Raw genomic sequence first — 57,671 nt, forward strand, 5'->3', positions numbered from 1 at the left:
ATGGGCAGGTTACCCACGTGTTACTCACCCGTCCGCCACTATCTTCTCAGTGGAAGCAAGCTTCCATAGAAAAGACCGTTCGACTTGCATGTATTAGGCACGCCGCCAGCGTTCGTCCTGAGCCAGGATCAAACTCTCATGTAAATGTGGACTCTTGTACAGAAATCCTACACGTTAAGCTGATTGCTCTTAATTTTTTGCTGACTTTATGTTTGCGATACAAAGTATCGTCTTCGTTTGCTTCGACCGAAGTCTAAGCTCCTTGCACATTTGGTTCGTTCATTCTTTATTCAGTTTTCAAAGGTCAATCGCGTATCACGTGTTACGTGATTGCTTATTCATAATATCACGGCTCCGGCTCTCCGTCAAGCCTTTTCTGAAAGTTTTTCAGAAGTATTATCGGCTTGCAGATGCTTGGATCAGCAACTTTTATATAATATCACGCTCTAAATCGCATGTCAACAATTTTTTCAAATCATTTCAAAGCCGATTCTGGCGGACAACTTCTATATACTATCATCGCAGCCGAATGCTGTCAACGATTTTTTAACTTTTTCTTTGAACGATTATCAATTCTTCAAAAACCCTGGCGCTGAACGATCTCTTCTACTGGCAATAATTTCCATTCCATTATATAGTAGACTTGAATTTCGGACAGCCCGTTTAAGGGCAGAGAGCGAGGATATAGATTGGATAAAAAAATCATTTTTTTGGATATTGATGGTACCTTGGTGGCGGATGACGGTTGGGTTCCCGCATCCGCTGCTGACGCATGCAGACAGGCCCGACTGAACGGGCATGAGATTTACTTGTGCACTGGCCGGTCAAAACCGGAGATATATGATTTCATCATGGAAATCGGCTTCGACGGCATCATCGGCGCTGGCGGCGGCTTCATTGAGCTTCATGACGGAATGCTTTACCATAAGACGGTCCCGGCCATCGAAGTCAGACGGATGGTGGATTTCTTTGATCAGCATGGCGTTGATTTTTACTTGGAGTCAAACGGTGGCCTGTTCGCCAGCAAAAATTTCCTGCCGCATGTGGAACGCTGCATTTATGGTGATATCGACAATGATCCGGATGCCCGCAGACGCAAAGAAGAACAGCCGCACCCCTTCATAGAGGGACTGATCTACGGCGAAGAGGATCTTTATAAGTCTGACGTCAACAAGGCTTGCTTCCTTCAGAGCGACAAACTTTCTTTCGCACTAATCAAGTCGGAATTCGAAAACTCCTTTGATACGATCCAATGCACCGTGCCTCAGTTTGGTGATGAAAGTGGCGAGCTAATGGTACCGGGTGTACACAAAGCGACTGCAATAGAAGCTTTGCTGACACACCTGGGACTCTCCAAAGAGCGGACGATCGCGATCGGTGACGGCTTGAATGACCTGGAGATGTTCGACTATTGCGAAATCGGCATCGCTATGGGGAATTCCAAGGAAGAATTGAAGTCTGTCGCGGATCATGTCACTGGTTCAGTGGACGAGGATGGCCTTCATCAGGCATTCCGCACTTTCGGGCTCATCTGATAACTGTAGCTAAGAATCTTATCCATTTCATAAAACTATCTTCATAATTTCTTCATACTTGAGTTTTATCATGACTGTAGGCCAATCACAAACAATCTTTTTTTCAATTTCTTTACTCCTCCAAAGTAAAGAGCAACTCCTTTAGGGCTGCCTGATAACTTCAGGCAGCTTTTTTTTTGCTATATCTTAATTTTTTCGCCATTCCATGATACTATATGAAGTAATACCTCGCTCGATGCGAGCTCTGCAATACATAAAAAAACGACTCTCTTAATAGATGAAAAAAATCAAATCGTAAACGGGGATGTGCACATGGAACCTATTCGCAATAAAATATTGGACTGCAAAAGAATCGTCATCAAAATCGGCACAAGTTCTTTGATGCTGGCGGACGGATCCGTCAACTATCAGACGTTCGACCGGCTTGCTTATGTCTTGACCGTTCTGCGCAAGCAAGGCAAAGAAATCGTCTTAGTGTCTTCCGGCGCAATTGGAGTCGGGCTCAACCGCCTGAACCTCCCGCATCGTCCGAAAACCATCCCGGAGCAACAAGCCGTCGCTTCTGTCGGGCAATCCGAATTGATGAACCTCTACACCCGCTTCTTCTCGCACTATAACCAGATTGTTGGGCAAATACTCATGACCCTGGATATCGTGCAGTTCCCGGAAAGCCGCAGGAATGCCGTAAACGCATTCGAGCAGTTGTTAAAAATGGGCATCATCCCGATCGTGAATGAAAATGACGCTGTATCTGTTGAAGAATTGGATCACCTAACAAAATTCGGGGACAACGATCGCCTTTCCGCAACCGTAGCAGAGATCATCTCCGCCGACCTGCTGATCATGCTGTCCGATGTCCCAGGTTTTTATGATAAAAATCCGATGGCCCATCCGGATGCCGTCCTCTTCCATACCATCCATGCCATCACGGCAAAGGAAATGGCTTTGGCTGGCGGGAACGGTTCGAAATTCGGGACCGGCGGAATGGCAACAAAATTGAAAGCTGCTAAACAAATCCTGAAGAACAAGCAACAAATGGTATTGACGCAAGCCACCGATCCGACCGTATTGTTCGATATATTGGCCGGCAAAGAAATTGGAACCTATTTTGTGAGGGAAGACAAATAGAGGAGGATATTCGATGAACAGTTTATTGCAAGAAATGGGCATTGCCGCGAAAGCCGCAGCCAACAGCCTGAGGAAATCATCAACCAAACAAAAGAATGAGGGGCTTTTGGCCATGGAAGCTGCCCTTTACACGCACCAGGATGCCATCCTGGCAGCCAATGCGAATGACATCGCAGCAGCCGAGGCTAATGGATTGGCAACGCCGATGATCGAACGTTTGACTTTGAATCCGCAACGGATCAAAGGGATGGCGGACAGTTTCAAGGAAATCGCTCAACTGCCTGATCCGATTGGCTACGTTGAGGAAATGACGAAATCAGCCGATGGTTTGATGATCGGAAAGCAGCGTGTTCCGCTTGGCGTCATCGGAATCATTTATGAATCACGTCCAAACGTCACAGCGGACGCGAGCGCCCTTTGCTTCAAATCCGGGAATGCCGTCATCCTGCGCGGCGGAAAAGAGGCTTTGGAATCCAACAAAGCCATTATGACCGCATTGCAGGCAGGTCTCGCGGAAGCCGGTTTCGCCAAGGAAACGCTGCAACTGATCCCTGATCCATCCCGCGAACTGGCCAATGAATTCATGAAACTGAATGACTATCTGGATTGCCTGATCCCTCGCGGAGGAGCCGGACTGATCCAGAACGTTTTGAAAAACGCGACTGTACCGGTCATCGAAACAGGCGTCGGAAATTGCCACCTGTACATCGATAAAGCTGCCGAATTGGAAATGGCCACACGCATTCTGGTCAACGCGAAATGTTCCCGCCCTTCCGTCTGCAATTCCATCGAGACGCTTGTTGTCCACGAAGCAGTTGCGGATGCTTTCCTGCCTGTTTTCGCGAAAGCTTTGGCGCCTTATAAAGTGGAATTGCGCGGCGATGCGAAGACCCGCAGCATCCTGCCCGAGGCTGTCCCAGCAACAGAGGAAGATTTCGCTGCTGAATTCTCGGATTTCATTTTGGCGGTAAAAGTGGTTTCCTCCTATGACGAAGCCATCGCGCATATCCAAAAATACAGCACCGGCCATTCCGAAGTGATCGTCACCGATCATTACCAAACGGCACAGAACTTCCTGAACGATATCGATGCAGCGGCAGTCTACATCAACGCCTCTTCCCGTTTCACGGATGGTGGTTGTTTCGGCTTTGGCGGAGAAATCGGCATCAGCACGCAAAAACTCCATGCCCGCGGACCGATGGGATTGAAGGAATTGACTTCCTACAAATACATCATCTACGGCGAAGGTCAAATCAGATCCTAAGAGGGATCCTCATTGAAAATGTTTAGAGCCGGGACACCGTTCCCGGCTTTTTCTGTCCACAATGCAACAACCGGCTACCGGAGAAAGAAGGGTTCCAACCATGCAAAAGAAGATTGCAGTCATCGGTGGCGGCATCGTCGGCGCCACCGCGAGTTATTATTTGGCAAGATCCGGCCACAGCGTCAGCGTATTCGACAGCGGCAACGGCCAAGCAACAGCAGCGGCGGCAGGGATCATTTGTCCTTGGCTGTCCAGACGCCGCAACAAAAAATGGTACCGTCTCGTCTCCGAAGGCGCGGCTTTTTATGACAAGCTGCTGGCCGACTTGGCTTCCGACGGTTTGAAGACGGATGCCTACGCACGCTCCGGAGCTATTATCCTGGGACAATCTGCCGACTATATCCAGGAGGTCCATGACCGTGCGTTGGAACGCCGCGAGCAGGCGCCTTTGATCGGTAGCGTCGCTATCCTGAAAGGAAGTGAACTTGAAAAAGCCTTCCCGCCTCTCGCCAACGTCGAACAAGCCCTTTACGTAGGCGGGGGCGCCCGCGTGGACGGCCGGGAATTGACGAAAACATTGTTGGAGGCGGCAATTCATTTAGGAGGTACCCTCCACAAAGGGAACGTCTCCCTCACCATGGATAACGACGGCACTTTATCCGTCTTGACGCCGGACGGACCGCAAAAATTCGATGCAGTCATCCTGGCAGCCGGCGCTTGGCTGCCCCAACTCCTCCGGCCGCTCGGGTACACGGTCGATGTCCGCGGGCAAAAAGGTCAACTTATCGTCCTCCAAACAGAGGCTCGGGATCCGCAAAACTACCCGGTCATCATGCCCCAAGGTGAAATCGACCTGCTTCCGTTCGGCAATGGGAAAACAGTCATCGGCGCAAGCCACGAGAACGACAAAGGTTATGACCTGCAGCCTGATGCTTCCGTTACGGATCCAATGTTGGAACAAGCCTGTACTTGGCTCCCTCATCTGAAAGATGAGGCGACCACGGATATCCGTGTCGGCACAAGGGCCTACACTTCCGACTTCAGTCCCTTCTTCGGAAGTGTACCGGGTCTGCAAAACTGTTTCGCGGCAAGCGGGCTTGGATCGTCCGGATTGACTTCCGGGCCGCTGATCGGCTATTTGTTGGCCGAATTGGCGCAAGGGAAAGAAAGCAGCTTACCGACAGAGGATTATCCCATCACCGCTTACGTCAAATCGACCAACCGTTAGAAAACCATAAAAATATTATCCATTGAATAACGATTTTTTTGCTATCTCAATACAATTGAAATATAATTATCTTAAACGGAGGTGAAAAATATGTGGAAAGAATTTAAAACATTCATCATGCGTGGGAACGTGCTTGATCTTGCCGTCGGGGTTGTCATCGGGGGTGCATTTACAGCAATCGTCAATTCATTAGTAAAAGATATCATCACACCGATCATCGTAGCCGTAACCGGCAACGCAGACTTGACGGGCCTTTCATTCAAAATCGGACAAGCAGACTTCACGTACGGTAATTTCCTGCAAGCCTTACTGAACTTCTTGTTGATCGCACTTGTCCTCTTCCTGATGATCAAGGTAATCAACAAACTCAAACGCAAAATGCCCGAGGAAGAACCAGTGGAAGTTGAAGCCGAAGTACCGGTTGTTGAGCTTTACCTGAAAGAAATCCGTGATTTGATGGTGAACCAAAGCAAAAAAGTCGAATAATGCTCAATATAAGTACACAAAAATGAACCCTATAGAAGACACTTTTTTGTGTCCATTCTATAGGGTTCATTTTATTTTTCTTAAAAAGCGTCGTCGTCCTCATCATCATCGTCTGCAATCATGGATACATGCCAGTCACTGATACTGTTCTTGCCTTGAGCGATCACAGCTTCAGCAGCTTCTTCCACAGGCGTCCCTATCAATTGATGGTTGATCCCTTCCAACAGCATCGGAAGGTTTACCCCGCCAATGATGTAAACAGAATCTTGAAGTGGTTTCTCCAGACTATTCGTCACAAGTACCGATTGGTTGTAAGGGCTGGCGCTCACCAGATCCACCAATACGATGACCCCGTCACCTTGATTGACTTCAAGAATGCATTCTTTAATTGTTTCGCCCAACGCCTGTACGTCGTCTCCCAGATTCAAGTTTGCTGTTGTGATATTATTGGTCGGGCCAAAGATCACTTCCGCTGAATCCTTAAGTCCATTGCTTAATGAACCATGTGTTGCAATAACGATCCCTAACATTTATAATCCTCCTTGGTTACGGAAAGGCTCAATGCCTATCTGCACAATTCCACAACTTTTGTAATATTGTCCATACTTAAATTCTTTCGGCTCAAATCCGACTTATCCAGATAAAATTGCGTTTTTTGCTCTTTTTCCGAAGTTTTTGCACTGAAGATATAATTGATCTTTTCATCTGACGACTGATGATCAATACCTAATTCCGACAATTTCGTCTTGGAAACATCATTGCCGATAACACGCAACGGCGCATCTGCGCCTACGCAATCCAGATAGAATATCTTCGCTTTCTTATTTCCCGGTGTACGCATTGCTTCCAGACCACTTTCTCCAAAACTGCCTTCATCCACAAAAGCGAACGCTGTTTTCTCTCCTTTTGCCTCACTTATCATTGCCAACATAGCAAGGACGGACGAAGTATTTCGAATCAACGTCTTTCGGTTTGCCGACCCCTTCGCAATCTTGCCGAACAAGTAGAAATAGACACCGTAAGCAAGAGCGATAAACAAGGTGCGAACAGAAATCAGGTCAACCGCACCGGATGCGTTCTGCATATAAAAGAGCGTTCCGGCAATACCCACCAAGAGCAACAGGACAGAACTGACTATAATGAAACTGGTTGTCCGTTTTTCCTGTACTTCTCGATCAAACAAAACATAAGAACCAAAATGCTGAATTGGCGTGTCATAATACGTGCAAATGATCTGATCCGCTTTTCCGATATCGCCAACGTAAACGTTCCTTGATGCATATTTTTTATGGCGATTGTACTCGATCACCTGCACATCTTCTCGCATGTCAGAAATATCCGCCACCAATGCCGAGATAAACCGCCGTTTGCTTTTATCAGTACGACGTACACGATAAAAAGACTGATATCGAAATAGCCAATCTTTAAATTTTTCATTTTGCTGCATAGTATTTGCCACCTGTCATTTTGGTCCTATTTTCCCGATTGAGAAAAGCAGCTATTTCGCAATAACTGCTTTCCCACCAGGAATTATTTTATAAACCGAATTGTTTTAACACATCTGCTAAGCTAGAGCTTGACGAAGATGGTGTTGCTTGGAAATAGATGTTTTCAACACCATAGTCTTCATTTAATTCTTTCAATTTCAATGCATCTGCTTTGTTCAGATAAACTGATTTAGTGACCAAAATATCATCATCGCCTTTTTTAGCGATTCCGCCGATATTCAGATCTTTGATCGGAACACCATGCTTAACCAGATTATAAATTCCGGTCACTGTTTTCGTGATCAGGATAGCGCTGTACTCTTTAAATTTGAACTCATCCCAATAGAATTTGCACTTTTCTTCAGTCATGACAATTGTTTTTTGTCCGGTACGGCTACCCGCGCTTTTGTACAGATCCTTCATGAATTTATCTTTGGCAACAACATCATCCACTACAAAGATTGAATTGACGCCATCTCTTTGGGACAATGTCAACATGACTTGACCATGGATCAGTCTCTCGTCTACACGCGCTAAATTTACAACTCCCATTTTTTACACTTTCCTTTCTTATACCCTTTTTATAGAATACCTATGCCAGCCAGAACAATCAAAATCAACGTCAAGCCCACTAATGCACGCGTTACCTTCAGACCTTTTTTGATGTAGAAGAAGTATACACCCAGAACAACAGCCAGCGGCAACATACCAGGCATTATCTTATCCAGAATTTCCTGAATAATAAACGGACGTCCTGAGATCTCAAATTCTAAGCTTGATGAAACTTTAACATAATTTCCGGCTAAAATCCCCATCATAAACATCCCTAAAATAGACAACATTTCGATAACAGTCTGAATTCCAGCACTATGCATAACACCCGTTGCATTTTTACCTGTCTTGAATGCGCTTCGTGCAAAGAATACACCTAACAATGCTTGGTAAAGAGCAAAAGCGATGAATGGGAACAAGGCGCCAATCGGGCTACCCATTTGTGCCCAAGGAACAGCGATAGCGATAAAAATGTATTGTACAGTTCCTGAGTCGATTGAATCACCAATCCCAGCCAAAGCTCCCATTAAACCTGCTTTAGTATTGTACATCAGATCATCAGTCATGGTAACTTCTTCGCCGTTCACAACTTCTTTGGCGCGTTCTTGTTCCATCGAAGACATCAGCCCTGTGATGACGCCGCCACCCCATGACAGTTGCGTATTGAAGAATAGCAATTGGCGTTTATAGGCGGCTCTTAATTGATCCTCATCTTTGTACAGTTTGCGCAGAATCGGCATCATCGCATAAAGGAGCGATGGAGCCAAATAACGTTCGAATGAGTGAGGGATCTCGTTTGCAAAGTGCCAGCGTAAATAGGTTTTCGTAACATCTTTAGCGGTTATTTCTTCTGGTGCTAACATGTTTTGTTCTTTAGCATCTAGATTAGCGTTTATCATTTTTTCATCTTCCTTTCAATTTGCATACTTTTTAGAAATCGTCATCATCGTCATCTTCAAGCGCTGTACCACCAGCGGAAGCAGAAGATGTTTTTGCAGCTTGTCCCTTGCTTAACACGAAAATGGCTGCTATTAAAGCTCCGACAATGGCATAGGTCACCATCGTGATTGATAAGGAAGCCAGCACAACGCTCATCAAGTATGCTAACAGGAAGAAAACCATGTAGTCTTTACGGCCGATAACATAAATCGTTGTTGCAATACCGATAGCCGCTAGACCGCCACCAACAACAGTTAGAATATGGAACACAACTGTACCTTCAAGTGCGGTGATGACATCAGCAATAACGGGTGCTCCGAAGTACAAAGCAACGAATACTAATGGCACAAACAAAATGAAAGAAGCGATTGTTGGATAAAGGATAATTGATCTTACGATTGCACCGTCATTCAAGTCTTCGACGGCTTTATCGGTGTATTTACCCAAAAACGTATTGATGAAAAATCTGAATTGGTACAGATAAGCACCCAATAAACCTACCGGTACAGCTACAGCTATTGCTGCTTCAGGCTGCAGGTTACCCATTAAAGCAACCGGCACCGCGATCGCTGCTGCGATTGATGGTTCAGAAGGCATCGTTCCCCCTGGAGAGAAAACCCCCATATAAATCAGTTGAATTGCTGCTGTGATAATCATTGCTTGTGGAACGTCACCCATTACAATACCTGCGATCAAACCCGTCATCAAAGGGGAAAAACGTAACGTTAATGTCGCTCCACCTAAAAATGCACGTGACATGACTGCCCCTACCCAAAGTGCAATTAACAAACTTTGCATTGCGGTAATATTTTCCATTGCCTATACCTCCGTATTTATGTATTTTTCTAAATCTATTATTGCTTTTTTCAAGACTTCTTCATTGATCGTCATCGGCAACAAATGCACTTTTTGCTTTTTGTTGACCAGTTCGACTATGTTGTTGAGTTCCTCTTCCGCTAAAGGATACTCGCCCATCTCGGTTAATGATTTCGGTAAACTTAAAGCTTCATACATCGGAATCAATTCGTCAATCACTTGCCATTTGCCTTCCAGAGCCAATTGATAGAAAATACCATATGCCACTTTTTCACCATGCAAGTAGTTGTGGACTCCCGGCAGATAAGCTGAAATCGCATCATGAATGGCATGAGCGGCAGTATTACGGGCATATTTGTCGCCAAATCCCCCAACCAGTCCCGCAACTCCGAATATTACTTCAGACACCTTGATAAACTCTGCAGATACCGTTCCATTGCGCATATCCTCGATAGCCTTCAAACCATCTTCAGCGATGACATCTTTGCAGATCCGCGCCGAATGCCGTGCGAGCATCAAGAAATTATTCGCTTCAAACTGCGGCTGCTCCAATATCATATCGGATTCATACCACTTAGCTATAGTATCCGCGATTCCTGCGATAAAGAATTTTATTGGCGCATCGATTACAAGGGTTGGTTCAGTGATCAAAAAGGCTGCCTGTCTTTTGTAATGTTCGGTTTTGCCTTCAGCGAGTCCGTTATCTTTGTACATGACTGATAACGGTGCCCATGGTGCACAATTACTGGCCAGCGTCGGAACGACACCGAAAGGTTTTTTCGTTAATGAGCCGACATAGTACACCAGGTCACACAATTTCCCTCCTCCGACACCGACGATAAAGTCAAAGTTGCCATCTTCTACTAGTTTGGCCAATCGATTTGCTTCATTATAGCTACACTCACCGTTATATTTCTCATACTGAATTGCGAAGTCCTTATCCAGAAATTCCAAATACGGCCTTGCTTTCTCCCATGAAATCGTGCCATGAACAAGCAGCACGCGTTTCGCACCGTATTCGTTCAGTATGTCAGGGATCATTTCCATAGCGCCTTGCCCATACTTATAAAATTGCGGGCCAACTTTTACATTTACAACTGTATCCAACTTTATACACCTCCCTCATGCTGTAATATAAGGACTTACTGGTTGCACCACCCGTCGCGGCATCCTCCCTTCCACTATCGATTCACAGTCAGAAACACATTTGTCTCCCATCCCTTCCAGGCACTCCATTGTGTACGCAGACGTGTGCGGGGTCAAAATGATATTCGGATACTCCAGGAAAGGATGGTCACTGCGTCCCGGTTCAACTTCCAACACATCTGTTGCATATCCACGCAGTTTCCCGGTTTGGATCGCTTCGATGATTGCCGCTTCGTCCACAAGTGCTCCACGAGCTGAGTTGGATATGTAAACACCGTCCTTCATTTTCGCAATGGTTTCTTTGGAAATCAGATGGTAATTCGTTTCATTCAGGCTTGCGCAGAGACAAATGACCTCGGCCCGCTCCAGAAGTTCGTCCAATTCGACTTTCTTGCCGCCGAAAATGTCGATTTCCAACGCGGTCTTGTTCGGATCGACCCCCAACACTTCACACCTGAACCCATAATGCAGGATTTCGACAGCTCGGCTGCCGATATTGCCAACACCAATGACACCTACCGTTTTTCCGCATAAACCGTTTCCAATAAACCGCGCTCGATTTTCCCAGCCATCATTTTTGACTTCCTGGGCAGATTCGGTTGTGCGCCGCATCAGTGCAAGTAAATTGGTGATATTATTTTCTGCAACTGCGTCGCGCTCGATCAGAGGTGGAACAATCGCGACAATTGTACCATGTGCCTTGGCAGCTTCCAGGTCTATATTGTTGTACCCGATTCCATGACGCGTGATCAACTTCAGTTCATCCTTATGCTCAAAAAACTCGCTAGTGAAAAATGGTGTTACACTCGCGATAATAATATTATACCCTATTAATGATTCAGCTAGTTGCTTTCCTTCAATTGAACTATCAAAATCGAAACGATCGACCTGCCCGATTTTTTCCAGTCTTTCCACATGCGTGTCAAACATCTTCCCAAAACTGCTTGAATTGACGATGGCTATCTTATTTTCTTGAGTCATTTTTCTTTGCCCCTCCACTTATACAAATTTCTCTCCGCCAAGCCCATTTTTGTAATCGTTTTCGTAATTTATATTCTGATTATAATAAATATTTTTTACTTTGTAAAGCTAAAATAAAAAATATTTATTACTAATTGCGAATATGCTATACTATCCCTAAGGAGGTGCTCATATATGTCAAAAAATTATATCCAAATGATCCTGAAACCACACTACGAGACTTTTTCAGCCACTGAATTAAAGATTGCCGACTATTTTGTGAGCTTGGGCATGGACTTAGTGAACAAAACATTATCCAATCTTGCAGAAGAAACAGATTTTTCAGAATCGACGATTTTTAAATTCGTGAAGAGAATAGGCTTCAAAGGCTTCCAGGATTTCAAAATCAGCGTTGCATCAAACTATCGTATGTCTGAAGAACGCACGCACCAGTTAGCCGTATTTACCGATATCACCGCTTCGGACACGCCGAGCGATATTTCTAAAAAAGTCATTCAATCCTCACAAATTATGTTGCAAAGCTTGATGAGCAAACTATCAGGGGAGGCCCTGCAAGAAGCTCTTGATATTATCATAAATTCGAAAGCGCTTCACTTTTTTGGGCTTGGCTCCTCCGCAGTCATTGCGCTCGACGCCTACCACAAGTTCTTGAGAACCGCCATCCCCGTAAATTATGTTTCAGATTATCATATGCAGCTGATGCACACTTCCAAATTAACGGAAAATGATTGCGTCTTCCTTTTCTCGCACTCAGGAAAGACGGCAGAAACTATCAAGATAGCGGAAGTAGCTGCCCATAATAAAGCCAAGATCATCTGTCTGACAGGGAATCCGCCAGGTGCTTTGAACCGATTGAGTGATGTCAGTATTGTAGTCGAAACAGAAGAATCCATTTTCCAGTCCGAGGCCCTTTCAGCCAGATTACTTTATATCACAGTAGTGGATATCATCTACTTGTCGTATCTCTATCATGATGAGCATACAAATATAGAATCGATCGACACAATACGCGAAATCCTTTCGACAACAAAAATAGAGGTGGATAGATAATGCCCATCAAAGCGATCGTTTGCGACATGGACGGCACACTATTGACTGCTGACCATGACATCAGCCCCAAAACCCAGGAACTCCTCCTATCGCTCCAGCAAAAAGGCATCACCTTGGTATTGGCAAGCGGGAGAAGTTACTTGCGCTTGATGCCGGATGCCCTAAAACTGAAGATGGATTCCCATCAAGGTTATTTGATCGATGTAAACGGCAGTTCCATTTATGATTGCAACTCTCAAACCAGGGAAAGATTGGGGATAATGGATTCAGAAGACATCCAAAAAGTCACATCCGTATTCCGTACGTTCAACGTTGAGATCCAGTTTTCGCAGGATGCCGGCCTGTACACCTATTTACCGGACTCGCTGTATGCCTTAAAGAAGAAAATCAGAGGCGAAATGAGACTGCCCGACGATTATCCTTGGGCCAGCGGCATGTACAGTTGGTTATGCGATATGCGCGACGGCTATCCTGAACAAAAACTGATTCTTGATCTGAACGAAGCACCAGCTTCTTGCAACAAAATTTCGATCAGCCAAGACCCACATTTTATGGAGGCTGTGACGCAGTCATTGCCTCATCTAGGTCTGTATGATGATTACGAACTAGTCTTTTCTGATGAAAGGAAACTGGAAATCACCAAAAAAGGCATCAACAAAGGCAAAGCCTTGGATACTTTATTGGAAAAACTGGGCATTTCCAATGAGGAAGTGGCAGTTTTTGGCGACAGCGAAAATGATATCTCTATGCTTGCCGGAAGACCCTATTCCTTCGCAATGGCTAATGCACTGCCGAAAGCCAAGGGCGTGGCAAACTATGCAACACCTTCCAATGATGACGAAGGTGTCTATCATGGCTTGAATCAATTGATGACAGAAGGCTTGCTTTAAACGAAAGAGCATAAAAAAAGCCGTATACTTGCGAAATATCGCATAGTATACGGCTTTTTTGCACCGAAATTGGCGCTTATGATTTCAAAAATAGATTCTCCACAAACCAAACACCAGCACAAGCGCCAGTAACAGCGTATGCCCTTTGATCTGCAAAAAGATGAGGGCGATGAATTCGCGCAGAAAAGCATAAGGCAAAAAATAAAGCGGCGTCCAGGCACCCAAGCCGTCCGTTTCCAATCCCACTCGATGCGCATAAAGACTGCTGCGGATAACATGGAAGTTATTCGTGATGAAGAGGCACTTATAGCTTTCTTTGTACGCGTCCATCATGCCCTTGGAATAAAGAAAATTCTGGTACGTATTGACGGACTCGCTTTCCTCAAGAATCAATTCTTCTGGGATGCCTTTCCCGATCAGATAACGTTTCATGGCGAAGGCTTCAGAAAATGGTTCGTCCACGCCTGTACCTCCACTCATAATCAGACGGCAGGGCCGTTTTTGCGTACGCTCTGTCTGATGCCGGAAAAATCGGTTTGCTCTGTCCAACCGCCTCCGCAGAAGCGGGCTGATGCTACCATCCGGCAACAATCCCGCTCCCAGGACAATGACGAAATCTTTATCGAGGGAAACCGGAATAAGGCCGTAAAAGGCTGTTGCGAGGAAAAATAAGATTAGCACCGTACCAAAATATATGATGAAGTAGCCCATCAAGCGCATAAAGCGCCAAATAAGGTAATGATGGAAAATAAAATAATTCAGCAGGAACAGCAGATCCATCAACAAAATGAAGGCTCCCACCGCAAACAGCAGGCCGTACCGTTTGGCCCAGCCCTCTTTTTTGATCAACAGCACCCCATTGAACACAAGCGCCAGGCCGAAAAATAGGAATGCGAATGGTGAAATTAAGCCGAAAAGAACGCGGAAGAGCATCACCGCATAACGGAGCCACGCCACTTGGGGGGAGTTGTTGCCCTGCAGCATTCCCACGAAAAGGAATAGCAGCGACGCTACCAGCAAGTAGCTCTGGTATTGCCTGTTTCTCCCCATCGATCTGAGCGTCAGTACCCCGCCTAACGAGAATGCACTCAATAAATAGAACAGCAACGGTCATCCCTCCTGTCTAAAAGCCGTGGAAAGCTTGATAAACTTCCTGTTTCTTCAGATCCCTTATTTTTGCGGTCTCTTTGATTGCATCTTTGGAAGAAAGCCCCTGTTCCGTCATCAGTTTTTCCACCAATTCAGCGACGCTGAGGTCATCAAATGTCTGTTCAATAGGCATTTCCGGGTTTTCATTACCGGCTATCATCAGGCAGATTTCCCCTCTGATTTCCGTTTCTTCGGCCCAAGCAGCCAATTCTTCTGCCGAACCCCGGATGAATTCTTCAAAACGTTTCGTCAATTCGCGGCAGATGACGACTTGGCGCCCTTCACCCATCACGGTTACGATATTTTTGAGCAACTCCTTCAGCCGGTAAGGCGACTCATAGAAAATCATCGTCTCTTCCCTGTTCTTCAGCGACTCCAACTGGGCCACTTGGTCTTTCTTCTTGCGCTCCAGAAAGCCGAAAAAGTAAAACGGTTGCGGCGCCAATCCGGAAGCTATCAATGCAGTCACACCGGCATTGGCTCCAGGCAACGGCACAACCGGCACGTTTGCGTTGATGCAGGCGCGCACCAAATCATGGCCTGGATCGCTGATCGAAGGCATTCCCGCATCGCTCACTTGGGCAATGGATTGGCCCCCGAGTAGTCTTTCCACCAATTGCGGAATGCGCTCTTGGGTATTGTGCTCGTGGAAGCTGATTTGGGGAGTATCTACTTCGAAATGCGTCAACAGCTTGCGCGTATTGCGCGTGTCTTCAGCCGCAATCAGATCCACTTCGCGCAGTATCTTTATGGCACGGAAGGTCATATCTTCCAGATTTCCGATGGGAGTCGGCACTAAATAAAGCGTGCCGCTCTCGTGCTGTTCATAACTTTTTTGCAGTTGCATCTTTGTTCTCCTCTGATTTCGATTCATTTTGGCAACTCTGGCGACCTGCTAAATCCCGCCTAGTTCAGAACCTGGCAGATGGGTGCCGTGCACCTTCAAAAAATTCTCTTTCTGCTTTCGGCTCAGCTTCTTGAATGCCGCCTCCGCTTTGGTCGCTTCTGTTCTGGAACCGAAGACTTCATTATATATCATTTGTACAGGGCGGCGCGCCTTGGTATATTTGCTGCCGATGCCTTTATTGTGCTCCTGTTCGCGCCGAAGCGTGTCTGTCGTGTAGCCGGCATAAAAAGAGTCATCTGCGCAATGCAGCACATAAAAGTAGTGCTCACTGCTCGCCATAGAGGACATCCTTTACCTTCTGGCTGTATTCCCCTTCTTCATTGTACACAACGAGCGGCGGCAACACACGGAAACCATCCTCTTTGCCGTCCTTGATGCCTTCAATCAGAATCATGTTCGCTTCCTTGTTCTGTTTTGGGTAGATGAACTGCAGTTTTTTGGGCGCAATCCGGTTGTTCCGCATCGTTTCCAGGATTTCCATCAAACGATCCGGCCGGTGGACGAAGTAGGCTTTGCCTTTCATCTTCAGCAGATGGCTCGTCTGTTTCATCAATTGGTCCAGCGTCAAATGAATTTCGTGCCGCGCGATCGCAAAAGCATCCAATTCATTCGTGAAACTGGATTCGGTCAGCTTGAAGTAGGGCGGATTGCAGGTTATGACATCAACAGAATCCGGTTTGATGAAGCGGGTCACATCGTTCACATCCGCATGCAGGAAGGAAACCTTCTCCTCCAACTGATTCAGCTGGACTGTCCTGCGGGCCATATCCACCAACCGGTCCTGCAGTTCCACTCCGACGATCGGATTCTTGGTCTTTCCTGTCAAAAGAAACGAGACTGCCCCGTTCCCGGCGCAGAGATCGACTATCTTTGCCGGCTTCACGCGCGGCAATTCCGCGAAATCCGCCAACAGCACCGCATCCAGCGAAAAAGAGAACACGGCTGAACTTTGGATGATCTGGATGTTTTCCCTCTTCAGCACATCAATCCGTTCGCCTTCCTTTAATACATTTTCCATTCCCATACTCCTTTATATATATCATCACACATGCAGCAACCGACAGAAAAATCAGCCGGCACATCCGTTACGCTTATCCTCAAAACAGAGGCAAGGACTTCTGTCCCCGCCTCTGCCAGTCATGCATCCATCAATTGTTGACAATGTCCGCAGTAGCGGGATACTGTCAGTTTTTCCGATCTCTTTCGCCGTAGATGACATCGATACAGAAAACACAGGGCTCATCATTCAGACGGCGGGAACCATAATAAACATTGCAGACATGAAAACCATCCTCGTACAGCTTCTGTAAATTCAGACGGGACTTCGACATTTCTGGCTCTTGCTTCTGCGCATCTTCTTTTTCCTTCGTAAGGAAATCGATCCGATCACGCAGATGCTGGTTCTCGATTTGAAGATTTGCGTTCTCTTCTATCAGGTCATCCATCTTCTCTTGAATCTCTTTAACATCTGCTCCCATCGATGAAATACGGCTTTCCACCCGATGGAATTGGTCATACAAGGCACGTTTATCCATTTTATCCACTCGCATTTTCCATACTTATTTTTCAATCCTATCGTGCAGATCCTTAACTCTTATAATTCTGAACTGGCAAACTCAACCGTTTTATTGTGCTCGAACAGACGCACTTTGACGACTTGACTAAGCACATTCAATTCTACAACTTTCCCTTTGCCCTCCGGCGTCATTACTTCCTGCCCGTAATCAGGCATTGCTTTTCTGAGGGAGACGTACGTATCGTTCTCATAATTCAGGCAGCACATCAAACGACCGCACAAACCGGATATTTTGGTAGGGTTCAAGGATAAACCTTGATCCTTCGCCATCTTGATTGAAACCGGCACAAAGTCGCCTAAGAAGGTCGAGCAGCAGAGCGTTCTTCCGCATGGTCCGATTCCTCCAAGAATCTTGGCCTCATCACGAACACCGATCTGATGCAATTCGATCCTCGTGCGGAAAACAGCCGCCAATTCGCGGACCAATTCCCGAAAATCGATTCGGCCTTCCGAACTGAAATGGAAAGTCAAACGACTGCGATCGAAAGTGTATTCCGCTTTAATCAGCTTCATCTCCAATTTCAGCTGTTTCATTTTTGTCTTGCATACGGCAAAGGCTTCTTTCGCCTCTGCGCGATTTTTTTCATCCTGCTCGAGATCTTTTTCGGTCGCAACCCGGATGATGTTTTTATGCGAAAGGATGCCGCCTTCTTCATTGCTTTTTTTATCGACAATGACGACTTGGCCAATATCGACAGCATTCCCATTATTTATGATCAATTTTTCGTCCATTTTGTACTTTGTCTGGCCTGCTTCATAATAAGAGATGGGCCCGACAGGCATAAAACGAACACCAATTACGTTTTTCATTTTCTTTCTCCTCCAGAAGCTTTATCTATAGGCTATTCCCGAGCGCAATCTCTTCCAGTACCCCTTGGAGCTGAACATTTGCTTCCAGATGTTTCTTTCCATTGAGGATATTTTCCATATGTCGGGTGATTTCCTGAGGATGCAGTTTTTCTGCAATGCGCTCGTACTCTTTTCCGTGATTTTTGTTGACGATAGCTTGCTTATTGCTGTACTTGGTATACAGTAAATCACGGTAATAGAATAATAGCAAGTCCAAAAAGAAGTGCCCATCATTTTTGTCCTTCAGACCGTCCATCAAGTCGGTCTGCACAAACACAAAGGCTTGAGGATTTTTATCGGTCATCAGCTGGAACCAAGCCCATGTCCGCTTCTTGGATTCATGGAAGCTTTCCTCTTGGTTCAGTAACAAGGCTGCTTCTTGGTTATTGGTGATGGCCGCCAGCAACGCCGCATTTTCATGCTGTATCCCCTGCGCCTCCAAGATTTCTCCCAACGCCTGCTTATTGACGACCTGGAAATGGACGATTTGGCAACGCGAGCGGATGGTTGGCAGGATGTTCTCCTTAGCCGTGGTCATCAGAATCAGGTACGTATCGTTCTGTGGCTCCTCCAAAAACGTCAGCAGACTGTTCGAAGCGCTGACCGTCATTTTTTCGGCGTCATAAATCAGATAGACCTTGCGGCTTCCTTCCATCCCGCTTTTGGAAAGCTCTGCCTTCAATTCACGGACTTGGTTGACTTTGATGGTGTTGCCATCCGGGCTGATTTCCGTCACATCGGGAAATTCGCCTGCTGCAACCCGAAGACAACGATTGCAGTGCCCACAAGGGTGATCATCTTGCAACTCCTCACAAAAGAGCATCTGGGCTATCCAACGCGCCAATTCTTCTTTGCCGGTTCCCTGCGCTCCTTCGAACAAGTAGGCGTGGACCAGTCGTTTTTCACGAATCGTACGTTGGAACCTTTCGAGCAGTTCCGGCTGTTGCCTCATCAAAAGCTGTGTCACACCATCCATCCTTTCCTTCGTCATCAGAATCTGTAAAAACTATCTACCGGTAAAACAAACACGGTCGCTCCGCCTACATGCACTTCCATCGGATAGGCGATTGCGTTGTCCAACGGCACATCCATGCTTACTGGAGTCGCTACGAACTGCTCGCGCGCTTCACAATTGGTTTTGATGATACTCAATACTTCATCGACCCGCTCGTCTTCGACGCCAATCATGAAGGTGGTGTTGCCGGCGCGCAGAAAACCGCCTGTAGAAGGCAATTTTGTAGCGCGGACGTTCGCTTCCACCAACTCATCGGACAGAATAGCACTGTCTTTATCTTGAATTATAGCCATAATTAATTTCATAACAAATCCCCACTTTCTGTATGTTGAAAAGGCTGATCAGTGATGCTTGGCAAATGATCTTGCTCTAAAAATAGCTTGGATATCTATTTTTGATGATGTGATAGCACGCTTCCGCTACCGCTTCACGGCGCATCGTCCCATCGACGACCACTATACGTTCCGGATTAGCCTTCGCTAATAGCAGATAGCCAGCTCGGACTTTTTCATGGAAATCGAGCTTTTCCTGGTCCAAACGGTTATATTCCCGTTCGTCCATGTTCGCATGAATCCTTTGAATGCCTACTTCCGCCGGGACATCGATGTACAACGTCACATCCGGTTCGAGCCCTTCTGTCGCGAATTGGTTGATTTCGCGGATCCCCTCTTCACCAATGCCTCTTGCATAGCCTTGATAAGCGATTGAACTATCAACAAAACGATCACAAAAAATGACGTCTCCACTTTCCAAAACGGGCAACACCTTTTCGATCAGATGCTGGCGGCGGCTTGCCGCATACAATAAAGCTTCTGTCCTAGAATCCATGTCCGTATGCGAAGGATCCAGTATCAACGAGCGGATCTTTTCCGCGATTGGGCTTCCACCCGGTTCTCTCGTCGCTACTACTCTACGGTTCATCTCTTGTTGCAGACGCGGCACTACTTGCTGCAACGCGGTTGTCTTCCCTGAGCCATCCGGCCCTTCGATTGTGATGAAAATCCCTCTCACTTTGCACACTCCTACGATTCTAATACTTCCATTATACGCTAAATGAAAGATTTTTTATACAGATGAAACGGATATAGCTTTATCAATTTTGCAACAATTAATTGCTGTTGTCGGCTTTTTCCGAAAACAGAACAAGTAAAATCCTGTCACCAAAAAACGAAAGGTTACTTATTAAATGAAACCCTTACTCCGATAAAAATGCAAAATAAAAAAAGTAGCTAAGAATCTGCATTTGCAGATCCAACTACTCCTTTATACGCCGTCTCCCTGTTCAATTCTAGAATGCTTTAAGGACGCCGTTTTCAATACAATCACTGCACATACAGGAAAAATGATAAAAGTTACAATTGCTGCATTTATATGCATCAGATTACTGACAAAGCCTGACAGCAGCGGCGAAATGAAGGAAGCCACACCCATATAAAAGCTTATTGATAATAATTGACCCGTAGATAACAACTTCTCCGGTGTAACTTTATGAATCATCATCCGGCTTCCGAGACTAAATAAAGGTACCGTAAAAATTTGCAGAAAACTGGCCACCACGATTATCTCCACGGTAGCTGCAAAATAATAGATCCCAAACTGGACAAATAAAGCAAGGCAGGCCAGATAGATGAGCATTTCATTTTTCACTTTCCTACTGAAGCGATTTAACAAAAAATACGCTGGCACTTCACAAAACGACTGAATCGCCCATTTCATTCCCACAAAACGGTAACCTGTCGGAAACGACAGTATTTTATCGATGATTAATGTGTTGTTAGCCACTATCGTCAGATAAATCAGAAAGAAAACAAATGTAAAAGCAACGTACTGATTGTTCCGGACAAGTTTTATGACATCTTCTTTGCTGATTTCCGCCGAATGAATTTCGTTCCTCACATCGTCTTCCTTAATCCTGGATGAAAGAAAAAGAAGCAACAAAGCAATTCCGCTGATGATATATGCCAGCAGCGCAAAGTGTGTTCCTGACACAAGCAGAGGCAAGAGTATGCTGCTTATTCCCCAACCAAGAGACCCCACCGCTTTAATTCCAGAAAACTGGCTTCGTGCATTTTTGTTGCTGATGACCCAGTTATCAACGACCGCTGCGGATGTATTGCATAAGCCACCTGCTAAGGCCAACAAAATGAGATGTAAAAAGAAAATACGTTTTGTGATAAAGAAAAACAGGGATGAAAATATTGCCAAGCTAATGATGACCGCTACATAAAACAATTTTACGCGCCTCTTCTTATCGCACAAATAGCCAACATAAACTTGAAAAAAGATGGTTGTAAAACTGTACGAAGCTAACAACCAACCTCTTTGAATGGAGTCATATCCAAGATGCGTCAAATACGGTACAATCTGGGTCATCAAGCCTGCCATTAATATGTATTGGGACAGATAGATGCCTCTGAAATAGTTGATTAATTTCATGTTACTCCACTTCTCAAAACAGGCCTGAGCATAATTGCTCAGGCCCTCTTATTTTATATTCACGCTGGATGAACAGGGCAAAAAATTAGTGTTTTTTTACTGGTCAGCCTATTTCAATTCTGGCCAGAACTCTTTATTCGCTAGGATCAAATCATCCAAAATGTCTTTTGCAACAGCTATGCTTGGGACCGTTTTATTCATTGCCAACGATTGCCAAAGCTTCAAGTAAGAGCCTTGTTCCCATGCATCCACTGCGAGTTTCTCTGAAGCGATCTGCTGTTCCATCAGCCCTTTTTCAAATATTGGGATATCCCCCATTGAAATTGGTTCGTATCCGTCTTTACCGACGATGCAAGGCAGTTCGACCATAGCATCATAGGCAAAGTTTGCAATCGCTCCTCGATTTTCGGTAATCAGAATCATGCGCTCTTTTGTGTTAAAGGTTAAGGCGCAAGCTAAATCTGTAATGAACGAAGCATGTTCATTTGATTTGAAGGAGGTATCCTTGGCAGTACCATTTTCAGTTATACGTCTGCATTCACTGAATACATCCTTTTCACGGCCATCGATGATTTCATCAGCCCGCGTATACTCCTTATTTGCATGTTCAACGGTTGAATCAGCCATCAAGTAGTATTTCAAATAAGTGTTTGGCAGGAATTCCGGTTCGATTTCATGCAGTTCTTTCGCGGCCCGCATGGTTTCTAACCAGCTTTCTTCCTTATGCTGACCTTTTTGAGTATTTTCGGTATATCCTTGCCTTTTTACGTGGTCACTTATTTTTGGCATTAGATCCATACCCTCATGGTCCACGATTTTGGTCCACCATCCGAAGTGGTTTAGGCCAAAGTAGGAAGTTTCAAAGTCTTTTCGATCCTTCAAGCCGATCACTCTAGCCATGATGTCTTCCAAACAGACTGGCATATCACAAATATTGATGATCCGTGAATTTGGTCTAAATCGTCTCGTGCCTTCAGCTACGATTGCAGCTGGATTTGAGTAATTTAACATCCAAGCATCCGGAGAATATTTTTCCATATAATCAACAAGCTCAATTATCGGCCCAAGAGATCTTAAGCCATACGCAATCCCACCAGGACCACACGTTTCCTGCCCCACAACGCCGTGCTTAAATGGTATTTTTTCATCTTGTTCCCGTAAGGCATATTTTCCTACTCTCAGTTGCGCCATTACGATATCGACGTCAGTGAAAGCTTCTTCTGGATCTGTGGTATAGGAAAACTCAACTCCCGGAGCTCTTTCATCTATGATAATTTTACATGCTTCCGCTACTGTTTTTTGTCTTTCTTCATCATTATCGTAAAGCTTCAGTTTCCTTAGCGGTAATTTATCCAAGCTTTCCAACAACATTACTACTAGAGCGGGAGTGTATGTACTCCCTCCACCTGCGATCAAAATTGAACTTTCTTTCTTCGGCATATTCCGTTACTCCTCGTTGTATAATAAATTTTCAAATGACTCTCGAACCATCGGAACAGTCAGTCCGACAATTACTTGAATTGCACCTTTTCCGTCATTGACTAAACCATGTGCACCGGTTTGTTGGAATTCTTGTACTGTCCCCACTTTTTTAGGATCTTTGACTGTCAATCTTAAGCGAGTAGCACAATTCGTTACTTCCACCACGTTGTCTTTTCCGCCCAACAATTCTAAATAAGAGGCTGCTTGGTGCGAATGTCTGCTGCCTTTTTCTCCCTTTTTCTGCAAATAATCTTTTTTGGTATATAGTTGACCGACCTCTTCTGTCTCTTCTCGCCCTGGTGTCTTCAGATCGAATTTTTTGATCATAAAAGTGAATGTTAAATACCAAATGACTGAAAAGAGCAAGCCAATTAAAATCTGAGCGACATAGGTATTCCCGTGAAATTTCCACAGGGGCAGCCAATTAAGCGTTGTGAAGTTGATGATTCCGCCACCAAAATCCCCTACAACACCTAAAGCATATGCGGAAGTTGCTAAAGTTGCTGATAATAAAGCATGGATCAAAAATAATGAAGGAGCCAAAAATAGGAACGTAAACTCAATCGGTTCGGTGATACCGGTCAATATAGCCGTTAATGCCGCCGGAACCATAAGCGCGATTACTGTCTTCCTTTTTTCAGGCTTAGCCGCTTTGATGATAGCTGCGCTTAACCCGATTGATCCAAATATTTTCGACATCCCGGATAGTGCAAATCCGCCCATTGGGTACATTTCTTTTAGGCTTTGAGCGGATGTTTGAAACTCTCCAATATGTGATGCCCAGTATGCAGCCATTCCCCCTTGAACTACTGCGTTATCATAGGCAAACGGGGAATAGATAAAGTGATGCATTCCTGTTGGTATCAATATTTTTTCAAGGAATGAGTATACCCAAACTCCGAGGTTGCCTGAATTAATGAAAAATCCTTGTAAGGATCTCACGCCTTCCTGTATGACTGGCCAAACAAAAGCCATCAGGACGGCTACCGGAATCATGGCAAAAAATGCAAGCATCGTTACAAAAACAGAACCGCTGAATATGGATAGGACTTCTGGCAAAGGCTGTTCAAAATATCTATTATGTAAATAAACAGTGATTCCGGATACTAACAAGGCTCCTACCATACCTGTATCCAGACTTTTGATACCGGCAATCATAGCCAGACCACTTGATCCGCCCACATCCTGCATGATATCCGCCATGAATGTTGTTGGCCAATACGTCAGTAACGCGTTGATAAAATAATTGAATGTCAAATAGGCAACCAAAGCTTCCATTGCGGCTCTTCCAGAATGCTTTTTCGCGAGTCCGATAGGCAAGCCTACTACAAATAAAAGTGGTAATTGGAAAAAAACTGTCCATCCGCCCGCCGCTATAAGATTCCAGAATTTCCACCAAAATGTTCCCTCGTGGGCGATTTGACCCATGATTTGTTCATTTTGGAACAAAATCGCCAATCCAACAATGACACCCGAAAAAGAAAAAAGCATAACTGGAGCTAGCATAGCTCCCCCAAATCGCTGAACTTTCTTCATCATAAAATGAAGTTCACCACCATCTTTTTATTTTTAAATAAAGCGCTTTATTTACAAGTAGTTTAACAGTTCACTCCCTATATAGTAAGGGGTTGCAATGAAATAGGAGGACTTCACAGTATATAAATTTTTATCACAAAACAGTGTGACTATTCACATCGTCCAGCTTGTAAAACGCTTACTCAATCGTTATACTTGGTTCTGTAATAGAAGGAGGGGCTCCATTGCTAGAAGAAAAAATCAATGAAGTTTTTGACGAATTGTCCGAAACAGATCACTCGATTTGGGCTTATGTTTTGAAGAATAAAAACGCAGTACGTACCATGACCATTAATGATGTAGCCAATGCCTGCAGCGTTTCGAGAACCACCATCATGAGATTCAGTCAAAAACTTGGATTTTCCGGTTTTTCCGAATTCAAGTATGCACTCAAACAGGAAACAGATTCGGTCTCATCAATTTTTTCTCAGTCTGAAGATATCATTTTAGAAAATCATACATTTACAATCAACAATTTAAAGCAGAAAGATTTTTCTGCTATATGTGAACTCATCTCAACTGCGGGCCGAATCTTCATTTACGGTTCAGGAGACATCCAAAAACTTGTTTGCAATTACATCAAAATGCTTTTCTTGCATAGCGGTGTCCTCGTTTATAATTTTGATGCTATCTACATTAACGAAGAATTCTACAATTTGATAACCGAAGATGATGTCGTTATATTAATCACTTTGAGTGGGGATTCAGAATCGATCGAAAAGATAGCTAAGAAACTGAAAAATAGAAATGTAAAAACAATTGCGATCACAAAGTTAAAAAACTCACCCATGACAAAATTGAGCACAGAAAATATTTACATTTACAATTCGAAAGTACCCTTGACCGCTGATCCTAATAATCTTTTCGAATCGACCTCCATTCTCTTTTTTGTAGCTGAATTTTTATTGCTAAAATATAATCAATGGCAACAAAACGCATTCATCTGATCGTATACTTTCCGTCGTGACAATCATGCTCTCATACTGAAAATGGACCATGTGATAGACACTGTTTTTTAGCGTCTGTCCACATGATCCATTATTTATAGGACTACTTTATCTTACATCATACTCTCATCTGCGTTTCGTACAGCGTCGTGTAGATGCCGCCTTTTTTGACGAGAGTCTCGTGATCCCCTCGTTCAATAATTTTGCCTTTCTCCAGCACCAAGATTTCATCAGCCGACAGGATCGTCGAAAGACGATGAGCGATGATTAGGCTCGTGCTTTTAGCAAGGATCGGCGCTATCGCTTGCTGGATGGCATGCTCCGAGATGGAGTCCAAGGAGGAAGTCGCTTCGTCGAAGATGATCAGCCCCGGTTTCCGGAGGATGATCCGTGCTATTGAAAGCCGCTGCTTTTCGCCGCCGGAAAGCTTCATGCCGCGATTGCCCACGATGGTGTCGTAGCCTTTCGGCAAGCCGCTGATGAATGTGTGGATATTGGCTTCACTGCAAGCTTTTTCGATTTCGGCCTGCGTGGCGTCGGCTTTGGCATACAGCAGATTCTCTTTGATTGTGCCGTTGAACAAGTACGTGTCCTGCGTCACCACTCCGATGTGCTGACGCAGATAGGCCAGATCGAGTTTGCGGATGTCGACGCCGTCCAACAGGATCCTTCCGCCCGTCACATCATAGAGGCGCGGAATCAGGTTGATGATGGTGGACTTGCCCGCTCCCGAAGGCCCGACGATGGCAACGGACGATCCCGGCTTCAGTTCGAAGCTGACGTTATTCAAGATTGGCTGTTCCGCATCATAATGGAAGGAAACCTCTTCAAAAACCAACTCGCCTGTAAACAACTCTGGCTTGATCGCCTCCGGATCGTTGTCGATTTCCACAGGCAGATCGAAATACTCGAAAATGCGGTCGAAAAGCGCCATCGAACGGATCATATCGACCTGGATATTCAGCAAGGAATTGACCGGCCCATACATCCTGCCCAGGAGCGCCACCATTACGGTGATGTCTCCGATCGTCAGATCCGTATTGCCGTATTCGATGATGAGAATCCCGCCGACCAGATAGATCAACATCGGGCCGATGTTCGTGAAGACGTTGATCACGACCCGGAACCATTTGCCCGCCATACTTTCCTTGATGTTCAAGCGGATCATCTGCTTGTTGGCTTCCTGGTAGCGGTTGAACTCGTAGTTTTCCGTGACGAAAAGCTTCGAAAGCAATTGCCCACTGACACTGAGGGTTTCATTCAGGATCTGGTTGATGTCGTCATTGTGCTTCCGCGAAGCCAAAGTGATTTCCCAACGCCTTTTACCGACACGCTTCGTCGGCAGGATGAACAACGGCACGACCACGATGCCGATTGTCGCCAACAAAGGGCTTTTCGTGTACATCGTGACAAGCGCAACCATCAACGTCGCAAAATTCTGCAGGATGCTCGTCCAAGTACCCGTCAGCACACTCTGCACGCCGCCGATATCGCTGGTCATGCGGGTGATGATGTCGCCCTGCTTGCTTGTCGTGAAGAACCGATGCGACATACGCTGCAGATGGCTGTACATCTTGTTGCGCATATCATAGGTGATGTTTTCCGCCATCCAGACATTGACGTAGCTCTCCACAACACTGATCAGATTGGCGATGATCAACACCCCTAACGAGAGGCCGATCAGACGGATCAGCACAGGCATGTCCTGCTGCAGTAGGCCTTCGTCGATGATGCGGCCTGTCAAGATCGTCGGAAACACACCGAATACCGATGAGATGATGATCGCCAACACGGAGACGATGAGCTGTTTCCAATACGGGATGAGATAACTGAACATCCGCTTCAATAATTGTGATGTGATTTTAGGGCTGTTCTGTTTTTCTTCATCCGTCAGGAAGCCCCCGCGGCCGCCCTTGAACCCATTACCGCCCATTATTGCTCACCTGCTTTGTTTCTGAAGTCCTCCAAGGATTTTGTCAGTTTTTCGCAAAGCGCAACAAATTGTTCCTGCTCATCCAACGTCAAGCTTCGATTGATGTGCTCCCTTTCCGTTTGGCGCACTGCCTTCATTTTTTTCAATAAAACATACCCCTTTTCTTGGATAAATATCCTGTTCCTGCGCTGATCAGACGGGTCTGGTTGGCGCGTCAAAATCCCGTCAGCCTCCAGCCGGTTCAGCATCTCCGTCAAGGAAGCCGGCCGTATCCCCATTCGATCCGCCAATTCCCGCGAACTCATCCCGTCGTTTTCCTGCAATATCCGCAAAAGCTTTCCTGCTCCACGCGATTCATGTTTGGCAGGATTCTCCTTGCGCCGTAGCGTGCGCATCAGCTTCATCGCGCTGCCGATAACATCTTTATTTTGTTCTTCCATAATGATTTCCTCCTCCAGATAGCTAGGTACCTACCTATTATTTTATATTATATTAGGTACCTAACTAATTTGCAACAAAAGTGCCTGTGCGGGGTTTCCCGCCAAGCGGAAAACATGGATATCTGTTGATTATTCATGTTTTCTCCTGACCCACGAATGTTCAAAGAACGCAAAAAACCAGACCGCTGCCGGTCTGGTTTTTTGTCATTCCGAATGGAAAATGTCTTCCGCACGGTTCGTGCGTTTGCGCCAACGGAATTGCTTGGCTTTTTTCGGCGCGGAAATGTCCGTTTGGATTTGTCTTTCTTTTGCTTCGCGCAGCAGGAACAGATATTTTGCTTCTGCTATCTTCTCGAAGATACGCAACTCTTCCGGCAAGTCATAGGCATTCTGTTGCAGTTGGGCCAAGGTAGTGTACTGTTGATGGACATCGCTGATCAAATCAATCAGTTTTTCGTCGTATTTCTGCTTTAAGTGTCCCTGCTTCTTGCTTGCGCTGTTCAAATGGAATGCCATTTTGTTTTCCGTTCCCCCCGTTGTTCCTACCCTTGTTACAATTCTCGGCGTCCATCGATGGCACGGAAGAGGGTCATCTCATCCGCGTATTCGATGTCGCTGCCGACCGCCAGACCGTAAGCCAGTCGCGTCACTTTGATGCCCGCCGGCTTGATCAGACGCGAAAGGTACATGGCCGTCGCTTCCCCTTCAGCTGTGGCATTCGTCGCGATGATGATTTCCTTGACGGTTTCATCCTGCAGCCGTTTGATCAGGCTAGCGATGTTCAAATCTTCCGGACCGGTCCCTTCCATCGGAGAAAGCACGCCGTTCAACACATGGTACAAGCCGTGGTATTCGCGGATTTTCTCCATCGACATGATGTCGCGGGGATTTTCGACCACCAGGATAATGGACATATCCCGCGTATTGTCCGCACAGATATTGCATGGATCTGATTCGGTAATATTACCGCAGATGGCGCACTGGTGTAAATCCCTTTTGGAACGGATCAGCGCATCTGCGAATGCCAGCACAGCCTCCTCGTCCATATCCAGACAGAAAAAGGCCAACCGGGCTGCGGTCTTTTGCCCGATGCCCGGCAATTTCATGAAACTTTCGATTAATTTCGCTATGGGTTCTGGGTATTGCATTTCGATAAAATCCCCTTTTCTTCTCTCAAAAGAAAGGAGGCTGGGACTAAAGTCAACACTGCCCGACTTGTCTCACCCTCTCTCCCTTCATTCATTTCGGTTGTTGCTAGCAGCCTGACTTAGAATCCCGGAATCGCACTGGCAAACTTGCCCAATTTCGCTTTCGTTGCTTCATCGATCTTGCTTAGCACATCGTTTGTCGCCATCAGGATCAGATCTTGCAGCATTTCCACATCTTCCGGATCGACCGCTTCAGGTGCGATGACAACATCGGTCACCTTTTTATTGCCGGTCATCGTGATTTTGACCAAATCATTTGAAGCCGCCCCGACAAACTCCGTTATATTGAGTTCTGCTTGTGTCTGCTCCATTTCTTTCTGCATTTTTTGCATTTGTTTCATCATGCCTTGCATGTTTCCCATTCCGCCTCGCATTGTATGACTCCCTCTCTGTTTATATATTTTAGTTTATTTTACTTTCATTGCTTCGTTCCGTCAGTCCTCGACAACAGTCACAACTTCATCCCCGAAAAGGCTCAGCGCCTGATCGACGACTTCCTGTTCCTTTTGTTCCTCGATCACGATCGGATCGGTCTCGACCGAAAAATCATCAGCGAAATTCCCGGGGTGATAGTCACCGCGGTGGCCGTCTTCCATTTCCGGCATCGGCGGTTCGGGCGGCAGATCCAGATCGACCGACTTATCCTTATCAGCTGTTGCCGAAGCCTGCTGTTTAGGCGCAGCCGATGGTGCCACTGCCTGTTTTGGCGCGGCTTGTTTCGGTTCACCAACAGATTCAGTAACCGGGCTGTCGTTGCGGTTCTGGATGTAGTTGCGTCGTACCGAAGTCCACTGCTCTTCCGTCAAGCACACCAATTCGCCGGGACGCTGCAGCATCCGCTGCGTTGCCGCATCCACGGCCGCCTGCAGTTCAGCGTCTTCCGTCGCTTTTTGGCAAAGGATATCATACTGGAACGACAGGATGAAACTGGTAGGACTCGCCGCTACCGGATTGGCCTGCTTCAGCACGGCACGCTGGGTGACCGAAAGCACATCCAGGATATCCGTCCAGAAATCACGGACGCGGGCAAGATCCTGCTTCGTCGCCTCGCCCAAAATCTGGTAAGTCCGCCCCATATTGGGCTTGAATCCGACTGACGTGTTCGACGAACGAGCCGTTTCTTTTTTGACCGGTACCGCTTTAGCACCTTCCTGGGAAACGGAAAAATTCCCCGAGGCGATCAGTTCCTGCAGCTTCGCAAGTTCTTTTTTGACGAGTTCCAATTCGTGTGCCAGCCTCTGGATTTCTCCGTTCGGAACCGCTTGTGCGCTCGGAGCTGCCATCTGTGCGTGCGCCTTGGATTGGGACAGTTTCACCGCCAACACTTCCAGATAGATATCCGGTTGTGTCGAGAAGCGCATCTCCCCTTGGGTCTCGTTGAAGGCTTCGATCATCTCGTAAAGGAACGTTGCTGGTGCCTCCTGCGAGAAAGTCTGGAAAGCTTCACTGTATTGTTGCGTATTGTCCGCAAAGGCCTTGCCGTTTGTCTGCTGATAGACCAGCACATCCCGCGCAAACAGGATCATCTCCTCAAGGAAACGGCCGGCTTCTTTGCCGGCACTCAGAATTTCCTGCAGCAGTTGCAGCGCCGATTCCGTCTCTTCGTGCAGCAACGCACTTGAGAAGGAAATCATCATTTCTTCCGTCAGACTGCCGGACACCTTCACCGCATTTTCGAAAGTGACCGATTCCGAACCATAGGAAATGATCTGATCGAGCAAGCTGAGCGCATCCCGCATCCCGCCGTTCGCGGAGCGCGCGATGACATGCAGCGCCTGCTCATCATAGCCGATCTTCTCCTCCTGCAGGATATAGGCCATCCGGTTGATGATGTCCTGATAGGAAATCCGCTTGAAGTCGAACCGTTGCGTCCTGGAAATGATCGTCAACGGAATCTTGTGCGGCTCCGTCGTCGCCAAAATGAAGATGACATTTTCCGGCGGCTCCTCCAGTGTCTTCAAGAGCGCATTGAAGGCCCCGGTTGAGAGCATGTGCACCTCATCGATGATATAGACTTTGTAGTCGGCTTGGGTCGGCGCATAACGTGCTTTATCGCGGATGTCCCGGATTTCCTCCACGCCGTTGTTGCTGGCGGCATCGATTTCGATGACGTCGTTCAAGCGCCCTTCAGTGATTGCCTTGCACGTTTCACATTCGTTGCACGGTTCCCCGTCGACGCGATGATGACAGTTGATGGCTTTCGCAAAAATCTTGGCTGCACTCGTCTTACCCGTTCCGCGCGGTCCGGTAAAAAGGTAAGCATGGCTCGTTTTCCCCTGTATTAAGGCATTCTTCAGCGTCTGCGTGACCGCTTCCTGACCTGCGATGTCTCCGAACCGCTGCGGGCGCCAAACCCGATATAGTGCTTGATAGCTCATCCTTTTCCCTCTTTCACTTTTGCTTCGTCAATCTATTATAAGGGAAAAACAGTAAAATAGAAAGGCATCGCTCTGTGGCTTTCCTGCTTAATATAAGCTTGTATTACGCTTAGTTTGGAGGTCATTCGGCTCAAATATAATGATGAAATAATAACAGTTGACAAAAAGTAAGCTAGGCATTATAGTAAATCTATCAAATAGTTCGAATTCGTATTAATTAAATTTGTGATACTATTCCGGCAAAACTGTACTTCAAATAAAAACGACAATAAAGGGGAAATTTAACATGACAGCATTTTGGGATTTGGGCAAGGTTGCCTTGAAAGTCAATGATCTGAAGAAAATGACGCAATTCTATCAGGAAGCGCTGGGATTGGATTTAATGGAAGAAAAGGAAAATTCGGTTGTATTGGGAGTTGCCGCGGACAACACGCCATTGGTCGAATTGATTGAGCTCAAATCTCCTGCTGCCCGCAAAAGAACGACTGGACTTTTCCACTTGGCGATCCTTTTGCCGACTAGAGCAGACTTGGGATCTATCCTCTATCATTTGCTGACGAAGAAATACGGCATTGATGGCGCTAGTGATCACGGCTACAGCGAAGCCATTTACTTCAACGATCCGGAAGGCAACGGCATCGAAATTTACCGTGACAAAGAGCTTTCGGCTTGGGATGTCCGTCCGGATGGCAAAATCGAGGGCGTTACCGAAGCGATGGATGCGGATGGCGTAATCGGCGCGATGGTCAAAATTTATGATGGTATCCCTTCCGGTTCGAAAATGGGACACGTCCATTTGACCGTTCACGATCTGGTCGAAACCCAACAATTTTACGAAAACGTACTCGGCATCTCATTGAAGTCGGACTTTTTTGGACAAGCAAAATTCTTCGCAGCCGGAAACTACCACCACCACATCGGTTCGAATATGTGGGCTGGAAAACATCTGCCCGCCGCTGAAGAAAACCAACCAGGATTGGCGTATTTCACTTGGGTTGTCGCTAATGGTGCTGCCTATGAAGCGCTGAAAGGCAGACTGGTTCGCGGAGAGGTTTCGTTTGAAGAAACGGACAACACACTCATCTTCAAAGACAACAGCGGCATCGAAATCCACGCTGTCATTCATCAAGGCGAATAATTAAATTATTATCCAAAAAAGCTTAACCGACGGGAGATTTCCGCCGGTTAAGCTTTTTATATCCCTCCCAATACATAACCTATCAAGTAAGCAGCAACAGCAGCTAAACCGCCTATAACCAACATTTCCAATCCTGATCTGAGCCAATTTGAATGAGTAATACGAGATTTCAAAGCTCCCAAAATAAACAATGTCACGCCGGTCAGAACAGAAGCAACAAAAAATACATGATCATTCAGAACCGGTACGAACATGGAGAGAACGTAAACCAGAAGCGGAGTCATTCCAAAAAAGAAGAAAGAAAGGAAGGTAACGATAGCGTTTTTCAGTGGCCCTTCCTGGATCTCTTCACCGCCATGTCCATTTGTTATCCTTTGATCAATAAAAGATGATTCATATTTAGCTAACGTATAGGCGATGGATTGAGCGTCTTGAGTTGACATTCCTTGGTTTTCATAAGCACTCACTAAACTTGCTATTTCATCATCAATGTTTTCAATCACTTCTCGGCTTTTTTGTTTTTTGAGGCCTGAATTGTACTCATTCTCAGATTTTGAAGAAAGATAGTCACCTATAGCCATTGAAAAACCGTCGGCCAACAGGTTAGAGAAGCCGAGAATGATAACCACCTTCATAGCTAGCGACGCACCCGCAACACCTGAGACTACGGCAAATGTCGTAACAATTCCGTCCAACCCACCATAGACGATACTTTTGATGTATTTCCCGCCTTTGAATTTTTTCTGCTCTTTATTTACCTTTATCAAAGGATTTCCCATAACCCAACCTCCTTCAAAAACCGCTTATCCTATCTTTCCTAAATTTTTTTCTACGCGAAACTTCCACGGTTTACTGAAGGACGCTATTCATCCTTACTTAATTATTTGTTCAGGAATAGAAAATAACGGTAGTAGTATGACTGTTTACCTCGTCTATAGTACTATCGTTATTTAAAATATTTCATGCTAACTTGCCTCTTGAGTATTGACCAAATTTACTTTCTCATCGATTTCATAATAAGGGAAACGATGAGGATCAGGATGATGGCTCCTATTAATGCAGGTGCGATGTAGAATCCTCCGATTGCAGGTCCCCAAGCTCCAAATAAAGTTACTCCTAACCATGAACCAACGAAACCCGCAATGATATTTCCGATAATGCCACCGGGAACATCTTTACCCAAAAAAGCTCCAGCGAGTGCGCCTAAGACACCACCGACAATTAGAGACCAAAGAAAGTCCATTTTTTACTCCTCCTTCTTAATAAAGAAGCCCGCAGTAACCATGTGTCTATACCTTGCTCGTTACACTGCAATTATATAAGGAATGACCTATATTATAAAGTATTTGCACTCGAAGCGAGCTGGTTTCCGATAATGCTCTTACAATAATATAAAAAAACTCCCGAAAAATGAATTCGGGAGTTTTGGTTGCTTGCCTTATTTAGCTTTCAATACGTGAATCTTCATCTGTATCAGCGTTACCGGGAACAACCGTTGTTTCCTGCTCCAAAACATCTGCCATTGACTCCACATCAGGATGAGAATCTGTCTCCGGCGTCTCTTGAAGAATTTGGTTGGACTTAACCGCACTCACCGTATCTGTTGCATCCATATTATCCAAATTTAATGAGGCTTCTTTATTTAAGATATCGTCCACAATCACAACGATTTCACCGTCATCTAATTGCCTCTGATACCCTTCCAGTAGCGTGTCTTCTTCTGGTTCCAAATCAGCATCCTCTTTGTTGCTCGCATAATCACTGCTGGTGAAGATAGGGAAAGCATGCATGATTTTCTCCCAAAGAGTAAGATGCTCGTCGGTAGTATCATCTAACTTTATTGTAGCATCTGTGGAATTGATCAGTTCATCATACTTCTTAGCTTCATTCGTTACAAGTGTAATATTTGATTCAGTATACCCTTCTTGTCGTAAACCCTCTAAAACAGTATGAACTTCTGAAATGGTACGGTAGGAGCCTTTCACAAACTTAGCCATATTTATTACCTCCACTTTCTTCTTCGTTTCGCGGTTACAGACTCATTGTATAGAAAATCAGCTTCACTAGCAAAGATTAACCCTTATGGGAAACAGGAAGAGTATAGAGAAATAGAGATAAATGATAATGTGATTATTCATAATTTCACAAACATTCCTATACATATGTTTAGAGAATGCGAGCAACAAACAGACGCAGGCTAGCTTTTCTGGAAATGGATCCGCATCGAATCAAAATCATGATAAGTTACTTTTTGAGGAAATCTAGCACATCCTGATAAACGGTGTCTCTATTTGTTTCAAATAAAATAGAATGCAGTTTTTCTTCATATTGCTTGAATGAAATGTGTGAGTAACCTATTTTCCTGAGGGTTTGTTCGGTATCCTTCAGCCCCATGTCGCCACCTGTGACAGGATCTTTTGTACCAGAGAGACTTAGAATTTCAAGATTGGGGTTTTGCACGTTATATTTTTTATATTGCTTGAGATCACTTGCTGCTTCAAACATAGTTAATGCGCCGTTGTTTGTCCATGTAAAATGCATGAGAGGATCAGCACTCATTTTTTCATACAAATCCCTATCTGTGGTCACCATGTTTGCCTCAAATGATGATGCTTTATATATAGTGGATCCTCCAATGAGATGGAGGATCTTACTATGATTATATGCGCCAGAATAAAATGTAGCCCAGTTACCGATAAACAATCCAATCTTTGTCTTGTCAATCGATCGTGCGGTTCCTGTCATGACAATCTTGTCTACTTCGTTATCATGTTTCTGAAGATAGCATCTTGCAAGGATCGATCCCAAAGAATGCCCTACTATATAGAGTGGTTTATCAGGATATGTTTTCTTCGCATATTGATTCACTCGATACACATCATCAATCATCTCATCCACACTGTTCATATGCCCATAGGGATAACTGCTGTTAACTGTTTTCCCATGCCCCCGGAGGTCAGAAATGATTACCGCATATCCATTTTTATTTAAAAAATGCGCAAAGTTATAATATAATTCCTTGTGTTCTGTAGCACCATGCAAAATTTGAACAATGGCTTCTGGGTTATCCGTTGTAAACAGAGCTGTTGAGAGTTGCATACCGTCATGAGCATTGATGGCTAATTCGATCCTATTCTTCTCTGTTTTAAGGATAGAAGCCGTCGCCTCTTGTTCTTCAGGGCTAACTTTTGTTCTAAAAAACCGTGTCCCTACTAATATATTTATCATTAATAAGCTAATCATATCCACTTTAAAGAGAGCACGAACGAGTCTACGGTTGGATTTACTCACTAAAATCATCCTCTCAATAACATTCAGCAGCAGTAATATTGTAAACGAATAAAGGAAGCCAACAAAGTAAATTGTTCTCTCTGCTGCTCTTAGTATATCCCTAACGTACCCGTATTAAAAAAATAAGTTGGGAGTGAATTGTTATTTAAACAGTAGGCTTTTCATCATTTAAGTCCAAAAATGACAGGAGTGCGGAGAATCATAGCCAGCACTCTCATGTTATGGCTATGACCGTCTAGCTAATGCACCAAGACAAAATAAAAAACTGATTATGAGTCACGTAATCAGTTTTATCTGAATTACTCAGCAGACATTAAATAAACATACGGATAAAAAACAAGTGCTACTTCATCCCAGAAATAGCACTATCTTTTAATGAAGTCCCTTCGGAAAATCCTTAAATTAATCTGATAATCTTGTCAATTGCGATTATAATTTCATCAGGAAGCTGAATGATTGATATCTGCCAGCCAAAAGGTTGTTCTCTTGAAAACTGCGAGGACATATTTGATAGACGACTTCTTCTTTCCACCAAGTTTCCCCCACCTCCTTCGCTCCCTGTTTATAAATTTATCTGACAAAATTCAATGTGCTCACCATTAGGTCCAGCCACAATGAAATAGCTGATGCCCTTTTTCCAATAGTGCAATGTTTCAATTCCATCTGATACTACGTTCATTTTTTCGTTTTGAATTTGTTGATACAAATCTTGAATATTAACGACATCTAAGGCAATGTGGTCAATTGCGCCACTTACTCCAGTAGCCTCTACATTATCCCATAGTTCAATGACTAATCTTTGGTTTTCTAAAAAGGCGACTTGCCCGCCATTATTGACTTGGTTTTCTTCATTGATGATTTGAAAACCAAGCTTTTCATAAAAAACGATGGATTCGCTCATTTTTTTTGTAGGAATCCCGAGATGTTGGAGTCCACGAATATACTGATTAACTTGCATATTGACACCTTGCTTCCCTTAAAATTTCACTTACAGTCATACTAATCCTTTTGTTCGAACAGATTTTTTTAATAAGCGGGGTCTTACCAAGGCAAGCATTGGATTTGCCATAGAATATGAAAAAATTCGTCTTGGTAGACATGATGGGTACTAAGTTTTAGCATCATGCGTCTTCCGCTGTGAATCAGTTTCCCAGCAGCCTTGAAAAGATGAAGACGGATAGTCAGTATCTGTAGGCCTTTTGCCTTTTCCGTGAACGCTAACGCGCATAAAATTGTTGATGTGATAGGAAAGCCAGCTGACCATCATGCGAACAGCATTCTCTAAGTAATGAAAACTGTCTGTCTTATCGAAGAAGAAGCCACTCTTTGCTTCATTGATGAAATTCTTCATCGTACCTCTCTTCCAAGTACCCGCTTGGTAACGAAGGGAGTAAAAATACTCTTCCCTCTGACTCCCTTCGGTCTCAGCCACAACTTGAACAAACTGTTCTGCCAACTTAGATAGTCGGGGATTTTATTTGATCCGGATGACGTAATGGGGCTCTTTTTCTTTGCATAGATCATACAGTTCCGGTGTTGCGAAGCGCTATTGGGCGGGTACATTATTTTGAAATATTTTAGCGTCTTTTGTAGCGTCTGATAATTGCGATAAATGCCAAGATTATTACTGAGACTAAAGCGATAAATGCAAACAGGAATCCTAACGGGATAAATCCGAATGATTCCACCAAAAAACCGTCCTTATCTATATAGCTTCCATTGACATTATATGCAATAACGCAGAGAATGCCACCAATCATTGAAACCAAAGCTGTACCTTTTAAAAAAGCTGTTTTTTTGTCATTTTTCCACTTTTTAGCGATTTTCCCCAATAAATTTGCTTCTTCCATGTTATTTACTCCTTTTATCTCTATATCATATTTTTTTAACTCAGCTTTACATTCTTCGCAATTTTCTAGGTGTTCTTCAATCAATTTGCGGCTCTCCGTGCTACATACATTGTCATAGTAAAGTGGCAGCAAATCTTTAATGATATCACATGATATTTTCATAATAAATCCTCCTTCAATTTTATTTTTGCGCGGTAATAGGTGACGCGTGCCCAACCTTCGGTTTTTCCAAAAAGCTCGCCTATTTTCCGAAACGACAGTTCTCCGAAAATTCGCAATGAGAAAACTTCTTTATATGGCTCCTCCAAGTTGTGCAGTGCTTTATGAATTTCGAAGGATTCTTCTCGATTAATAAATCCATTCTCAAAATTACAGGTTTGCTCCTGTTCAATGGAATTGCAGGTCACTAATCGCTGTTGCTTACTGTAAAATGTAAAGTAAGTATTTTTTGCAATCTGGCAGAGCCACACACGTAGCTTACATTCCCCTTTATAGGAATCAATACTTTTTAGCGCTTTGAAAAAAGTATCCTGTGTGACTTCCTCAGCCACTAATGAATTTCGACATAAGGAATAAACGTATTTATATACATCATCGAAATATTCGGAATATATCTTCTCAAACTCTGGCATGTCACCACCTCACTTTCATAGATATGACTAACGAGTATTAAATTCGTTACAAATTTTAAAAAATATTTCAAGCCCCAAATTTATAATAAGGACGGGAAAATCCTGAATATCATTGTGTTCTAGGTACATGGAACCTCGAAATACTATCCAAACGTTGATTTGGTAGGCTCTTCGCTTGTTCCTAGGTATGTGTTAGCGGGAATCCAGGTTATCAAGTGGTCCACCTTCACTTAAGTGGGTATCAGATGAAGGAAATGACTCAGAGTATTGGACATACTCGCAAAATAATTGGTGGCTATGTCGCTTCTTATCGGAAAGGTGGGATAGTAGCATTGACCCATCGATCCATCGACATTCTCAAGGTAGACATCGGCGATTGAGCAAAGTGCAGGAAACTGAACTTAAAGAGATTAAGGGAATTCAGCGGACTTGTTTCCTGAAGGAGCGACATACTTACAATTTTAACTGAACGTGAAACATCTTTATTTAACATACCTACTACAATAAGAGCGATACCTACAAAGAGTATTAGAAAATACCAAAAACCCATCATACCCCCTACTTCCTCTTATTATATTGTTGAAAGTAGTATACCCTTTAATTCTATATGACTTTCTATAATTATTATTATGGTTGTACTAAGGTTTAAGTGAAAACTAGTTATTATGTTGATATATAGGACGTTTACTTACTAAATCCATCTCTATTTTTCTTGTAGTAGGTAATGATATCCACCAGCTAAGATTACCACTAGTAACATAGTTATTAACAGTCAGTGACACGAAAAGGTTCTTTCCTAGTTTAATTGAAATGGATTAATAACTTTACGTTTGAACACAACATTTTGCCAATTACAGGAGGCTGTTTTATGTATACATATGCATTTGTAGGTTATTTAGATCATGAAACAGAAGTGAATTTCCGAAGATTATGGAAGGGTTTAAGTGAAAAGAATATTAGTCACTACGGCGTTGAAACCAAAGGAAAAAGACCTCATATCACTATTGCTGATTATGATGCTTTAGATAAAAATAGATTTATACAATTAGCAGATAGATTCTATAGAGATAAGGACAAGGTTGATTTGACCTTGAATATATTAGGAACTTTTATTAGTACAGGGACCCTATTCATTGCTCCGACTTTATCAACTGAATTACTTGATTTTCATAGCAGCCATCACGACTACTTCAGAACATTCAACGAGAATGAAACTTCATTTTATCTTCCAAGTAAATGGAGTCCTCATTGCACCATTGCAAGTAGATTAGATGAAGATAAAATGGTGCAAGCATTTAGCTATTGTAAAAAAAATATAGACCAAATCCGCGGTACATTAAGTGAAATTGCTCTAATAGAACTTAAACTTAATAATGACGATGTGGCAATAGAAGATACCGTTATTTTTTCTAAGGAACTAAAATAATTCATAACCATTTTTTTCAGCGGTGTTTAAAGAAACATTTTACGGTATCCTGAGTCACACCTATCTCATCTGCACTCACTGAATGCCAAACAAGTTACCACTAGGGATTGATGCGCTGGGGCTTGCTTAAAAAAAGCGTTGTACAATTGGTAGCTCCAAGATCAGTGGGAAAACCGTCAAATAGACAAGCCTTCTTTAGATTGGAGTAAATATTTCAATATTTATTTTCGTGTGGGTTATAATTGAATTATCTGGGCAACAAGGAGGAATTTGTTTGAAAAAGTTAATCTTATGCTTTCTCACTACGGCTCTGCTGAGTGGTTGTGGTGCCACGAGTTCTCAGGCGAGCGTGAATAGTGAGGTTTCGGAAAACGAAGAAGCAACTGTACTGTATACAGGAACGGTTATCGACAGCGGCGAAACGCATGAAGGTGGTTTGTTCTTGTCTGACTTAGTTCCGGTAGAATCTTCGGAGGCTGCTTCTTTCGATGAAGTCATCCTGTTGATGGAAGGTGTTCCCTTGACCGACTTATCCTCCGGTGAAAATATACCTCTGTCAGCATTAGAAAAAGGCGACAACGTAACAGTCACCTTAGTCGAGCATGCACCCACCACGATGTCCATCCCTCCACAGATTCCCGGCATGGGGATTGTAAAAGTCGAAAAATAAAAATGATACAAAGCAAAAAAACCGTGTACTTGCGAATAAATCGCAAGATATACGGTTTTTATGTATCTATGGATTAAGTAAGTTATACTTATAATACCTATGCGAGGAGGAACGTCTATGACCATAAAAAAATATCAATTTATTAAAAAAGTAGAGGAAATGATCACCCCTAAAGATATTGCAACGCTTCAATTACTAGCTCCAATGAGTAAGTTCATTCCTAAGAACCTACAAAACGAAGTACTCAATAAATCAGCTAAAAATAATCCTTACATGGGTTTTGTAGTAGAACCATATAGCATCTTTTTATGTTACGAGCTGATTGACTTAGAAAGGGCAATCCAGTTAATTCCTGATGGCTTTGAATTGATAAAGACCAGAATATTTCAGGATGGAGAACCTAAATATTATGCAATTTTAGGCTCATTTAATGTACATACAAGTGCCTTTTGGGGGACTCGTTTAGAAGTAAATATTATAGCGCGCAATAAGAAAAATAATTTGTTGAGTTGGGTCATCCTTGACTATGATACCAATACCTTAAGTTATGATGTATCCAAGGGCATTGTCGATTCCACTACAGAATCAGCTCTTCTGACAACTGATTTTGATGGAAATATTATTGTGGATATTAGGAACAAAGAAAAGAATCGATCTCTAATTTTTGATGCAAATACACGCCAAGCCGAACCTAAGCTAATGGATAAAAAATTATGGCTAGAAGGTAATTTATCTGTGGGTTACGGAAGAGAACTTTCACAAAACTCGGACGCTGTATTCTCATTAAAGTTTGATTCAAGAGAAGTTGAAAAAGGCTATCATATCCCAATCGAGCAGGTCAACATTATGCAAAACACTTGGTTCGATGGCCTATTCCGCAGTGTGCCGGATGAAGTGGTATACTTCCCTTACGCTCAACACTATCTGTCAGACAGTCCTGGATATTACAGCGAAATCAAAAATGAGAACGATATGATTGAACAATACAACCATTTAGATTTAGAAAATATTCCCAACTATTCAGCTGCTTCACATAGAAAATTACTTAAAGTCGGGATAGTGGCCAATGCTCTATTTACGTTTCTCCTAGTCATCACAGTTCTTTTATTAATCTTTTACTAGAGGATTTTGGTACTTTATCATTCATGAGATAGCTCAAATCGAACGAAAGAGACAGTTAGAAATGGAGAGGTACTCTCTCCATTTCTACTGTCTCTTATTGGTCAATACCCTTAAGTTAATGACATTAGGCGAAAAACTCTACCTTTTTTGTTGATTTTTTTCAAATCAATCATACAAAAATTGCCAAGTTGATAATTGTTAATTAAGCTAATTTATTTTGATCCAAAGCACTTGGCATAACCATATACTTGTTTTTATAGAATTGAATCGCTGATAATCCGATCAAAAGAACGATTCCTATTAAAGCTACATTTGGCAACAAACTATATTCCCCTTGGAAACCTTCTGGCGCTAATAAAAAATTATAGATTCCAAAATATGCCCAGGCAATCGGAATTGGGAATATTGCATTTTTTGTTTTTAGCAGAACCAGGAGCGTCACCCCAACTGCAACAAGAAGAATGACAGAACTCCAGATTTCTGCAGAAATTCCAAATCTTTCCCATTCTGCTTTTACAAGCCCAGCTGCTATATTTACAACTGTTGCTATAAAAAGCCATCCTGAATACAATCCAAAAGTAATCGGCAGCAAGAAACGTCTGCTTGTCTGAATTTTCCCAATGCGCTCTACGATTAAAACCATGACTATTAAGAATGCAAATATGAAAATTGTTGACAATCCGATTAAATTATAAGAAAAACTAACAATCCACACTATATTTAAAGCACATGATAGCCAGAACAAAAAACTAATCTCATCAATTGCTCGCTCATAGTAAGAATCTTGATTCTTGAAAATCATAACAATAATAGAAATGATTAAGAAAGTGTATATAATGCTCCAAATACTAAAAGTTGAAGGTGCGGGTGTGATTAGCGTTTGATACATATCAGAAACTTCTTTTTGTGAAAGACCATTGATGATACCAAAAGCACCCATGCCATTTACGATTAATGTGAAAATCAAAAAAATTGCGTTGATCCATGATTTTGTTTTAAGGTTCATTTTCTTCCCCTCCATTTGTCATAATTATGATTCAGCTATTGAGCAATATTCTTTTGCTAATTCAACATTTACTTTAGTTATGCCTCTTATGAGACATCAGATTTTTGAACAAAGGCAAGAATAGGTTCAATGTGTTTTTTGTCAACATAATTAGTCGGATGATAAAATCCTTCAAGAATAGCTTTCTGCTCTTCAGTTTTGTTTTTTTTCATTTCCAGGACTTTTCTGAACACGTTTAACATACTTTTAAATAGTCCTTGCACTTTTGAAAAATCAACACCTCCGGGCAGATAAAAAAACTTGTGAAATGCCAACTGTTCTTCCGTAAAATTATTCATCTTGATTACCTCAATATCTTCTCGTACATTGTTGTTACCGGCACAGGCAAAAATAATAATTGGCTTGTCTTCAAACCATTTCAGCACTTTTTTGATTTGATTCATCTTGCCTATATATACACCCGTTCCAAAAATTATGTTCTGATATTCGTTGATCTCCTCTTTTTTAAACTCCGAAAATTCTCTGATTTCCCAATGAAGTGCTTCAGCAATCCAAGTCGCATACTGAAAAGTATTTCCATATCTGCTTTTGTATAAAACTATATTCTTCATTTTTTCAGCCCTTTCATTACTTATTTTATCTACTATATAAGTTGTGAATTAAAGGATTGACGTAATCTTTCCGATCAGAATACTTAGGGGCATACCAGAAGGGCGTTCTTTATTTGTGAGTGCTCCTCTTGTTAGTGCCTCCTCATCAAATTAAAGCTAGATTCTATGCTAGTATTATACCGCATCTGACTAAATAAAAATGTCTATAATGACTAAATCCCGTTAACTTTGGCTAGTCAGTAATTATTGTGCAGCCTTTGCATAGTCTAAGTAGTCCGCTAAAATTAAAAAACAGCCGGATCTCCGCGAAAAATCGCTGAGTATCCGGCTGTTTTTTTAAGCTATTGGAGGTGTTCCTTCAGCATTTGACACAACTGTATCGATCTGGACTAAAGCATCCATAGGCAGTGCTGAAACTGCAAACGTTGTCCGTGCAGGAATACCACTTGGGAAAAAGGTTGTGTAAACTTCATCTACAGCCGCCATATCGGCACTATTTTTAAGAATTACGGTTACTTTGACCACATCGTCCATTGCGTGATCGATACTCTCTACAATCGCCTTGATATTTTTCAAGCACTGTTCAGCCTGCTCTTTCACTCCACCGGCTACCATTTTACCAGTTTTTGGATCCAGCGGTAATTGAGCGGAAAGATGATTGTAATGAGAGAAAGCTACCGTTTGTGTAGACAGTGCGTCTTTGGGCGCATTTTCCGTATTTCTGGCTTCTACGATGAGCCCGTGTCTGTCTTCTACTGCTTGCGGGGGTGTACCATCTCCGTGTGACACTACCGCTTCGATTTGTATGGAAGCATCCATAGGCAATCCTGACGCCGCAACGATTGTCCGGGCTGGGACATAGGCTACGGCTCTGGCGATAGCTGAGTCCGGGAAAAATGTTGTATAAACTTCATTTACAACTTCCATATCCGAGAGGTCGTTAAGGAAGATATTTATTTTAACAATATCGTCAAAAGGAACATCGATACTTTCTAAAATTGCCTTTATATTCTTTAAGCACTGTCCAGCTTGTTCTCTCACTCCACCGGCTACCACTTTGCCTGTTGCTGGATCCAGCGGTAATTGGGCGGAAAGATGATTGTAATGGGAAAAAGCTACTGATTGTGCAGATAATGGACTTAGTGGCGCCTTAGACGTATTTTTTGTAACCTTTACGAGATCGCCTGCTTGCGGTGCGTTCGGAATTGTGCCTTCTCCGTTTGACACAAGTGCCTCCATTTGAACCAAAGCATCCATAGGCAGCGCTGAAACTGCGAGCGTTGTCCGTGCAGGAATAGTGCCCGGAAAAAATGTTGTGTAAACTTCATCTACAGCCGCCATATCGGAACTGTTTTGAAGGAATACCGTGACTGCAACCACATCGTCCATAACATGGGCAACACTTTCGACGATTGCCTTCATATTTTTCAGGCATTGTTCAGCCTGCTCTTTCACTCCACCGACTACCATTTTGCCAGTTTTTGGATCCAGCGGTAGCTGAGTGGAAAGATGATTGTAATGAGAAAAAGCTACCGATTGTGTAGATAGAGAACTTTTTGGTGCGTTTTCTGTGTTTCTTGCTAATACTGCGTTGTAGCCACTCATTATATTTGTATCCCCTTTTAGATAATTTTTTAGCTTGCGGCAGCAACCGATTAAAGCGGTTACTATAGCATCCACTATAGCAAGCTGGCTGTTTTTTGAGTATGTATACCTTGCACGTTTTTACACCGACTCTGTACAATGGGCACAAAATTAGATATGGAAACACGTACCAACGTCATGTTTATTTTGGGTTATGGCATATGAAAAACACCCCCTAAAATTGATACGTTTATAGTACCAGGAGGTGCGAAATATAGATGCGTATTTTGAATGAGGACTTACGGCTAACCTGTGCTTCTCGCTATAAAAAAATTTCAAAGCTATTCAAAATAGCCGAGACCAGAATGGTAACGATCGTCATCCCGGAAACGAAGCCTACTGCGCCAGGCATATAATTTGGAAGTCGTTTTGCCAAATAGCTTCCGACAGGTGCAGCCATAACTCCAGATAGGACGGCCGCTGCAACAGAAATCCAGATACCTCCACCCATCATCAAAATGATGCCGGGCACCGTACTCACTAAAGGCATAAAGGTAGGATACCATCCGTCTTCGGCATATCGCTTACGGTACAATAAAATCCCTACTGATGAAGCGATCATTTGTCCCATCAAAATTTCGGGGACGAGTCCAGATCCGTTCGTAATATGATTAATGTTAATCAACCAGTCGGTGATGACACCCACGATGACAAAAATACCAATCAGCTCATTCCCGTAAAACCACGCTTCCGAAAAATCAGCTAGGGTACGCCGAATAGACCATAAAAAAGTCTCCGTATCCTCTTGCCTCATCGGTAAATTTGCTCGTTCCAGGGCAATTTTTGCAGTACTTGGCTTCATCCAAGGCAATGGATGACAGATGATCGATACAACAAAACCCACCAAAGCCATGGTCGCGATATTGGAGACCATACCCGGGATATGCAGCGTGGGCATAATATATTGGTTCATCCAATGAGCAAAAGGAAATGTAAATAATGAACTCAAAATAGAAATGGTGAATAATTTTCTCCAGCCAGGTCCATAGACAATCGTTAATGCAGGAGGCGTTCCAACCACTACGATAAACGTGGGCAACCACATGACGTCCTCCGAAAAAAAACGGACAAAATTAAACACATAGACCGTCAGAAATAATGACAGCACTTGGGATGCAAATACCCAAGGCCATGTTCCCGAGCCTGCAGTAATACCAAATCCTTGCCATTTTGAATTCTTTTTATATAGAAGCCATGCCAGGCAAGCACCGATAATCAGAAACAGTGTTGTAAAAATACCCCCATAAAATTCTCCTTCTGTAAAATTCATGAAGAAATAAATAGTCTTATAAAAATAGCTGTCATTGACTCTCGAGACCACATCATTATAGGAGTAAAAATCTGTGCTGTTTCTAATATTCACCAGAGAAAAATATAATATAAAACTTGTCGCAATTTTAACAATAAAGGCCAGTAACGGACCTGTTTTTATATTTTTGGTGTCCATATATTCTCTCCAAATCAGAACCACTCAAGACGCATCCTGAGCGGTTCCATTTATTTTCAGTGAATTTTTGCTGCTAATGCTACCAAAGCTTCTTTAAAAACATTCATCGGAGGATTTGTCAGACCTGCCCCAATCATTCCAACACCTGGATCTTTATGAGCGATAGCGGTATTGATGATCGGCAACATGCCTGTTTCCATTACTTTCAGCACATCAATCCCTGATGGAATCCCCATGAAATTCAATACCGGTATTGTAATATTTGGGTTTTCTGCGGTTGTAATTTCTTTCATTTCTCTTGAATAATTCAACGCTTCGGCCACTGTCCCCCCAACTAATGGAACAATCGCTGGCGCAGCCGCCATAGCAAATCCACCAATACCATAGGTTTCCGTAATCGCGCTATCCCCCATATCCAACCCAGCATCCGCTTGGGTGTAGCCGGCGAACATTGGCCCAATGACTCGTTGTGCCGGGCCTGTAAACCAGTTGTTCCCACCGATACCGCTGACCCGAATTCCGAACTCTACGCCATTCCGGCACATTGTCGTAACAATGGTACTGTTCTCAACATTATGACCTGCATCCAACGCGCACTTAGCTGCGCCCATCCAGGTAGGGCCGGAGAAGTAATCTGAGCTTGCGATAAATTCAAAAACTTCCTTCATTTGTTCTTTTGTGAAATCCGTTTGGACAATGTAAGGTGTTAAGGCTTGAACGAGTAACGTAGTTCCCGCCACATTTCGGTTATGACATTCATCTCCCATATGTAAAGCTTGTGAAAGCATCAAGCGTAGATCAATGCCTTTTGGACATAATTTCATCGCATCATGCAGCATAGGACCCATAACATCCCTCATCCAGACTAAACGATCGATAACAGTTTGATCATTAGCTCCAAAACGTAATACTTTGGCAAGCTGTTCGCTCAAGTTTGTGTAAGCGACATTACCGTATGTTTCGTTTTTAATGATATGGACATACATGCTTGCTGATGTCACGCCTGCCATCGAGCCTACTGCGTCGTGTTCATGACAAGGCGAGAAGATGATCTCACCCGAACGCGCAACTTGATCGGCTTCTTCCAAATCAGACGCCAAGCCTTCGAAAATAATGGCACCTTGGATTGCTCCTTGCATCGGGCCGCACATGTCTGCGTATGCTATTGGCGGTCCTGCGTGCAGGATGGTATTTTTAGTCATATTCGGCATAACGTTGAGTGCCTTATCGTATCCAACTAAAATGGGTTTCGATTGGATAATACGGGAGACGGCCTCTTCATTTGCTTTTTGGATTTTCTCAAGCGTCTCTGGTTCGTTCAACCGATCCAATAATTTCAACAACTCCGCGTCTCCACCTGCCGGCGGTGCCCAATTTACTTGATGTGATTTAATTCCTTGCTTTTTGAGATCTTCGTTAATAAACTCGATACCCACGTTGACTGTGTTTACTTTTGACTGAAACAATTCATTTCTCTTTGTCATATTTTTACGCTCCTTTGATGAATGTTTTTGCAGCTTCACACAATTGATAATTACTATCCACAATTATCACGCCTAATTGTTCAAGCTTTTCCCGTTGTTCGAAAATATCTTGAGGGTCCTTGTCGGTCCCTAGAACATACCCAATAATCGCCAATTCTCTGCCATCTTTATTGGCAATGGCTCTCGCTTCTTTGATCGCATTCTCCAAGGCGCCCACAGGATCTTCATGGGATCCATAACCGAGCTCAAAATCCAAAACAATTGCAGCTACTTCTGGATCATTCGCTTCTTGAATCAGACGAGAGATACGAGACGTTGGGTCGATCATAGGATGCGGTCGTCCTTCAGTAAAGGTATCATCACCGAAGTCTATCAAGGTATTTCCTTGGCTGATATTCAGATCAGTTAACTGACCTTCTTTAAATTTGCTGATGTTGCTGTAAACGCTTACCGAATTATCCATCAGCGCATATAACAATTCATCACAGAGTGTTCCCCCACAAAATAGCCCCCTGATATACTTTTGAGACTCTTTTTGATTCTTGGCAATCTGTTTTAGCTCACTTGAAGTCGGATTCGGGAAAAGTACGGTCTCCTGCGGTTCCATTTGGCTAAATGGAATAATTTTTTCGACCGCGTCCAAAGAATTTTTAGCATAAGTCACATGCGGAAGGGCGGAATCGGTTTGTTCACTTCCAATAAAGTAAATCACTACTGGCTTAGAAGTGTTTTTTAATTTTTCAAGAATTTTATGTTCCACTTCTTTTGCAGGTGGTTTCGAAATCAATAAGATGGCTTTTGTTTGCTCATCGGTCATAAGCGCATCAATTCCGTCCAACATCATAATGCCACCAATTTCGCTGGACAAATCACGTCCACCCGTGCCGATCAGTTGGGATACACCGAATCCTTTTTTATGAATTTGCACACTGACTTCTTGACTCCCGGTTCCGGAAGCGCCGACAATCCCGATGTCTCCTGGGCGTACTTCATTCGCAAAACATAAACCGATGCCGTTGATGATGGCCGTTCCGCAGTCAGGTCCCATCATGAAGAGTCCTTTCTCATGTGCTTTTTGTTTTAACAGCAGCTCTTCCTCAATGCTCACATTATCACTAAATAACATAACGTGTTTGTCCTGATCTAAGGCCTTATTTACTTCACGATAGGCAAACTTCCCGTTGACTGAAATAACGACAATGTTTGCATCTGGATTTTCATTCAGCGCTGAATCCAGCGTTTTATAGCTCACGTCTTGGGAGGATGCTTCTTTTTTCTTTTCAAAAAGAGTCTCCACTTCTGCTAAGACTGCTTCAGGATCGGCTTCGTCCACTAAATCCAAAACAATCATTAAATCTCCTGTTGTCACTTCATCCAGATCGGCTGTGTACAAGCCTACATTCCGGATGACTTCAATATTCATATCTGTCCCCATGCCGATCATTGCCGCCTTGACGGAGTCCAATTCGTTCGCGCGGGTTGAGATTGTCATTAATGTTACTGAATCAAAATAAGTATTTTTCTTAATTACTGTTTGAATAGCCATATTCAAACTCCTCTCCGAATAATTTTAGTCCAAAAACAATCCCCCATAAAATATCACTGCCGGATGTCGATCCTACCTGTTTCAAATCATTTATTGCTTTAGTTATCCCCTGTTCTTCACCTTTCGATGCAGCAATAAATATTTTTTGAATGGTTTGTGAGAAGCGTCCTTCCACTGCTTCTCGGATCTCCGCGTAACTTACGGAATTTGTCTTTGATTTAGCACTGTCTTTTAGTTGCGAATAAAAAGAAGGAAAAGATTTCTTCGCATATAGACTGGCGAATAGTCCCGTTATAAAATCATCTCCGGTAGGTGTTAACCCGATACCTAGTCCTAAAATCCACAGTAACTGCTGATAGGCTAATTCTTTTTCATTTCTCAGCCAACATTTTTTAAATTCATCCATTTCAACTACAATTTTTTCCCTTGCATAATGATCTAACGGGTTTGTTGCGGATATTTTTTCGCAAGATGGGACAGCGACTTGACTCTTTTCGAAAACTTCCAAAAAAATAGCGCTTTCATTTCTTGCCAAAAAAACAATCGGTAAACATTCAAATGCAGCTTCCTTTTCAAGTCTGTACATGCGACTTGGCCTTTCGGCAATCATTTCGCTAGCTAGGATACAAATGGCATCGTGTGCGAACCATTCCAAATCCTCGCAATCAAAAAGCAGGGTGAGCGGCGCCATGTCTAGCCTTCGTGTGGCGACAGTCAATAAAATTTCATTATTTATTCCAAAGTTTATACTGTTCTTAAAGGTGTGCATTCTTTCCAACCGCTGATTCTCTAACCGAATCGGTATTTGTTTATCGAAGGTATGCACTCTGATAACGGCTCCTCCTTTCAATTTATTAACTACTCATAATATAACTCAAATTTTAAATAATTAAATGGATACTCCTTACAATAAAAAGGGGCTTTTATTGGTTAAAATAACCAATAAAAGCCCCTTACCGGGTAAAGCAGAAGCATTTATCCCAACATCAGTCGTTTCCGTTTTTTTCAAGTCATTTTTATTCTTGCACCTTTTCTTTATTCATCAAGCGGTTCATTTTTTCCTCAAATAAAGGATTTTGAGGCATAATGACTCTGGCTTGGCTGAGTACTTCTATTGCAGCTACTGTATTTCCCAGACTCCGCAGACTGTTTGCCTTGTGGAACATATAGTCTACCCGATTGGGCAATTCATCCAACAATCGATCCGTTTCTTCTATGGCCTCCTTATGGCGTCCTAACTTCCTCAAAAAGTTGGTCTTATGGTAGCGAAGAAATCTGCTGTTTGTCGAACGGACTCCCCCGTCCAAATAGTCTAGGGCCTTTTCCGGGTTGTCTCTTTTATTTTCTAAATTTGCTAAATAAAAGGAAAACTGACGATCCAATGCAAGTCCTTCGGAATAATAAAAAGCGCTGGCAGAATAGTCTTTAATCATTTCAAATGTGTAACCCAAGAAAAATAATTTTTGAGTATCATCCGGTAACGGAGCGATCTGTTTTAGTGCTTCAAAATACTTCTCTGCCCGCAATAACTCCCGCACATCTGCAAAACCATCTGAATACTGCTGCTTTAAAATAGCCCACACCTTCGGCTGGTGAAGTTCCTCTGCATAATCCAGTGCATTTTTTCCTGAAAAGTCTGTTATCGTTACATCTGCTTGTGCACGCATCAGTTCCAGAATGATTTCCTGGTATAAAAAGCCACCATCTCCGAGAATAACGGCTTCCAGGAGGGCCGTCCAACCAAGACGATTGACATGATCAACCGGCACGCCCGCACGAATGGCTGCTTGCACTACTTTTAAATAGCCTTTTTCACTGGACGGCAACAGCGCGGTCCCGCCAAACTGATTCGTCTGCGTTACTTGCGGCTGATAAGCGAGCAACAATTGAAAGATATCTGAAAAACCGTTGGCCGCTGCCGCAATGAAGGGCGATAGTTGCTCTTTATTCTTTTGATTAGGACTAAAACCGGCATTCAAGCACGCGGCAGTAAGCAATAGATTATTTTTTTGGACCGCACACATAAGCGGACTTCGCCCATGCTCATCCATACTGTCCAATGGAATCTGCCTCAAAATTTGTATGGCCTCGTGCATTTTATTATTATTTATGGTAGTGAAAATATCTGTAATAGCTGTCATATTTTTCCCTTCCTCCCAATAGATGGACTGCTTATGGACTGTAAATTTTGCCTTTGTTTATAAGGATTCTTTCTTGCGATTGTGAGGCTCTAGCCACAGCTTCAGCGCTACATGACGCATTGAGCAAAACAAAACTCGCTTCATCGCCGACTTTTGGCCATTGGTAGGCCGCATCCTGGTCAAGGGGCGTCACGCCTTCCGTAATGTATGCGAGACTTTCGCGCAGTTTTCTTTCGGTGTTCTTGCCTGTGTAACCACAAAATTCTTTTACCCTTTCTAACACATCGCCCGATCCACAGGGACTCCATGAATCATAAAAGCCATCACACCCCATCCCGACAAAAACACCCGCTTCGGTCAGGAGATCGATAGGTATCAGTTTTCTTTGCAGACTGATGGGAACCGTCGTCAAGATTTGAACATTGTTATCCTTCAAACGTTTTGCAAACGCCCGTTGCTTGCTTTCGCCGATACCATTTAACCCAAACGCATGACTAAAACTCGTCTTCCCTCCATACCCCTGTTGCTCCACCATCCGCAGCCAATGATCCATTGTGTAATATCCTAAATGACCAGAGTCGTGGAGATGAAAATCCACATCACTCTGATATTCTTTCGCGATATCCATCGTTATTTGTAAGGAGGCTTCAATATTTTTATCGATCCCACCTGGATCCAGCGCGCCCAGCATCGTGGCACCTGATTGTAAGGCTTGCCTCAATAAGTCGGGAACTTCCGCATGCCTTAACAGACCGTGCTGCGGAAAAGCAACAATATCATAGGTTATGTACTCTTGGTATTTATCTAACGCTTTTTTGACACCTTTCAGATTTTCCAATCGAATAAACGGATCAATATTCACATGTGTCCGAATATGATTCACGCCATTTTTCAGATGCCGTTCAATCATGGTTTGTGCACGTTGCTCCGTTGTTTTCGCTAGCTCCGTCAATTCTGCTGCTTCCATTTCCAAACGGTGATCCAGGTTTTTGGAAGGACGGCTTGCTTTCCATTCTAAGGACAGATAGGTCTTATCAAGATGATTGTGTAACTCCTTAAATGCGGGTAGAGCCAATTTTTGTTTGGCGTCAAAACCATCTCCATCGGGTTTCCTATTCTCAGCGTCACTGATTTCAATAACTATTCCTTGATCATCCACTTTCAGATGGAAAAGACCGGTCTCTGTCTGCACTCTGCCATAAGAATCCACACTTTCTCCCGTTTCCAACCGAACATTCCATATCCAATTCATCCGCGATAGGCTCCTTTCAACTCAATATCAGTTTTGTGAATAATAGTTCCGTTTGAAATAACAGTAGAGATGGGACATTGGCGTGCGATCAGATGCGCTGAACTGACTGCATCCACCAAAATGGCATTGGCAAAGTCGTCTATTTTGGGCCAGATACGCGCGCCTTTTTCACTCAGGGGCGTTATCCCACCCGTAGCGAATTTTAAAGATTGGCCTATCCGGTACTCATCCACCCAGTGAAACCGTCTGGCCACTTGATTCAGTTTCTGTACAGTATCCCCTGTGCCAAACGGGGACCAGTGATCGATTAAGCTATCATGCCCTAATGCAACTTGAATCCCTTTCTTATCCAAATAGGCAATGGGTAGCGTAATCGGGGCATTTCCCATCGCAATTGCAGTGGTGACGTTTACGTGATTTTCTGCCATTCGTTGCACCAGATCGTCACGTTCAGCACCTTGGACTCCCGCTAAAGCAAAGGCATGACTGATCGTTACAGGTGTTTGAAAGTGACGCGCTTCGATAGCGTCCACGATGCGATGCATTTCAAAGGCTCCCAGCGTATCCAAATCATGAAGATGGATATCTATGCCTACGTTATATTTTTCCGCCAATTCAAAAGTCTTCTCTAAAATCCCGCCGATATCATGATCCATCGTAGCCGGATCCACTCCGCCAATATGAGTCACGCCCAGCGCAAGCGCTTCTTCCATGACTGTTAAGAAGTCCTCTCCATTTCGCAACAGCCCATGTTGAGGAAATGCTACGATCTCATAGGTGATTCTGTCTTTATATTGAGCCAGCACTTCTTTGATTATTGCAACATGCTTCGTTTCTATCTGCGAATCAACATTTACATGCGTGCGAATATGCGTGTGACCATTCGCAATATAATGCTGAATCATATGATGAGCCCGATCTGCTACGCTTGCCAATTGTGCAGGTAATAACATCTTTTCTTCTTCTAACCGAGTGAATATACCGTTCGGCGCTTCTGAGGGGGCATGCCACTCGCCACCAAAATAGGTTTTGTCCAGATGCACATGCATTTCTTTTAGCGAAGGCAGCAACAGCTGGCCTTGAGCATCGAGAATTTCGGCTCCATTCGGATCTATTTGCTCAGAAAACTTAACAAAGCGCCCGTTCTCGATCAAAATCGCCCCGATTTCTGTTTTGGTGGCGACAACGGCCTCGTTCTCATACAAGTAACCCGTCTCCAATCGTACATTTTGAATCAGTAGCTTCATGTGCTCACTCCTTTTATCTTTAGCTTTTATCTTACTGTAACAATACTTCAGTATCATTTGTACAGTTGAATCAACACAAATAATTAGCATTCATTTGTATAATATAACCAAATCTATTATACTGTTTGAAAAAATAGAAAGGATACTCCTAATGAATATAACCGATTTCCTAGAATTACCAACCTCACACGATTTTAGGTTAGTTGCCGGCGAAAAGGGCAGCACAAATGATATAACGGGTGTTAACATCATGGATAATCCCTTCGCAGATGATTGGCTCTCTGCTGGTGAACTCATCGTCACTTCCGGATATTTTTTCAAAGAGAGTTTTGAGGCTCAAAAAAATACTTTACGCGATTTAAGGAGATGAATGTTGCCGGTGTCTGTGTGAAACCACAACTTTTTCTGAAAGAAATATCACCAAATTTAAAAGCCCTCTGCAACGAATTAGCCCTTCCCTTGATTGAAATTCCTTACGGTATCGCTTTTTCCAAGATTATCAAAACGGTTATGCAAAAAATCGAAGCGACATTAGAGAACGAAAAACAAATAGCCCTTGATATTCACTCCCAATTTTTTGAGACAAGCTTAAATAGTGGCGGTATTGCCTCGATTACCAAAGAATTACGAAAAATAATAGCGAACCCTGTAGTTATAGCAGCGAGTAATTGGCAGATTATGGCGCACGAAGGATTGGATGAACAGCTTTTGGGAACACTGGAAAACCGTCAAAATGAATACGTTTTCCCGCGTCAGCTTTTTAACAATTTGCCTGTTAAAACAGAAAAAATAAAGCATCCTTTTTATCGCAACATCGAGAAGAATAATAAAAAAATACTCTGCTGCATCACGCCTATCTACTTTAACCAGACGCACTATGGTTATGTGATCGTGTATGTAAGCGACCGCCCTCTATTGAATATGGACTATATTGCAATAGAGAGTTGTACGATGTCTTTAGCGCTGGAAATTGTTCATCAAAAAGAAAAAAATCGCATTGAAAATCGTATTTATAGAGACTTTTTATCTGATTTACTCGCTGGAAATTTCAAAACTTTAGAGGAATTAAAACAACTGAACATGACCCTAGACTACGAATTGAATTATGCAGCTTGCATCTTCACCATTCGTTTTCCTGAAATAAAAAACAAGTCTGTTCTGGAACTCCGTCGAGAAGAAGAAACCATGGAACAGATTTTGAGTGCTTGCCAAAAGTATACTCAGTCCAATTTTTTACCCTTCCATCTCTTTAAACGCGGACATCAACTGGTCGGAATTCTAGGTACTGAAAAGAAACTAGATACTCGCTCCTCACAATTACAGCAAACTACCATTCTAAAGAAATTGAAGTTGTTTTTAGAAGAACGCTTCTCAAACACATTTCAATCCGCGATGGTTATTGGGTCTACGCAACCGTTATTATCTGTGAACAAGAGCTACGATGAGGCCGAAAATATCCTCAAATCTCTTTCCGATGACAGGAATGGAATTTATTTTCTAAATGATTTGTATTTAGAAGCCTTTTTGGTTAAGCAAATATCCGATCCGGATTCTTCGGCATTTATAGATTATTTTCTACATCACCTCATTGCGTATGATCAAGAAAATAATTCGAATTTATTGGAAACGCTGGATGTCTTTTTGAAAAACCATCATAACATTGCGTCTGCCTCAAGGGATTTATTCATTCATCGCAATACGCTCTTGTACCGATTAGATAGGATCAAAGATATTCTCAATTATGATTTCAGCGATGCTAATCATACCCTGTCGTTACAATTAGCTTTAAAGCTATATGCAAAGTACACATAGCTCGGTGCACCAACTATTCAATATATTTATATACAATATGCTATAATCAAACAGAAACCATTGACAAAACAAACCCAAAGGAGACTATCATCATGAAAAGACAAGCTTATACTGCAAAAGATGTCATGAGTTCAGGACCTTATTCTCATGCGATAGATGCAGGAGAATATATATATGTATCGGGACAGACTGCTAAAAATTCTTTGACGCTGGAAAAACAGGTTTTGACTATTCAAGAACAAACGGAAGAATGTTTCAAGAATATCAACAGGATTTTGAAAGAAATGAATCTTACAGAAGCTAACATTGTAAAGGCAAATGTCTATCTTACAGGTATGAAGCATTTCGAGGGTATGAACGAAGTTTATAAAACAAAGTTTACAGAACCTTATCCTGCCAGGACTTGTGTTGCAGTTCTCGAATTGCCACTTAAGGCAGATATCGAAATAGAAGTTGTAGCAAAAAGATAACGCTCATTATTACTCTTTAGGAGTTGGCAGAATAGTACCTGAGCCCACCTACGCTACCACTTAGAGGTGGGGGATTCTTAGGAACATCACTCTATCGAGCGATTAATAAAAACAAAGCAAACAACACCTCAAATATAATGAACAAGCCCGCTCGTGTGCTTACTCATTATATTCGAGGTGTTGTTGATTTAATCGTCTATTTTGCCGAGTGGTGACTTCTACTTCGCTAGTGGAAATTTTGGCTGGTGTATCAATTGGTTTTCAAACTTAATTTTTCCAACTCTTCTTTACTGACGATGAAATATTGTCTGCCTCTTTTTTCCAATAATCCTTCTTCACGGAATTTGTTGAGCGTGTATAGCAAATGTCGGTAGCTTACCCCCACATATTCCGCTGTCTCCGTAAGTTTTTCTTGAAAATAGCCGTCATTTTCAATTTGAAGCATGTATTTTGCTAATCTATTTTTGAGTTCATAATCTTGCATAGCTGTGTAATGATCTGTTCTCTTAAGCAATTTATCACCTAAATATTTTGATAAATGAAGAAGAAAAGCATTATCCTCCAGCAGATGTTTTTTCGCTGAGGTTAACGGAATCACCAGGCACGTACAGTCATTTATAGCCACAACATCTTTTAAATTGTTTTCTACCTCAATTAAAGATAATTCACCAATAAAATCATCTTTCTTTAGAAACTGAATCAGTGCGCGTTTTCCATTTTCATGCACTAAATAGATCTTTGCCCTCCCATCCAACAATAAAAATAAGCAGCGAATATCTTCATTAAAACGCACAATATATTCATTGCAGGAAAATTTGCAAATGTAAGCTTGATGTAAAATTGCTTCCGGAAAAATTGCTTGCAAGCTTCTGTACACATCGACAGATTGTTCAGCATACTCTATTAGACGAATCTTCTCCAATTTGTCACCTCACTATGATATATCTCCTATTATTATATTCTGATATGGGATATATTACAAAGAAGAGGTGGATAAGAATGAATAAATATAAACATATCATTTTTGATTTAGATGATACACTACTTGATTTTCAAGACACAGAAGAACAGGCTTTAAAAGAAATTATTACATTCTATAAATTGCCCTACAACAAACAGACTATTGCATGTTATACGGGTATTAATGATGGTTTGTGGTCTCAATTAGAAGAGGGATTAATTTCTCGCGAGAAAGTTTTAAAAACACGCTTCTCCTTATTTTTGAAAGAATTTCAGATAGATGAGAGCGGATCAAAAGTTGAGGCGATGTACCGTGAGCATTTAAACCAAGGGCATTCAACCATTACCCACGCAACTGAATTATTGGACACATTAAGTGGGCAAGGATACAAATTATATATTGGAACAAACGGCGTAGGCAGTACGCAAAGAAAAAGATTAGCAGATTCCAATCTAAAAGGCTATTTTGAAGATATTTTTATATCCGAAGAAATTGGGTATGAAAAGCCGAATGCTCTTTTCTTT

58 protein-coding genes, 1 rRNA gene and 2 pseudogenes (1 of these 61 running past the window's edge) are annotated in these 57,671 nt (G+C 43.1%); 16 read left to right on the top strand and 45 right to left on the bottom strand.

What is annotated here, in order from left to right; translation table 11 throughout:
- Nucleotides 1-144: ribosomal RNA gene (locus tag BLV66_RS13575) — 16S ribosomal RNA — on the bottom strand; the annotation flags it as partial.
- Nucleotides 145-689: 545 nt separating this feature from the next.
- Here BLV66_RS13575 and BLV66_RS13580 point away from each other — a divergent pair.
- The 5 genes from BLV66_RS13580 (at nt 690) to mscL (ending at nt 5,641) form a co-directional block, all read left to right on the top strand.
- Nucleotides 690-1,535, top strand: a complete 846-nt coding sequence (locus tag BLV66_RS13580; RefSeq protein ID WP_086986584.1) for a Cof-type HAD-IIB family hydrolase — start codon at nt 690-692, stop codon at nt 1,533-1,535.
- A 321-nt stretch (nt 1,536-1,856) separates the two neighbouring features.
- On the top strand, nt 1,857-2,663 hold the full coding sequence (gene proB / locus BLV66_RS13585) for a glutamate 5-kinase (protein WP_425445315.1): 807 nt from the start codon (nt 1,857-1,859) through the stop codon (nt 2,661-2,663).
- Between the two features lie 13 nt (nt 2,664-2,676).
- Nucleotides 2,677-3,927 carry a glutamate-5-semialdehyde dehydrogenase gene (locus tag BLV66_RS13590; protein ID WP_086986582.1) on the top strand — a complete coding sequence of 417 codons (1,251 nt, stop codon included), beginning with the start codon at nt 2,677-2,679 and terminating at the stop codon, nt 3,925-3,927.
- Between the two features lie 100 nt (nt 3,928-4,027).
- Nucleotides 4,028-5,155, top strand: a complete 1,128-nt coding sequence (locus BLV66_RS13595; protein WP_086986581.1) for an NAD(P)/FAD-dependent oxidoreductase — start codon at nt 4,028-4,030, stop codon at nt 5,153-5,155.
- 90 nt (nt 5,156-5,245) lie between these two features.
- Nucleotides 5,246-5,641, top strand: coding sequence for a large conductance mechanosensitive channel protein MscL (mscL, locus tag BLV66_RS13600; protein ID WP_086986580.1), 396 nt, complete (start codon nt 5,246-5,248; stop codon nt 5,639-5,641).
- Between the two features lie 80 nt (nt 5,642-5,721).
- On the opposite strand, the gene BLV66_RS13605 is transcribed toward mscL, so the two are convergent.
- The 7 genes from BLV66_RS13605 to BLV66_RS13635 form a co-directional block, all read right to left on the bottom strand.
- Complete coding sequence (locus BLV66_RS13605) at nt 5,722-6,171, bottom strand: PTS sugar transporter subunit IIA (RefSeq protein ID WP_086986579.1); 450 nt, start codon at nt 6,169-6,171, stop codon at nt 5,722-5,724.
- Nucleotides 6,172-6,206: 35 nt separating this feature from the next.
- Nucleotides 6,207-7,088 (bottom strand): hypothetical protein, encoded by an 882-nt coding sequence (locus BLV66_RS13610; RefSeq protein ID WP_086986578.1) that lies wholly within the window; start codon nt 7,086-7,088, stop codon nt 6,207-6,209.
- Nucleotides 7,089-7,176: 88 nt separating this feature from the next.
- Entirely contained in the window at nt 7,177-7,680 is a 504-nt protein-coding gene (locus BLV66_RS13615) for a PTS sugar transporter subunit IIB (RefSeq protein WP_086630082.1), read from the bottom strand.
- Nucleotides 7,681-7,709: 29 nt separating this feature from the next.
- On the bottom strand, nt 7,710-8,579 hold the full coding sequence (locus BLV66_RS13620; RefSeq protein ID WP_086986577.1) for a PTS system mannose/fructose/sorbose family transporter subunit IID: 870 nt from the start codon (nt 8,577-8,579) through the stop codon (nt 7,710-7,712).
- A 31-nt stretch (nt 8,580-8,610) separates the two neighbouring features.
- Complete coding sequence (locus tag BLV66_RS13625) at nt 8,611-9,435, bottom strand: PTS mannose/fructose/sorbose/N-acetylgalactosamine transporter subunit IIC (protein ID WP_086986576.1); 825 nt, start codon at nt 9,433-9,435, stop codon at nt 8,611-8,613.
- A 3-nt stretch (nt 9,436-9,438) separates the two neighbouring features.
- Nucleotides 9,439-10,542: an iron-containing alcohol dehydrogenase family protein gene (locus BLV66_RS13630; RefSeq protein ID WP_086986575.1), complete on the bottom strand. Its 1,104-nt coding sequence runs from the start codon at nt 10,540-10,542 to the stop codon at nt 9,439-9,441.
- A 15-nt stretch (nt 10,543-10,557) separates the two neighbouring features.
- A complete protein-coding gene (locus tag BLV66_RS13635; RefSeq protein ID WP_086986574.1) occupies nt 10,558-11,562 on the bottom strand; it encodes a D-isomer specific 2-hydroxyacid dehydrogenase family protein in 1,005 nt (334 codons plus the stop codon).
- A 174-nt stretch (nt 11,563-11,736) separates the two neighbouring features.
- Here BLV66_RS13635 and BLV66_RS13640 point away from each other — a divergent pair, with 174 nt between their 5' ends.
- Entirely contained in the window at nt 11,737-12,612 is an 876-nt protein-coding gene (locus BLV66_RS13640) for a MurR/RpiR family transcriptional regulator (protein WP_086986573.1), read from the top strand.
- A complete protein-coding gene (locus BLV66_RS13645; protein ID WP_086986572.1) occupies nt 12,612-13,502 on the top strand; it encodes a Cof-type HAD-IIB family hydrolase in 891 nt (296 codons plus the stop codon). Before BLV66_RS13640 ends, BLV66_RS13645 begins: the two co-directional genes overlap by 1 nt.
- An 84-nt stretch (nt 13,503-13,586) precedes the next feature.
- Here the strand turns inward: BLV66_RS13645 and BLV66_RS13650 are convergent, their stop codons facing one another.
- From BLV66_RS13650 to BLV66_RS13705, 12 genes are all read right to left on the bottom strand, one after another.
- Nucleotides 13,587-14,609, bottom strand: coding sequence for a YdcF family protein (locus BLV66_RS13650; protein WP_086986571.1), 1,023 nt, complete (start codon nt 14,607-14,609; stop codon nt 13,587-13,589).
- Between the two features lie 16 nt (nt 14,610-14,625).
- Nucleotides 14,626-15,498, bottom strand: a complete 873-nt coding sequence (gene rsmI, locus BLV66_RS13655) for a 16S rRNA (cytidine(1402)-2'-O)-methyltransferase (protein WP_086986570.1) — start codon at nt 15,496-15,498, stop codon at nt 14,626-14,628.
- A gap of 48 nt (nt 15,499-15,546) precedes the next feature.
- Nucleotides 15,547-15,837 (bottom strand): GIY-YIG nuclease family protein, encoded by a 291-nt coding sequence (locus tag BLV66_RS13660; RefSeq protein ID WP_086986569.1) that lies wholly within the window; start codon nt 15,835-15,837, stop codon nt 15,547-15,549.
- Entirely contained in the window at nt 15,824-16,576 is a 753-nt protein-coding gene (locus BLV66_RS13665; RefSeq protein WP_086986568.1) for a tRNA1(Val) (adenine(37)-N6)-methyltransferase, read from the bottom strand. The genes BLV66_RS13660 and BLV66_RS13665 overlap by 14 nt, the downstream gene beginning before the upstream one ends.
- Before the next feature lie 166 nt (nt 16,577-16,742).
- On the bottom strand, nt 16,743-17,093 hold the full coding sequence (locus tag BLV66_RS13670; RefSeq protein ID WP_068562380.1) for a DNA replication initiation control protein YabA: 351 nt from the start codon (nt 17,091-17,093) through the stop codon (nt 16,743-16,745).
- 59 nt (nt 17,094-17,152) lie between these two features.
- Nucleotides 17,153-17,944, bottom strand: a complete 792-nt coding sequence (locus tag BLV66_RS13675; RefSeq protein ID WP_086986567.1) for a PSP1 domain-containing protein — start codon at nt 17,942-17,944, stop codon at nt 17,153-17,155.
- A 25-nt stretch (nt 17,945-17,969) separates the two neighbouring features.
- Entirely contained in the window at nt 17,970-18,959 is a 990-nt protein-coding gene (gene holB, locus BLV66_RS13680; protein WP_176974288.1) for a DNA polymerase III subunit delta', read from the bottom strand.
- 14 nt (nt 18,960-18,973) lie between these two features.
- The gene (gene darA / locus BLV66_RS13685; RefSeq protein WP_086986565.1) at nt 18,974-19,303 is read right to left on the bottom strand and encodes a cyclic di-AMP receptor DarA; all 330 of its coding nucleotides are present in this window, start codon (nt 19,301-19,303) and stop codon (nt 18,974-18,976) included.
- Nucleotides 19,304-19,367: 64 nt separating this feature from the next.
- Nucleotides 19,368-20,009, bottom strand: a complete 642-nt coding sequence (tmk, locus tag BLV66_RS13690; RefSeq protein ID WP_086986564.1) for a dTMP kinase — start codon at nt 20,007-20,009, stop codon at nt 19,368-19,370.
- A gap of 252 nt (nt 20,010-20,261) precedes the next feature.
- Nucleotides 20,262-21,434, bottom strand: a complete 1,173-nt coding sequence (locus BLV66_RS13695) for an MFS transporter (protein WP_086986563.1) — start codon at nt 21,432-21,434, stop codon at nt 20,262-20,264.
- A gap of 108 nt (nt 21,435-21,542) precedes the next feature.
- Entirely contained in the window at nt 21,543-22,874 is a 1,332-nt protein-coding gene (locus BLV66_RS13700) for a 6-phospho-alpha-glucosidase (RefSeq protein WP_086986562.1), read from the bottom strand.
- A 6-nt stretch (nt 22,875-22,880) separates the two neighbouring features.
- On the bottom strand, nt 22,881-24,455 hold the full coding sequence (locus tag BLV66_RS13705) for an alpha-glucoside-specific PTS transporter subunit IIBC (RefSeq protein ID WP_086986561.1): 1,575 nt from the start codon (nt 24,453-24,455) through the stop codon (nt 22,881-22,883).
- Between the two features lie 221 nt (nt 24,456-24,676).
- Here BLV66_RS13705 and BLV66_RS13710 point away from each other — a divergent pair, with 221 nt between their 5' ends.
- Nucleotides 24,677-25,438, top strand: coding sequence for a MurR/RpiR family transcriptional regulator (locus BLV66_RS13710; protein WP_086986560.1), 762 nt, complete (start codon nt 24,677-24,679; stop codon nt 25,436-25,438).
- 118 nt (nt 25,439-25,556) lie between these two features.
- Here the strand turns inward: BLV66_RS13710 and BLV66_RS13715 are convergent, their stop codons facing one another.
- The 6 genes from BLV66_RS13715 to dnaX form a co-directional block, all read right to left on the bottom strand.
- A complete protein-coding gene (locus BLV66_RS13715) occupies nt 25,557-27,371 on the bottom strand; it encodes an ABC transporter ATP-binding protein (protein ID WP_086986559.1) in 1,815 nt (604 codons plus the stop codon).
- Entirely contained in the window at nt 27,371-27,811 is a 441-nt protein-coding gene (locus BLV66_RS13720) for a MarR family winged helix-turn-helix transcriptional regulator (RefSeq protein WP_086986558.1), read from the bottom strand. Before BLV66_RS13720 ends, BLV66_RS13715 begins: the two co-directional genes overlap by 1 nt.
- Before the next feature lie 204 nt (nt 27,812-28,015).
- Nucleotides 28,016-28,327 (bottom strand): YaaL family protein, encoded by a 312-nt coding sequence (locus BLV66_RS13725; protein WP_086986557.1) that lies wholly within the window; start codon nt 28,325-28,327, stop codon nt 28,016-28,018.
- 35 nt (nt 28,328-28,362) lie between these two features.
- Nucleotides 28,363-28,959: a recombination mediator RecR gene (recR, locus tag BLV66_RS13730; RefSeq protein WP_086986556.1), complete on the bottom strand. Its 597-nt coding sequence runs from the start codon at nt 28,957-28,959 to the stop codon at nt 28,363-28,365.
- A gap of 119 nt (nt 28,960-29,078) precedes the next feature.
- Nucleotides 29,079-29,393, bottom strand: coding sequence for a YbaB/EbfC family nucleoid-associated protein (locus BLV66_RS13735; RefSeq protein WP_086986555.1), 315 nt, complete (start codon nt 29,391-29,393; stop codon nt 29,079-29,081).
- A 60-nt stretch (nt 29,394-29,453) separates the two neighbouring features.
- Nucleotides 29,454-31,397 (bottom strand): DNA polymerase III subunit gamma/tau, encoded by a 1,944-nt coding sequence (gene dnaX, locus BLV66_RS13740; RefSeq protein ID WP_086986554.1) that lies wholly within the window; start codon nt 31,395-31,397, stop codon nt 29,454-29,456.
- 286 nt (nt 31,398-31,683) lie between these two features.
- Between dnaX and BLV66_RS13745 the strand changes: the two genes are divergently transcribed.
- Nucleotides 31,684-32,535 (top strand): VOC family protein, encoded by an 852-nt coding sequence (locus BLV66_RS13745; RefSeq protein ID WP_086986553.1) that lies wholly within the window; start codon nt 31,684-31,686, stop codon nt 32,533-32,535.
- A 56-nt stretch (nt 32,536-32,591) separates the two neighbouring features.
- On the opposite strand, the gene BLV66_RS13750 is transcribed toward BLV66_RS13745, so the two are convergent.
- The 8 genes and pseudogenes from BLV66_RS13750 to BLV66_RS13785 all read right to left on the bottom strand — a co-directional run bounded on the left by BLV66_RS13750 (nt 32,592) and on the right by BLV66_RS13785 (nt 38,308).
- Entirely contained in the window at nt 32,592-33,314 is a 723-nt protein-coding gene (locus BLV66_RS13750; protein WP_086986552.1) for a VIT1/CCC1 transporter family protein, read from the bottom strand.
- A 215-nt stretch (nt 33,315-33,529) separates the two neighbouring features.
- On the bottom strand, nt 33,530-33,778 hold the full coding sequence (locus BLV66_RS13755) for a GlsB/YeaQ/YmgE family stress response membrane protein (RefSeq protein ID WP_086986551.1): 249 nt from the start codon (nt 33,776-33,778) through the stop codon (nt 33,530-33,532).
- 199 nt (nt 33,779-33,977) lie between these two features.
- Nucleotides 33,978-34,532: a general stress protein gene (locus BLV66_RS13760; protein WP_086986550.1), complete on the bottom strand. Its 555-nt coding sequence runs from the start codon at nt 34,530-34,532 to the stop codon at nt 33,978-33,980.
- Between the two features lie 247 nt (nt 34,533-34,779).
- Complete coding sequence (locus BLV66_RS13765; protein ID WP_176974289.1) at nt 34,780-35,826, bottom strand: alpha/beta hydrolase; 1,047 nt, start codon at nt 35,824-35,826, stop codon at nt 34,780-34,782.
- Between the two features lie 562 nt (nt 35,827-36,388).
- The gene (locus BLV66_RS13770) at nt 36,389-36,784 is read right to left on the bottom strand and encodes a VOC family protein (RefSeq protein ID WP_086986548.1); all 396 of its coding nucleotides are present in this window, start codon (nt 36,782-36,784) and stop codon (nt 36,389-36,391) included.
- A gap of 83 nt (nt 36,785-36,867) precedes the next feature.
- A pseudogene (locus BLV66_RS15980) lies at nt 36,868-37,369 on the bottom strand (transposase); the annotation flags it as partial.
- Between the two features lie 34 nt (nt 37,370-37,403).
- Nucleotides 37,404-37,838, bottom strand: coding sequence for a DUF3955 domain-containing protein (locus BLV66_RS15705; RefSeq protein ID WP_086986547.1), 435 nt, complete (start codon nt 37,836-37,838; stop codon nt 37,404-37,406).
- On the bottom strand, nt 37,835-38,308 hold the full coding sequence (locus BLV66_RS13785) for an RNA polymerase sigma factor (protein WP_086986546.1): 474 nt from the start codon (nt 38,306-38,308) through the stop codon (nt 37,835-37,837). The genes BLV66_RS15705 and BLV66_RS13785 overlap by 4 nt, the downstream gene beginning before the upstream one ends.
- Nucleotides 38,309-39,176: 868 nt before the next feature.
- Here BLV66_RS13785 and BLV66_RS13795 point away from each other — a divergent pair.
- The 3 genes from BLV66_RS13795 to BLV66_RS13805 all read left to right on the top strand — a co-directional run bounded on the left by BLV66_RS13795 (nt 39,177) and on the right by BLV66_RS13805 (nt 41,526).
- Nucleotides 39,177-39,734, top strand: a complete 558-nt coding sequence (locus tag BLV66_RS13795) for a 2'-5' RNA ligase family protein (protein ID WP_086986544.1) — start codon at nt 39,177-39,179, stop codon at nt 39,732-39,734.
- A gap of 274 nt (nt 39,735-40,008) precedes the next feature.
- Entirely contained in the window at nt 40,009-40,404 is a 396-nt protein-coding gene (locus BLV66_RS13800) for a putative periplasmic lipoprotein (protein WP_086986543.1), read from the top strand.
- Nucleotides 40,405-40,521: 117 nt separating this feature from the next.
- Nucleotides 40,522-41,526: a hypothetical protein gene (locus BLV66_RS13805; RefSeq protein ID WP_245826700.1), complete on the top strand. Its 1,005-nt coding sequence runs from the start codon at nt 40,522-40,524 to the stop codon at nt 41,524-41,526.
- Nucleotides 41,527-41,728: 202 nt separating this feature from the next.
- Here BLV66_RS13805 and BLV66_RS13810 read toward each other — a convergent pair whose 3' ends face one another.
- The 10 genes from BLV66_RS13810 to BLV66_RS13855 form a co-directional block, all read right to left on the bottom strand.
- The gene (locus BLV66_RS13810) at nt 41,729-42,532 is read right to left on the bottom strand and encodes a TspO/MBR family protein (protein ID WP_086986542.1); all 804 of its coding nucleotides are present in this window, start codon (nt 42,530-42,532) and stop codon (nt 41,729-41,731) included.
- Nucleotides 42,533-42,618: 86 nt separating this feature from the next.
- Complete coding sequence (locus BLV66_RS13815) at nt 42,619-43,143, bottom strand: flavodoxin domain-containing protein (protein WP_086986541.1); 525 nt, start codon at nt 43,141-43,143, stop codon at nt 42,619-42,621.
- Between the two features lie 336 nt (nt 43,144-43,479).
- Nucleotides 43,480-44,748 (bottom strand): RidA family protein, encoded by a 1,269-nt coding sequence (locus tag BLV66_RS13820; protein ID WP_086986540.1) that lies wholly within the window; start codon nt 44,746-44,748, stop codon nt 43,480-43,482.
- A gap of 301 nt (nt 44,749-45,049) precedes the next feature.
- Nucleotides 45,050-46,234 (bottom strand): hypothetical protein, encoded by a 1,185-nt coding sequence (locus tag BLV66_RS13825; protein WP_086986539.1) that lies wholly within the window; start codon nt 46,232-46,234, stop codon nt 45,050-45,052.
- 56 nt (nt 46,235-46,290) lie between these two features.
- The gene (locus BLV66_RS13830) at nt 46,291-47,718 is read right to left on the bottom strand and encodes a YlbE family protein (RefSeq protein ID WP_086986538.1); all 1,428 of its coding nucleotides are present in this window, start codon (nt 47,716-47,718) and stop codon (nt 46,291-46,293) included.
- A gap of 4 nt (nt 47,719-47,722) precedes the next feature.
- Nucleotides 47,723-49,264 carry an acyl-CoA synthetase FdrA gene (gene fdrA / locus BLV66_RS13835; protein WP_086986537.1) on the bottom strand — a complete coding sequence of 514 codons (1,542 nt, stop codon included), beginning with the start codon at nt 49,262-49,264 and terminating at the stop codon, nt 47,723-47,725.
- Entirely contained in the window at nt 49,242-50,090 is an 849-nt protein-coding gene (locus tag BLV66_RS15845) for an oxamate carbamoyltransferase subunit AllH family protein (RefSeq protein WP_245826699.1), read from the bottom strand. Before BLV66_RS15845 ends, fdrA begins: the two co-directional genes overlap by 23 nt.
- 190 nt (nt 50,091-50,280) lie before the next feature.
- A complete protein-coding gene (locus BLV66_RS13845) occupies nt 50,281-51,405 on the bottom strand; it encodes an ankyrin repeat domain-containing protein (RefSeq protein WP_086986536.1) in 1,125 nt (374 codons plus the stop codon).
- Between the two features lie 31 nt (nt 51,406-51,436).
- Complete coding sequence (locus BLV66_RS13850; RefSeq protein WP_245826698.1) at nt 51,437-52,633, bottom strand: amidohydrolase; 1,197 nt, start codon at nt 52,631-52,633, stop codon at nt 51,437-51,439.
- Nucleotides 52,634-52,653: 20 nt separating this feature from the next.
- Entirely contained in the window at nt 52,654-53,904 is a 1,251-nt protein-coding gene (locus BLV66_RS13855) for an amidohydrolase (RefSeq protein ID WP_086986534.1), read from the bottom strand.
- Between the two features lie 151 nt (nt 53,905-54,055).
- On the opposite strand from BLV66_RS13855, the pseudogene BLV66_RS13860 reads away from it, so the two are divergent.
- The 3 genes and pseudogenes from BLV66_RS13860 to BLV66_RS13870 form a co-directional block, all read left to right on the top strand.
- Nucleotides 54,056-54,366, top strand: a pseudogene (locus tag BLV66_RS13860) (PucR family transcriptional regulator ligand-binding domain-containing protein); the annotation flags it as partial.
- A 930-nt stretch (nt 54,367-55,296) separates the two neighbouring features.
- Nucleotides 55,297-55,716 (top strand): PucR family transcriptional regulator, encoded by a 420-nt coding sequence (locus BLV66_RS15850; RefSeq protein WP_256327914.1) that lies wholly within the window; start codon nt 55,297-55,299, stop codon nt 55,714-55,716.
- Between the two features lie 92 nt (nt 55,717-55,808).
- Nucleotides 55,809-56,186 (top strand): RidA family protein, encoded by a 378-nt coding sequence (locus tag BLV66_RS13870; protein ID WP_086986531.1) that lies wholly within the window; start codon nt 55,809-55,811, stop codon nt 56,184-56,186.
- Nucleotides 56,187-56,436: 250 nt separating this feature from the next.
- Here the strand turns inward: BLV66_RS13870 and yeiL are convergent, their stop codons facing one another.
- A complete protein-coding gene (yeiL, locus tag BLV66_RS13875; protein WP_086986530.1) occupies nt 56,437-57,108 on the bottom strand; it encodes a transcriptional regulator YeiL in 672 nt (223 codons plus the stop codon).
- 77 nt (nt 57,109-57,185) lie between these two features.
- Here yeiL and BLV66_RS13880 point away from each other — a divergent pair, with 77 nt between their 5' ends.
- Nucleotides 57,186-57,671, top strand: partial view of a YjjG family noncanonical pyrimidine nucleotidase gene (locus BLV66_RS13880; protein WP_176974290.1) — the 5' portion only. 210 nt of this gene lie beyond the right edge of the window; only the first 486 of its 696 coding nucleotides appear in the window; its start codon is at nt 57,186-57,188; its stop codon lies off the right edge, out of view.

The organism is Trichococcus collinsii, from assembly GCF_900107505.1.
Taxonomy (GTDB): domain Bacteria; phylum Bacillota; class Bacilli; order Lactobacillales; family Aerococcaceae; genus Trichococcus; species Trichococcus collinsii.

Coding starts and splice junctions, on each gene's coding strand:
- BLV66_RS13590 (WP_086986582.1), top strand. CDS start 2,677: ATGAACAGTTTATTGCAAGAAATGGGCATTGCCGCGAAAGCCGCAGCC.
- BLV66_RS13595 (WP_086986581.1), top strand. CDS start 4,028: ATGCAAAAGAAGATTGCAGTCATCGGTGGCGGCATCGTCGGCGCCACC.
- mscL (WP_086986580.1), top strand. CDS start 5,246: ATGTGGAAAGAATTTAAAACATTCATCATGCGTGGGAACGTGCTTGAT.
- BLV66_RS13605 (WP_086986579.1), bottom strand. CDS start 6,171: ATGTTAGGGATCGTTATTGCAACACATGGTTCATTAAGCAATGGACTT.
- BLV66_RS13610 (WP_086986578.1), bottom strand. CDS start 7,088: ATGCAGCAAAATGAAAAATTTAAAGATTGGCTATTTCGATATCAGTCT.
- BLV66_RS13615 (WP_086630082.1), bottom strand. CDS start 7,680: ATGGGAGTTGTAAATTTAGCGCGTGTAGACGAGAGACTGATCCATGGT.
- BLV66_RS13620 (WP_086986577.1), bottom strand. CDS start 8,579: ATGATAAACGCTAATCTAGATGCTAAAGAACAAAACATGTTAGCACCA.
- BLV66_RS13625 (WP_086986576.1), bottom strand. CDS start 9,435: ATGGAAAATATTACCGCAATGCAAAGTTTGTTAATTGCACTTTGGGTA.
- BLV66_RS13635 (WP_086986574.1), bottom strand. CDS start 11,562: ATGACTCAAGAAAATAAGATAGCCATCGTCAATTCAAGCAGTTTTGGG.
- BLV66_RS13640 (WP_086986573.1), top strand. CDS start 11,737: ATGTCAAAAAATTATATCCAAATGATCCTGAAACCACACTACGAGACT.
- BLV66_RS13645 (WP_086986572.1), top strand. CDS start 12,612: ATGCCCATCAAAGCGATCGTTTGCGACATGGACGGCACACTATTGACT.
- rsmI (WP_086986570.1), bottom strand. CDS start 15,498: ATGCAACTGCAAAAAAGTTATGAACAGCACGAGAGCGGCACGCTTTAT.
- BLV66_RS13660 (WP_086986569.1), bottom strand. CDS start 15,837: ATGGCGAGCAGTGAGCACTACTTTTATGTGCTGCATTGCGCAGATGAC.
- BLV66_RS13665 (WP_086986568.1), bottom strand. CDS start 16,576: ATGGAAAATGTATTAAAGGAAGGCGAACGGATTGATGTGCTGAAGAGG.
- BLV66_RS13670 (WP_068562380.1), bottom strand. CDS start 17,093: ATGGATAAACGTGCCTTGTATGACCAATTCCATCGGGTGGAAAGCCGT.
- BLV66_RS13675 (WP_086986567.1), bottom strand. CDS start 17,944: ATGAAAAACGTAATTGGTGTTCGTTTTATGCCTGTCGGGCCCATCTCT.
- holB (WP_176974288.1), bottom strand. CDS start 18,959: ATGGATGGTGTGACACAGCTTTTGATGAGGCAACAGCCGGAACTGCTC.
- darA (WP_086986565.1), bottom strand. CDS start 19,303: ATGAAATTAATTATGGCTATAATTCAAGATAAAGACAGTGCTATTCTG.
- BLV66_RS13695 (WP_086986563.1), bottom strand. CDS start 21,434: ATGAAATTAATCAACTATTTCAGAGGCATCTATCTGTCCCAATACATA.
- BLV66_RS13700 (WP_086986562.1), bottom strand. CDS start 22,874: ATGCCGAAGAAAGAAAGTTCAATTTTGATCGCAGGTGGAGGGAGTACA.
- BLV66_RS13705 (WP_086986561.1), bottom strand. CDS start 24,455: ATGATGAAGAAAGTTCAGCGATTTGGGGGAGCTATGCTAGCTCCAGTT.
- BLV66_RS13715 (WP_086986559.1), bottom strand. CDS start 27,371: ATGGGCGGTAATGGGTTCAAGGGCGGCCGCGGGGGCTTCCTGACGGAT.
- BLV66_RS13720 (WP_086986558.1), bottom strand. CDS start 27,811: ATGGAAGAACAAAATAAAGATGTTATCGGCAGCGCGATGAAGCTGATG.
- BLV66_RS13725 (WP_086986557.1), bottom strand. CDS start 28,327: ATGGCATTCCATTTGAACAGCGCAAGCAAGAAGCAGGGACACTTAAAG.
- recR (WP_086986556.1), bottom strand. CDS start 28,959: ATGCAATACCCAGAACCCATAGCGAAATTAATCGAAAGTTTCATGAAA.
- BLV66_RS13735 (WP_086986555.1), bottom strand. CDS start 29,393: ATGCGAGGCGGAATGGGAAACATGCAAGGCATGATGAAACAAATGCAA.
- dnaX (WP_086986554.1), bottom strand. CDS start 31,397: ATGAGCTATCAAGCACTATATCGGGTTTGGCGCCCGCAGCGGTTCGGA.
- BLV66_RS13745 (WP_086986553.1), top strand. CDS start 31,684: ATGACAGCATTTTGGGATTTGGGCAAGGTTGCCTTGAAAGTCAATGAT.
- BLV66_RS13750 (WP_086986552.1), bottom strand. CDS start 33,314: ATGGGAAATCCTTTGATAAAGGTAAATAAAGAGCAGAAAAAATTCAAA.
- BLV66_RS13755 (WP_086986551.1), bottom strand. CDS start 33,778: ATGGACTTTCTTTGGTCTCTAATTGTCGGTGGTGTCTTAGGCGCACTC.
- BLV66_RS13760 (WP_086986550.1), bottom strand. CDS start 34,532: ATGGCTAAGTTTGTGAAAGGCTCCTACCGTACCATTTCAGAAGTTCAT.
- BLV66_RS13770 (WP_086986548.1), bottom strand. CDS start 36,784: ATGCAAGTTAATCAGTATATTCGTGGACTCCAACATCTCGGGATTCCT.
- BLV66_RS15705 (WP_086986547.1), bottom strand. CDS start 37,838: ATGAAAATATCATGTGATATCATTAAAGATTTGCTGCCACTTTACTAT.
- BLV66_RS13785 (WP_086986546.1), bottom strand. CDS start 38,308: ATGCCAGAGTTTGAGAAGATATATTCCGAATATTTCGATGATGTATAT.
- BLV66_RS13795 (WP_086986544.1), top strand. CDS start 39,177: ATGTATACATATGCATTTGTAGGTTATTTAGATCATGAAACAGAAGTG.
- BLV66_RS13805 (WP_245826700.1), top strand. CDS start 40,522: ATGACCATAAAAAAATATCAATTTATTAAAAAAGTAGAGGAAATGATC.
- BLV66_RS13810 (WP_086986542.1), bottom strand. CDS start 42,532: ATGAACCTTAAAACAAAATCATGGATCAACGCAATTTTTTTGATTTTC.
- BLV66_RS13815 (WP_086986541.1), bottom strand. CDS start 43,143: ATGAAGAATATAGTTTTATACAAAAGCAGATATGGAAATACTTTTCAG.
- BLV66_RS13820 (WP_086986540.1), bottom strand. CDS start 44,748: ATGAGTGGCTACAACGCAGTATTAGCAAGAAACACAGAAAACGCACCA.
- BLV66_RS13825 (WP_086986539.1), bottom strand. CDS start 46,234: ATGGACACCAAAAATATAAAAACAGGTCCGTTACTGGCCTTTATTGTT.
- BLV66_RS13830 (WP_086986538.1), bottom strand. CDS start 47,718: ATGACAAAGAGAAATGAATTGTTTCAGTCAAAAGTAAACACAGTCAAC.
- fdrA (WP_086986537.1), bottom strand. CDS start 49,264: ATGGCTATTCAAACAGTAATTAAGAAAAATACTTATTTTGATTCAGTA.
- BLV66_RS13845 (WP_086986536.1), bottom strand. CDS start 51,405: ATGACAGCTATTACAGATATTTTCACTACCATAAATAATAATAAAATG.
- BLV66_RS13855 (WP_086986534.1), bottom strand. CDS start 53,904: ATGAAGCTACTGATTCAAAATGTACGATTGGAGACGGGTTACTTGTAT.
- BLV66_RS15850 (WP_256327914.1), top strand. CDS start 55,297: ATGGTTATTGGGTCTACGCAACCGTTATTATCTGTGAACAAGAGCTAC.
- BLV66_RS13870 (WP_086986531.1), top strand. CDS start 55,809: ATGAAAAGACAAGCTTATACTGCAAAAGATGTCATGAGTTCAGGACCT.